Genomic DNA, 47578 nt, shown 5'->3' with positions numbered 1-47578 from the left:
CCAAGCTCTCAACTTCGTTCGAGCAGGGGGGACCCCCACCGCGTCGACTCCCTCCTCCGCCTTGCAGCTGCACGCACCAGACCCCGCTCACCGGCATTGCAACGGCACCCTCGGCCTCCTGCGACCTGATCCAAACGACAGGCCCTAGCCCTCACCACTGCTTCGCCGGCACCTGCGCCGACGAGCCCCCCCGGATCGCCGTCCAACGACGGTGCACGACAAGCAAGGAGACAGCCGTGATCGACCCGCGCCAGCCCGGCAAGGTCCTGCGGTTCAAGGCGAAGCCCGGCAAGAGGGACGAACTGTTCGCCCTGTGCGCCAAGTTGAGTGACGAGTCCGCTGCCACGGACAAGGTCATCATCGCGCGCGCCGAGGACGACCCCGACACGTTGTGGGCGATGGAGTTCTTCAAGAGCGACGAAGCACTCGCCGCCCAGGACGCCGACCCCAAGTGGGACGTGCTGCACGCCCAGATCGGCGCGCTCATGGAGGAAGACTTCACGCTCGCCCTGGTCCGCGCCTACTACGCGCACTTCTGATCCACCGCCCTGCACCGTCGGGCACCCGTCCGGACGGCCGGCTCTACGGACACCGTGATCTGGTTGTCGCGGGGCATCCACTGCCCCGCCCGGCTCGTCAGTCAGCTCAGGGCCCGCCGAACTGACGTACTCCCGCCTCCGGTTACACACGGTCCGTCGGCCGGAGACTTCGGCACTGTCCGGGCCGCAGCGGCAGTGCCGGACAACTCGTGGCCGCCTCGCGCGCCCCGCCCCGGGTGCGGCCGGTTCTACCGTCCGCTCCCGCCGCCAGGCCGGATCGCGACCGCCGGTCTTGCTCTCATGCCCTTCGCGGGCCCCTGTCTTTGGAGAACAACCATGACTGCACACCGCCGTACCTTCTCGGCGAAGACCAAAGCGCTCACGGCCGCGCTGGTGGCGCTTGCCGTCGCAGGCATCGTCGTGCCGGTGATCACCGCCGCGCAGGCAGAGCCCACCTCCCGCGCACGATCGGCCACAGCGCACACCGTCCCGAGCAGCGTGCAAGAACGGCACCCCGACGCGGCCTGTTACGAAGTGCGAGTGCCGGTGTCGATCCAGAGGATAGGAAAGGCCCACATATACGGGGAACTGTGCCGGCCACGCCATCAGACCAAGGCGAGCGACACCGTGCAGCTGCTCGTCCCGGGCTCCACCTACAACCACAGCTACTACGACATGCCAGTGGAAGACGGTCGCTACTCCTACGTCACCAAGGCCCTCGCCGACGGCTTCTCCACCTTCAACATCGACCGGCTCGCCACTGGTAGGAGCACCCTGCCGCCCAGCTCCAAGTACACCCTGAGCTCCGGCACCGAGGCCATCCACCAAGTGATCGCCGAGCTGCGCGCCGGCCAGATCAAGGGCCGCTCGTTCGACAAGGTCGTCTGGGTCGGCCACTCGCTGGGCTCGTCCATGGCCTGGTCCCAGGCCGCGACGTACGGGGACGACGTCGATGCGTTCGTGCTCACCAGTATGAGCCACGTCGTCCGCCAGGAAGAACCGTCCGACAGCGGCCCTGGAGAGGACGTCCAGTTCGAGATCAAGGCGATGGATGATCCCAAGTTCCGCGGTCAGATCAATGACCCCGGCTACCTGACCACGAACGCCGGCATGCGGCAGTTCTTCTACTACACGCCCAACACCGATCCGGCCGTCATCAAGGCTGACGAGCGGCTCAAGGACGTGAGCACCTCAGCGGACTCGGACAGCGCAGTCCTTCCTCCGGCGCAGTCCCCCTCACGTTCGATCAAGGTGCCCACCCTCCTGGTCACCGGGGACAAGGACCAGTACTGCACCGCCGGTACGTGCACCCCCAAGACGATGCTGGCCAACGAGCGGCCGTACTACTCCGACGAGGCCCACCTCAAGTCGATCGTCGTACCCAACAGCGGCCACGACGTGCAGCTGCACAGAAACACATCCCAGACGAACGCGCAGATCCTGCGCTGGATCAAGGCCACGGTGTAACGCTGCCCGATCGCGGTCCAGCCTCTCGCCGGACCGTCCGGTCGCGCGAGCTCGCCCGGATGCTGGGGTCCGCCCCGTTCCTGTTCACCTCGGGTCTGCCGGAGGTGCCGCGGCTCGGGGAGCGGCTGGTCCGGGCCCGGGTCGAGGCCGGCGCCACGGGGCTGGTGCTCCCGAGTCGTCCCGCGTGCGGGCGCCGGCGGCCTCTCACGACGACGTCTTCCAGCGGGCGGATCTACGGCTCGTGTTGCGACCGCAACCGGATCCAGGCCCCGCACCCCCGGGATGTGCTAGACAGGTAACAATCAAAGGGGTATTTTGCAGCAGCTCAAGCTCGGAATCATGTCGCAGACCCGGAAAGAGAACGAGCACCGTCTGCCGATCCACCCAGCGCACTTCGATCGCATCGACGTCGACCTTCAGCACAGCATCTATCTGCAAACCGGCTACGGCGAGCACTTCGGTGTTTCGGACCGTCAGCTTGCACCGTGGGTCGCCGGTTTTCGCTCACGCGAGGAGCTGATCGCGGAGTGTGACGTCATCCTGCTGGCCAAACCGTTGCACGAGGATCTGGCGGAGCTGCGGGAGGGGCAGGTGCTGTGGGGGTGGCCGCACTGCGTGCAGGACGAGAAGGTCACGCAGGCCGCCATCGACCGCAAGCTCACAGTGATCGCCTTCGAGGCGATGAACCACTGGACCCGGGAGGGTACATTCAGCCTGCACGTTTTCCACAAGAACAACGAGCTGGCCGGCTACTCGTCGGTGCTGCATGCCATGCAGCTGACCGGGGTGACCGGTGACTACGGGCGTCGGCAGCGGGCGGTGGTGATCGGCTTCGGCGCCACCGCCCGCGGCGCGGTAACCGCGCTCAGCGCGCTGGGCGTTCACGACGTGGACGTACTGACTGCCCGCAGCATCGCCGCCGTCAGCTCACCGATCCACTCGGCACGGATCGTCCACTTCGACCACGACGTGGCCGACGACACCCTCGACCCGCGGCGCAGTATTGCGCTCACTGAGGACGGTCCGGAGCCGCTGGCCACGTTCCTCACCGGGCACGACATCATCGTCAACTGCGTGCTCCAGGACACCGCGGCGCCGCTGATGTTCCTGACGGAGGAGGACCTGCCGAAGCTCGCGCCCGGCACCCTCGTCATCGACGTCTCCTGCGACGAGGGCATGGGCTTCGCCTGGGCTCGGCCCACCACCTTCAACGACCCGATGCTCACCGTCGGCGACCACGTCCACTACTACGCCGTGGACCACAGCCCCTCCTACCTGTGGGATGCGGCCACCTGGGAGAACAGCGAGGCGCTGATCCCGTTCCTGCGGCCGGTTCTCGAAGGGCCGGACGGCTGGGACGGCGACCGCACGATTCGCGGAGCGATCGAGATCCGCGGCGGCACCGTCCAGGACCCCGCGGTCCTGGCCTTCCAGCACCGCGCCGAACAGTACCCGCACGCGCCGCTCTGACCCGACTCCGTCTGGTCGGCGGCGTACCCACACCGGGTACGCCGTCGACCAGACGCCCCAGCCTTCCGTGAGCCGTGACTCGTACGTCGCCCACTTCCCGGACCTTGCGTCGCTTCCGAGGACAAGACCGTGAGACGAACCCGAACTTGCGGCAAGGTAGGCACCATTCGGTCCAGAAATCGATGATGACGAAGTCGTTGCCGGAGATGACCTCGTTGAAGTTGTTCGCGGTCAGCTCGATGGTGGTCATGAGTGTTGCTCCTGTATGTGGTTGGGGTACGGGGCTGGTTGGGTACGGGGTTGGGCTCAGGGCGCTGTGCGGCGGCCGTCGGGCACACCGCGACATCGCAGTGCGCCCGACGGCCGTTGGCCGTGCGGGGGAGGCGTGCTCCGTCCGCACGGAGTTCCTGTGAGGTCAGCGGGAGGCGACGCTCTCCGCGGCCCCGGCCTCCGGGGCTGCTTTCCCGTCGGCTTCGGCGGGGGCGGTGTTCTTCGGGCCTCGCAGGGCGACGTAGACGAGCAGGACACCCATCACGGCAGCGCCGATCCACATGGCTTGCTGCCAGCCGTCGACGAAGGACTGCTGTGCGGCGTGGATGAGGTTCGGGGCGTGGCTGCCGGTGGTGGGTGCGACCTCGATGGCGGTGGCGATGCCTTCGCGTGCGGTGTCCGCGGCCCCATCGGGGATGCCGTCGAGCCTGCTGTCGATGGCGCTGCGGTAGCCGCCCGCCAGGAGCGCGCCGAGCATCGCGACACCAAGGGCGGTGCCGAATTCGCGGGTGACGTCGTTGAGCGCGGAGGCAACTCCCTGCTTGCCGCGGGGAAGTGAGCCGGTGATGGCTTCGGTGGAGGGCGTCATGGACAGTCCCATGCCGATGCCCATGGCGATCATGCCGGGCAGAATGGACAGGTAGCCGCCCTCGACGGTCACGAACAGGGCCATCAGCGCCAGGCCGAGCGTGCCCAGCGCGACGCCCACCGTCATGGTGGCGCGCGCACCGATCCTGGCGGCGAGCTTCGGGGCCAGGCCGGAGGTCATCATCATCATGACGGCCATCGGCATCAGCGCCGCTGTGGACAGCAGCCCGGACCAGCCGAGCACGGCCTGGAAGAACGGGAAGAGGACCACGGCGATGCCGGCGAAGACGCCGAAGACGACCAGCAGGGTGATCGAGCCGGAGGCCAGACCACGCTCACGGAACATGCGTACGTCAAGGAGGGCCGCGTCGCGGCGGTGCAGCTCCCAGGCGACGAAGGCGAGGGCAGCGACGACGCCGACGGCCAGGCTGAGCAGGGTGATGGAGGCGGTCCAGCCGCGCTCGGGGCCTTCCTGGAGGACGAAGATGAGCGCGATCACGGCGATGGCGGAGACCAGTGCACCGATGGTGTCGAAGGAATGCGCGGAGCGCTCACGGGAGTTGGGCACCGACTTCACGGTCATCGCCAGTGCGACGACCGCCAGGACCACGGGCAGCACGAACAGCCAGCGCCAGTCGGCGACATCGACCAGGAGGGCGGAGAGGAACATGCCCAGGATGCCGCCGCCTCCGGCGACGCCGGTCCACACGCCGATGGCCTTACCCCGTTCCTCCTCGGGGAAGTTGGAGGTGATGACGGACAGCGTGATCGGCATGATCATCGCGGCGCTGACACCCGCGGCCACACGGGCGCCGATCATCACCGCGGCCGACGGGGCGAGCCCGGCCACGACACTGGCGGTACCGAAAAGGATCAGCCCGGTGATCAGCAAGGGCTTGCGGCCGAAGCGGTCACCGATCGCGCCGAGCGGCAGCAGCAGCGCGGCCAGGGCGAGGGTGTAGATATTGATGATCCACAGAACCGTGGTCTGCGAGGCGCCCCACTCCACAGCCATATGGGTCTGGGCGACATTCAGCCCGGACACCGAGGCGATGACAGCCATCAGCGCGAGCGAGACGGTGATCAGGATCGCGCGCAGCTGACGCGCATCCAGCGCACCCTCACCGCTGGTCGGTGTATCCGGTGCCAGGGGAGGCTTATGGGTACTCATGGTTTCCTTCCGAAAGGGCATGCCGACTCAGCGCCGGGACAGAGCCGGTCGCCAGGTTGGTGACACAGGGACTTGCTCACCGCGCGGACCACTGGACCGCGGTCGCGCGGATGTTCAGCAGCGGGGCTTGAGGGTCAGCCGGTGGGTTTCAGTGCGGCGGCGAGCGCCGCGCCGGTGTCCGCCGTGGCCAGCAGGGCGTTGATGTGCGAGCCGGCCGACGCGGAGGCGCCGACCTGGGCGCTGAGGCCGGTGGCGTTGCCGGCCACCCACACACCCGGGATCTCGGTGGCGCCGGCCATTGCGGAGGCGAAGCGGCGGCCGATGCCGTCGGGCAGGTCCTCCATCGGCAGACGCAGGCCCTCCAGGCCCTCGCTGCGGGCTTCCATCCGGGTGGCGACAGCCAGGACCGTCCGTGAGCTGGCGGAACAGCCAGGCGTGGTGGACGGAGAGAGGGCCGGTGGCGACGATGCCGATGGGCTCATCGCCTACCTCATAGCCGTGGCAGTAGGGGCAGTGGACCACGCTGTCTCCCCAGTGCTCGGCCAGGCCGGGCACCTCGGGCAGCACGTCGCGCAGGCCGGTGGCCACCAGAACCCGGCGCGCCGTCAGGGTGCGGCCGTCGGCCAGGGTGATGGTGAACCGCAGGTCGCCGTCCGTGGCGGGGGCGGCGGGTTCGGCCACGGCGACGTGCCCGAAGACGACCTGGCCGCCGTACTGGCGTACCTGTCGGCGCCCGCGCTCGGAAATCCCGGGGGCGGCGTGCCGTCCAGGACGATGGAGCCGTGCATGGCGGCGGCGGGTGCGTTGCGCGGGGTGCCGCTGTCGATCACGACGACCGAGCGGCGCGAGCGGGCCGGCATCAGCGCGCCGTTCAGGCCCGCGGCGCCACCGCCGATCACCACCACGTCCACGGTCTCGGTGGGCAGGGGATCGCTCTCGTCGTGGAGAATCTGCGCAGACATGTCGCGCCCTTTCGTCGTACCTGCCCCCGTGCTGAGCCATCTGTCTTCGACGTTAAGCCCACTTTGCATCAAGGGCATACGATGTTGCCCATGACGCAAGAAGATGGGCAGCTGGACAGCCTCGTACGCAAACGGATCCGCGCGCTGCGCGTCGCGCAGGGCTGGTCCCTGGAGGAACTGGCCACCCGGGCGAACCTCAGCCAGTCCTCGCTGAGCCGGATCGAGAACGGTCAGCGCCGCCTCGCCCTGGACCAGCTGGTGACCCTCGCCCGCGCTCTGGACACCACGTTGGACCAGCTCGTGGAGAGCGCGGCCGACGATGTCGTCATCAGCCCGATGATCGACGGCACCCACGGCCTGATGCGCTGGCCCATAAAGGGTGACCCCGGTATGAGCGTGATGCGTCAGCGGATGACCGACCCGCCGCCCGACAATCCGGCCCGGATGCGCGCCCACCCCGGCCGCGAGTGGCTGGTCGTACTGTCCGGCACCGCTGTCCTCATGCTCGGCCACCGGCGCTTTCGCATCGAGACCAACCAGGCCGCCGAGTTCCCGACCATGATGCCGCACGCCATCGGCGCCGAGGGCGGCCCCTGCGAGATCATGGGCATCTTCGACCGCGACGCCCGCCGCGGTCACCAGAAGGACGCGGCCGCCGGCACCGAGGCCGACTGTGGAGACGCCCAAGGTCCATGCGAATGAGCGTCCACGGTCCGCGCGAAGAGCGCGCCGCCATCGCGTCAGAAGCCCGAAGCGGTGGATGGTCTTGCGTGCCTGGCAGCGCACGCATCGACCTCATTGCGCATTACGCAAATGATCGTGCGGATGGCGCATGGCGGGCCTACGGTGGCACCCATGACCCAAACCCACCGGCACACTCCCCACCAGGGCCAAGGCGGTCACCACCCCGGCCATGGCCATGACGGCAACCATGAGCACAGCGACAGCGGGCAGGCGGAGATCCTCGATCTGGATGCCGAGGTGCTCGCCGAGCACATTGCGGCCATCACCGCCTGGCTTCCGCTGAAGAGCGAGCCGCGCCAGATCGTGGACCTGGGCTGCGGCACCGGCGCGGGCGCCTTCGCGCTCCTCGAACGCTTCCCCGACGCGCATGTGACCGCCGTCGACTTCTCGGCCGGGCATCTTCAGCTTCTGCGCGAGAAGGCATGCGCCCGCGGCGTCGAGGGGCACATACGGACCGTGCAGGCCGATCTCGACAGTGCCCATTGGCCCGACCTCGGCACACCGGACCTGGTGTGGGCCTCGGCCTCGATGCACCACATGGCCGACCCCGACCGCGCCCTGGCGAGCGTCCGCGACCTGCTCGCCCCCGGGGGCCTGTTCGCCGTCGTCGAACTCGCGGGCTTTCCCCGCTTCCTGCCCGCCGGTGCCCCTGAGAGCCGGCCCGGCCTCGAAGAGCGCGCCCACGCCGCGACCGACAGCTTCCACGCCGAGCACGTTCCGCACCGCGGCGCCGACTGGGGCCCGATGCTGACCGCCGCCGGCTTCACCGTCGAGGCCGAGCGCACCCTCACCGTCAACATCGAGGGCAGGCACAGCGAGGCCGTCGGGCGCTACGCGCTCAGCACTCTTCAGCGCATCCGTGGCGTAGCCGCCCCCGCCCTCAGCCCCGAGGACCTCACCGCACTCGACGAACTCCTGGACACCGACAGCCCCAGCAGCCTGCTGCGCCGCGAGGATCTCGCCGTACGCACCGAGCGCACCATCTGGGCCGCCCGCCGCGCCTGACCCGGCAGCCCCGCACCCCACGTTGCCTGCCGGGCAACCCGGCACCGGACTGCTTGCCGCACACCGTGCCGGGCATCCCCGGCAAGTGGCGCACCACCGAAGCAGACCCTACGGCCCCGGCTGGGTCTTCGAAGGCCAGTGTGGCTAACACTCCGCGTCATCGGGGGCGATGACTTCGCGCTGCGCGGTCTGTGCGACGCGGGCGAGCAATGTTCGCAGTCGCTCGGTGTCCGCGGGGTCGAGGTCGGCGAGGAGGCGTGACTCGGCGGCGCCGAGGCTTTTCCGTACTTCCATGAGGCGGGCGCGTCCGGTGTCGGTAATGAGGACCTGGCGGGCGCGTCGGTCGCGTGGGTCCGGCTTGCGGGTCACCAGGTGGTGGGCTTCCAGGTCGTCGAGGAGGTAGGTCATCACGGTGCGGTCGAGACTCACCTCGTTGGCCAGGGCGAGTTGCGAAGGGGGCTCGCTTCCGCCGGCCAGTGCCACCAGGACCAGGTAGCCGCGGGCTCCGCCGGGCAGGTCTGCGACGGAGTCGGTGGCGACTCGGCGGAACGCCGCGGAGACCATGCGGATCGCCCAGCCCAGGTCGGTGTCCAGCGCCAGGGATTCCGCCTCGGCGCGCGGCTTCTTGTTCTCGGACGTGGATGCGCTCACCCGCACACCGTACTACATGTGCTCAACGACAGATGTTCTTGTTGACAGAACATCTGTCGTGCATAGTGGATTGCGGAAGGGCACCGAGGCGATCCGCATCGGGCGCCGAGAGCACCACAGAAGGAAGGTCACCATGAGCGCCGACATCGCTTTGCAGGGCCGCACCGCACTCGTGACCGGAGCGACCTCAGGCATCGGCAAGGCCATCGCGCAGAATCTGGCAAGCCAGGGCGCGATCCTCGTCCTGCACGGCCGCGATCAGGCCCGTGGCGAAGCCCTGGTCAAGGAGATCGAGGCAGAGGGCGGCAGCGCCCGTTTCATCGCCGCAGACCTCACAGACGCCGATGACACGCTGCGCCTGGCCGCCGAGGCGGGAGCGGTGGACATCCTGGTCAACAGCGCGGGTCTGTACGCGTTCGCCCCTACGGCTGCGAGCGACGCCGCGAGTTTCGACCGACAGGTCGCCATCAACACACGTGCCCCGTTCCTACTGGTCGGCGCGCTGGCACCAGGCATGGCCGAGCGTGGCCACGGCTCGATCGTGATCGTCGGTTCCAGCGCGGCACGCATGCCCGCCCCCGTCGGCGCCGCCTACGGAGCCTCCAAGGCCGGCGTCGAGATCCTCACCCGCTACTGGGCCACCGAGTTCGGCCCGTCGGGCGTGCGGGTCAACACCGTCTCGCCCGGCCCCGTGCACACCGAGGGCACCAAGGCCATGCTCGGCGAGCACACCGCGATGCTGGACAAGGCCAACGCCCGCGGCCGTGCCGGAGACCCCAGCGAGATCGCCGAGATCGTCTCCTTCCTGGTGGGCCCGGCCAGCTCCTACGTCAATGGCGCGGTCTTGTTCGCCGACGGCGGCGAGCTCAGCGCCCTGCCCTCCTGAGGAAGCCGCGCCATGAACATCTTCATCATCGGCGCCACCGGCTTCGTCGGCGGCGCCCTCGCCCGGCGCCTTTCCGCCGAAGGCCACACGGTCACCGGCCTGGCCCGCACCAAGAGCGCAGCCGCCACCCTCGCCTCCCAGGGCATCACCCCCGTGGCAGGAGACCTGGACGAGCGCCGCCCCGCCGTCATCGAGGCGGCCCAGGCCGCCGATGCGGTCATCTATGCCGCCCAGAGCGGACCCGAACAGGAGACCGCGACCGTTCAGGACCTCACCCGGGCCCTGACCGGCACGGACAAGACACTGATCTTCCTGTCCGGCAACGGAGTGCTGGTCCAGCGCACCGCGGGCGCCTGGAGCCCGGACGTCTTCGCCGAGGACGACCCGTTCACGCCCGAACCCCTGGCCGACTACCGCAAGGCCGCCGAGGACACCGTCCTGGCCACCGCCCAGGACGGGTTGCGCGCGATGGTCATCCGGCCCGGTCTGATCTGGGGACCCGGCGATCACGGCCACGTGTCGATGGTCTACCAGTCGGTGGCCGCGACAGGAGCAGCCTGCTACATCGGGGAAGGGCTGAACACGTACAGTCACGTCCACATCGACGACGTGACCCGCCTGTTCTCCCTCGCCCTGGAAAAGGGCCGACCCGGCGGGCTCTACCACGCCGTGGCCGGAGAGACCCCCAACCGCTGGATCGCCGAACGCGTCGCCACCGACCTCGGCGTCAAGACGCGCAGCCTCACCTCCGAGGAGGCCGCCGGAGTGTGGGGCGAATTCGGAGCCCTGATCATGGCCGTCTCCGGCCGCATCCGCGCCGTCCGCGCACAGCGGGACCTGGGCTGGCAACCGCGGCACACCGACATGCTGACCATGATCGGCGAGGAACGTCTGCGCCGGCTGGCCACCCCCGCAGGGTGACCACGGCTTCGCCACTGCCACGTGCCACCCGCGGTGACGAAGCCTCCACCTCGACGCCCCTCCATCACGCCTTCCCGCAGCACACGTGTCGACCATTTGTCTTCAATGAAAGGCCCCTGTGATGAGCACTGCCGACTGGCTTCCCGACGGCTTCTCCACGCAGCAGATCGACACCAACGACACCCGCCTGTCGGTCGCGGTCGGCGGCAGCGGACCGGTTCTGGTCCTGCTCCATGGCTGGCCCCAGACCTCACGCGCCTGGGCCCGCGTCATGCCCGACCTCGCCCGAAACCACACCGTCGTCGTTCCCGACCTGCGCGGCACCGGCGACAGCGACCGGCCTGAGGGCGGCTACGCCAAGACCAACCAGGCCGACGACATCCGCGGCATCCTCACCACGTTGAACCTCACCGGCCCCGTGGCTGTTGCCGGCCACGACATCGGCTCCATGGTTGCCTTCGCCTGGGCCGCCGCCCACCCCGAGGACATCTCCCACCTGATCCTGATCGACTCCCTGCTGCCCGGCCTCGGCTTGGAGGAGGCGATGAACGTTGCCGAGGGCGGCATGTGGCACTTCGGCTTCTTCATGACCCGTGACATTCCGGAAATGCTCTTCGATTGCCACGAACTGGAGTTCTTCACCGCCACGTTCACCGCCATGTCCAATCCTGGCACCTTCAGCGACCACGACCTTGCCGCTTACGCCCGGGCGTACACCGGCCGCGAACGGCTGCGCGGCGGCTTCGAGCACTACCGCACCCTCCTGGACGACGGCCGCGAGAACCGCGCCCTGCTCGCCGAGCGAAAGCTGCCCATGCCCGTCCTCGCCGTCGGCTCCACCCGCTCCGGCACCGCCACAGCCCAGGCCCTGGCCCCCCACGCCGACGACGTCCAGGGAGCGGTCGCCCCGACGGGGCACTTCGTCGCCGAGGAAGACCCCGACTGGTTCACCAAGACGGTGAACGGCTTCCTCGCCTGACATCCGACCGGCCCCCACCGGCCCCCACCGGCCCCCGACTGTCCGGTCGACTTCCGTGCACGATTGGCGCCGGCAGAGAAATCTCGACGCTGGCATCCAGAGGAGTGCCGCTGATCCGGCCGCGACAGTGGCGTGGGGCCGGTGCGGGCCGTATGCGTTTCGATGCCATCGCCGAACTTGGCGTGCCCAGGCGGTTTCGTTCGGATCAGCGGGCGGACCAGAGGAAGAGGCCCGCGATGTGAAGTCCGGCGAGGTAGATGGTGGCGGTCGTCTCGTCGCGAATGGCGATGCCGCGCCACTGCTTCAGGCGGCTGATGCACCGCTCGACGGTGTTGCGCTGCCTGTACGCCTCGCGGTCGAAGACCGGCGGTGAGGACGAACGCCAGCGGCCACCCCGCTTCGGCGTCCGGTCCGGGAGCAACGGCTCGATCCGCACCCACTGCGCATCAGTCAACGGCAACCCCGAACAACGACCGTTCGAAACAAACGAAATGGCCCCAGTTCAGTTGCCGGTACCTTCAATGGCGCACGCTCACTCCAGGGCAGAGCCGGCGGCCGATGGGGCGGGTTGGGTGAGGATTGCGGTGACAGCCTGGTCGAGGGTAGTGGCTGGGTGACCGAGGACGTGCTGAAGATCGTCGGTCTGCTGCTCCAGGGCGCCGGCACGGACCTGCTCCTCGAGCCAGCCCTGGGCGCCGGGCGCGCGGTCGTTCCGGTCTCGGCGGGCGACGGGCTTGCCGGAGATGCGGCTGAGTGCGCGGGCGAGCTGGTTGTACGTCCACAGGCCGCCGGTGAAGTCGTAGGCGCGGCCAATGTGACAGTCCTCGGTGAGGACGCGGGCGGCGGCCGCGGCAAGATCGCTGCGGAAGGCGGTGTTGATACCGCGCCCGCCGGTACCGTCAGCCAGTTCACCCGAGGTGACGGCGGCGTGCAGGCCCGGGTTGAGGAAGGCCTCGCTGTAAAAGGGGTGGCGCAACAGTGTGTGGGGCAGTCCGCTGGCGAGCAGGGCGCGCTCGGTGGAGTGGTGAGCGGCGGTAACGCCGCTGGCCTGGGTATCGGCACCCAGAAAACTGGTGTAGGCGATCGAGCCGACTCCGGCGGCGCGGGCCGCGTCGATGGCTGCCTGGTGCTGGCCGACGCGGCGGGAGGGTTCCAGCTCCGGAGACGAGATCAACAGCAGTTGGTCGGCTCCTTCGAACGCGGTGCGCAACGACGCCGGATCATCGTAGTCACCGAGGCGGACTTGGACACCGCGAGCGGCGAGATCGACAGCTCCGTCGGGATCGCGCACCGCGGCTACGACGCGATCGGCCGGCCTCCGGGCCAGTAACTGGTCGATGACCAACCGGCCAAAAGCCCCCGAAGCGGCCGCCACAACAATCATGCACAACTCCCTCGCTGCGATGTCGCCGCCGACGCGGCGGTTCGGACCCGGTCGGTCCGAACGTCCGCTCACCATCGACGAACAGCGAACCGCGCGTCAAAGCCTTTTTCACGGACCCTGGATCGTGGGCTCGACAACGACAACCATTCGGGCAGAGAACCTGCGTTGCGCATTCATGGAGCGCTTGGGAACCGGGTGCATGAGCCCGAGGCGGCGGACGCTCTGGTCGGGAGTGCCTTGAACGACGACGGTCGGGAGTTCGTCGAGCACTGGTGCGTGCGGGTCGGAACGCGGGCTGTGTCTGGCAGCCCGCTGCTTGGTCTGGCCGGCCTGTGCCTGGGACATACCGCTCGGCGGTTCGGACGTCTCAGCGATGAGGCCGTTGCGCCGGCTCACTCCTTGGCGACGCGTGCCGAGATGGATCCGTCGGACGTGGACGGTCGGGCACTTGACGGTCTCGACGACGTCAGGAGCTTTCTGCACCTCTGGTGAGGCTGGCCCTGGCCCCTCAGCCTGGGTCAGGCGACGTTCGCCCTGACCGCGACTTGACGCAGACGCTCGTCACCGTGTGACCAGGCTCGACAACGGCAAGCCATACCTTGATCCGTGCTGGAGGGAAGGCCGGCCCAACGCCTGGAAACTCTGGGAGGAGATGTCAAGGCACAGGGGTATGCACGCGGATGCGCCCGCGTCCGTGACTGACTGTGCCGGCGAGGCTCGTCGCGGCAAGCCCCAACCGGCCGGCCTTCGGCCGCCATCGGCTCGCGCTGGTGCAGGTTTTCGATGTGCGGGGGACCGGCCGAGGGAGCGCGGCCGGGCCTCCTCACGGCTGTGTCAGTTCGCCGCCGCGCGATCGTTCGGCCTGCGGCGGCGCAGGTCGGGTTGGGCCAGGGCGGGCGGCACGTAGGAGACGTCGAGCGGGCTCAGGTCCACGCCGGGTGGGACGACTTCGTCGATCTCGTCGAGGATGTCGTCGTCGAGGACGGTGCCGGCGCCGGCGAGCAGGTCGTCGAGATGGCCCATGGTGCGCGGGCCGATGATCGCCGAGGTGACTGCGGGGTGGCTGAGGACGAAGGCCATGGCCAGGTGGGTCAGTGACAGGCCGGCCTGTTCGGCGATCGGGAGGAGCCGTTCGACGGCGTCGAGCTTGTTCTGGTCGGTCAGATGCTTGGGCACGAAGTGCATGCGGACCTTTGATGGCTGTTCCTGGCTGCCCTTGCGGTAGCGGCCGGTGAGCAGGCCCATGGCCAGCGGGCTCCAGGTGAGGGTGCCCAGCCCGTAGCGTTCGCAGGCCGGCAGGACGTCGCGTTCGATGCCGCGGTTGAGGATCGAGTAGGGCGGTTGTTCGGTGCGGAAACGGGCCAGGTTGCGCCGCTCGGCGACCCATTGGGCCTCGACGATCTGCGCGGCGGGCAGGCTGGAGTGGCCGATGGCGCGTACTTTGCCGGCCCGGACCAGGTCGGTGAGGGCGGCCAGGGTTTCCTCGATATCGGTACCGGGGTCGGGATGGTGGACCTGGTAGAGGTCGATGTGATCGACCCCGAGACGGCGCAGCGATGCCTCGACGGCGCTGACGACGTAGCGGCGCGAACTGCCGCGCTGGTTGGGGCCGGTGCCCATGGGGCCGTTGAATTTGGTGGCGAGTACGACGTCGTCGCGCCGGCCGCGCAGCGCTGTGCCGACGATGCGCTCGCTTTCGCCGTTCCCGCCGTAGACGTCGGCGGTGTCGATGACGTTGATGCCCGCGTCGAGCGCCTTGTGGATGATCCTGACGCAGTCGTCGGGGTCGGGGTTGCCCAGGGGGCCGAACATCATGGTGCCGAGGCAGTAGGGGCTGACCTGGATTCCGGTGCGGCCCAGGGGTCGAGTGCGCATGTTGTTCCTTCCGGGGCCGCATCCGGTCCGGGGCGGGGTGAGGTGGGGCCGGTCGTCCCGGACCGGATGCGGGGGTGGGGGTCTTGGTCAGTCGGCGTGGGCGGCGTTTACCTGGAGGATCCAGGTGACGCCGAAGCGGTCGGTGAGCATCCCGAAGCCGGGGCTGAACGGTGACGGGCCGAACTTCTCGACGATCTCGGCGCCCTCGGAGAGCTTGTCCCACAGCGCGGTGAGCTCCTCGGCGGTGTCGCCGCCGAGGGCGACGAAGAACCGTTCGCCGGTCAGCGTCAGGCCGTTCTCGCGGGTGGTGGCCCTCGACGGGGCCGCGGGCACGGCGTCGCCGGGGACGTCGTAGGCCAGGATGGCGAAGCCGTTGGCGGCGGTGACCTGACCGAAGACGATCTTGTCGGCGTCGGGCAGATCCCGCGGCATGCCGAAGTCGCTGTACGTGACGGCCGTGAGGTGGCCGCCGAACACCGCCTGGTAGAACTCCAGCGCCGCGCGGGCGTCGCCGCGGAAGTTCAGGTGCGTGTGAGTGGTGAGCGCCATGGTGAGGACTCCTTGTCGAGAATGAGGGGCTGCGTGTGCGGAGAAGAGAGAGAAAGGGGGCGTCGGACAGGTGGGCCGCGGGGGCGGTGGTGCCGGTCTCAGAGGGCCAGCAGGATGACGCTGACGATCACGCTGCCGAGGGTGTTGTAGGTGCCGGAGATCGCCGCGTAGAAGAGCGGCCGGGGAAAGTTGGGGTTGATGGCGATGTTCACCGTGTTGGCGGTGAGGTAGCCGAGGCCGGTGATGAGGCCGAACAACAGCGCGTCACCGTAGGTGTCGATGTGCAGTGCGGCCATCAGGACCGCGCTGGTGAGGGTGATGACCAGCGCCGTCAGCGGCGGACCGGCGAAGAACAGCGGCGACGTCCGCGGCTTGGCGTCGGCGGCGCGGCCGAGGGACCGGTTGTAGGCCTGGGGAAACAGCAGCGCGAACCAGACGCCGCCGAGTGCCGCGAAGGCGAGGAAGCCGACCAGGATTCCGGCCCAGTTCACATCGCCCAGAACATCGAACATGCTGCTCACTCCGTACTCGAGGGTGGCCGGTGCCGTCCGGCCGTGAGCCGAGATTCGCAGCCGTAGGTGTCAGGGTGTGGCACCTACTCGGGGGAGAATCACTGGCATGCCGAAAACTTCCGCCCGTCTCCTGGCGTTGCTCTCCCTGTTGCAGACCCGCCGGGACTGGCCCGGGACCCTGCTGGCCGACCGTCTGGACGTCAGCCTGCGCACCGTGCGCCGTGACGTGGACCGGCTGCGCGAGCTCGGCTATCCCATCGCCGCGATCAAGGGCCCCGACGGCGGCTACCGCCTCGACGCCGGCACCGAGCTGCCGCCGTTGTTGTTCGACGACGAGCAGGCCGTCGCACTGAGCATCGCCTTGCAGGTCACCGCCGCCTCGGGCGGCGGCCTCGCCGAAGCCGCCCGGCGGGCGCTGAACACCCTTGGGCAGGTCATGCCCTCCCGGCTGCGCCATCGCATAGCAGCCCTGCGCGTCACCGCGGTCGAACCGCCCGCCACCCGGCCGACCGCTCCGGTCGACGTCGGCGTGCTCGCGGCGATCAGCGCCGCCGTCCACGCCCACGAGGTGCTGCGCTTCGACTACGGCTCCGAGGATGCGGGCAAGACCCTGCGCCGGGCCGAGCCCCATCACATCGTCACCCGGAACGGGCGCTGGTACCTCATCGCCTGGGACCTCGAGCGCGAGGACTGGCGCACCTTCCGCGCCGACCGCATCGCCCCGCGCACACCCAACGGGCCCCGCTTCACTCCACGCGAACTGCCCGGCGGGGATGTCGCGACCTATGTGACCGGCACGTTCCGCGGCTCCGACGGTACGACCGCCGGCTGGCCCTGTCAGGGCACCGTGATCCTCGACCTGCCCGCCGCCGAGGTGGCCCTTTACACCCGTGAGGGCATCGTCGAAGAAGTCGGTCCACACCGGTGCCGGCTCACTCTCGGAGCATGGTCATGGGCAAGCCTCGCCGCCACCATCGCCTGTTACGACGCCGACATCGAAGTCGTCGCTCCCCCCGAACTGACCGAGGCCTTCGCCCACCTCGCCGACCGGTGCGCCGACGCGGCAGCCGGCCGCGGCCACGCGACTTCCCGGACACAGACGTGAGGACCGTCGCGCCGTCCCCCTGAACAGTCTGTCGCGGCACGCCGCGCGCATGGGCTGAGGCCTTGCCGCCGGAGCGGATTCAGAGGGGCCCTGCACCATGTGACTTCGGTGGCGACGGCGTCCGGATGCACGCAGATGTGGACCGCGAGGTCGGCGCCCTGGGGGAGCTACTGCCGCAGCAGGCCGCTGACGCTCTCATTCGAGCCGCGCTGCCAGGGCCTGTCGGGTCGGAGGAGGAGAGCGGGATGGCTACTGGCCGGGGTGGACGGCTTGAACCCCGGTGCCCGCGTAGGCCTTCGGCGTCAGGGTGAGCAGGTACCGGCCGCCGGGGTGGGCGGGGGAGGGGCGGGCGACATGGATGGCGTGGACGGCGGCGAAGGAGTGCCCGAAGCGTAGGAGTTCGGTGGCGGTGACCGCGGCGTCGGTGTCGAAGGCCTCGATCCGGATGAACCTCAGCCCTGCGATGTAGGAGAGCAGCCCGGGCTGCTCGGCGTCGCCGACCGTCAGCGACAGCACCGGCGCGTACAGCTCGCCGAGGCCGCCGCAGGCCTGGACGTAGAACGCCGCAGCCCGGCCCCGATTTCCGGCCGACTCGCCGCGCCGTGGTCACCGCCTTGCCCAGCCGGCCCATGCCCTGACAGGGCAAAGACGTCTGCCCAACTCCACCGGCTCCGGCAGGGATCGGGGAGCCGCGCGCCCAAGGTGTCCGCCAGGACGACTGAGCCCGCCCCGGCATCCGGGGCGGCGCCACCGCACGACCGGCGCGAGCGGCGAGGCCCCGCTGCGCCGGGCCGTGCGGCGGGGCACCGGGCAAGAGGGGGGCTTCGGCGCGAGGGAGCGGTCCTCGCGCGCCGAAGCGGCCCTCTGCGAATCAGTACTGCTCGGACTGGCCGCCGTCGATGGCCACCACGGTGGCGTTGATGAAGGAGGCCTGGTCGGACAGGAGGAAGGCGACCAGGTGGGCGACTTCCTCGGGGCGGCCGAAGCGCTTCATCGGGTTGACGCTGACGAACTGCTTGCCCGCCTCTTCCCAGTTGGCCGGGTCCATCTGCTTCAGCGATCCCTCGACCATCGGCGTCATGATGGCGCCCGGGGCGATGGCCTTCACGGTGATGCCGAACCGGCCGTACTCGATACCGGAGTTGCGGGTCAGACCCACCACGCCGTGCTTGGCGGCGGCGTAACCGGACTGGCTGCCCACCCCGCGGATGCCGCCCACGGAGGCGGTGTTGACGACGGTGCCGCTGCCCTGCTCCCGCATCACGGCGAGGACGTGCTTCAGGCCGAGGAAGACACCCTGAAGGTTGATGGAGACCACACGCTCGAACTCGTCGGTGCCGAAGTCCTCGGTGAGGTTCTGCCTGCCCTCGATGCCGGCGTTGTTGAAGAAGCCGTCGATCCGGCCGAAGGCGTTCTTGGCCTGCGACACGTAGCGCTCGACGTCCGCCTCCTGGCTGACGTCGGCGGTCACCTGGATCACCTCGGTGCCCGGGGCGGCCTTCTCGACCGCGGCGGCGGTCTCCTCGAGGCCCTTGGCGCTGACGTCGACGAGCGCGAGCCGGGCGCCCTCGGTGGCGAGCTGGACCGCGGTGGCCCGGCCCAGACCGGAGCCGCCGCCCGTGATGAGGACGACCTGGCCGTCGAACCTGCTGTTCATGAGGAACCTCCTGGAGAGAATGTGGTGCGGTGGTGATCATCGAGAGGCACTCGCAGGGTCGCCGCCGCGGTCCGACGTCCGACGGACCTGACATATTTATTAGACAATACGTACTGTCTAGGAATTCCCAGAGGGCCCCGGAGGTCTCATGACGCAGTCACCCGCTCCCCGTCCCCGGCGCGGCCGGCAGCGTGATCCCCAGGCGCACGCCGACGTCCTGCGGGCCACCCGCGAACTGCTCGCCGAGCTCGGCTTCCACAAGGTCACGATGGAACGCATCTCGGAGCGGGCCGGAGTGGCCCGGATGACCCTTTACCGCTGGTGGCCCAACAAGGCGGCCGTGGTCACCGAGGCCGTCGCCGACCAGCTCGGTCCCGGTCCGCTGCCGGACACCGGCTCCGTCCGCGAAGACGTCCTCACCCAGCTCGCCGACCTGGTCGCCGCCCTGACCCTGCTGGGCGACCCCAGCGTGGTGGCCGCCGCCCTCACCGAACGAGGCGAGCCAGGCCGTGCCGACCTACGCGACGTGGTGGCCGCCCGCAGCGAACCAGGGGCGCTGCTGCTGCGCCGCGGAATCGAGCGCGGCGAACTCCCGGCCGACCTGCCCATCGAGACCGTGGTCGACAGCTGGCTGGGCTTCATCCTCTACCGCATCGTCTTCATGCAACGCGAACCCACCCCCACCGAGCTGACCGACCTGGTGAACCTGCTCCCCTTCACTCCGCCACCGCCGGCACCCTGAGCGGGCCTGCGGGCAGCGGCGACGCTCTGCGGTCTCGGTGGAGCACTCCGACAAGCAGGACGCGACCGCGACCTGGAAGAAGACCTACGGCCACTACCCCCTGACAGCCTTCGTCGACCACGGCCCCGGCGGAACCGGAGAACCGGTCGGCGCCCTCCTCAGGCCGGGCAACGCGGGTTCGAACACGGCTGCCGATCACATCGGCACACCCAACTGGCGCTGACCCAGCTGCCGAAGAAATGTCGGCGAGGTCGGCGCACGCTGATCCGTACAGACTCCGCTGGCGGCACCCACGACTTCGCGAGCGTGTCGTGCTGGCGCAGGTAGGCGAGAGCGGCGAGGGCACGCTGGTGCGGCGGAAGCTCGCAGCGGCGGTCACTCGCACGGGTGACGACAAGCATCGTGACCCACTCGACCAGAGCATGAGGCAGGTCGAGTGTGGCAGGACAGGGAACCAACAGGGCTTCTGGATCGGCAGGTTGAGACTCCGAACACCTCACCCAACGGCACGGGGGCCCTGCCCGTTGCGCGCACCAAAACCATCACGCGTTCGAAGTCGTGCTGAAATGGCTAAATGTGTGGCCGCATGAACCGTAGTTCATGCGCCCGCTTGAAACTCACTCGGCCAGTCGAGATTCGCGCTGGCGCTTGAATGAGACTGTCCTCGCTATGTCTTGGTCTACAGGGTAGGTGGGGGTGTTCGCGTCACCCTTGATCACCTTGGATCCTGATTTTGTTGCAGTGGTCACACCCGCCGAAAAGACGAAAGCGAGGATCTCCGCCAGCATGCTGTTGGGTCCAGCTTGTGGAAACGGTGCGATAGCGTGGAACGCCTCGCACTCTTTGCCTTCGAGCCAGTCCTGGTCTGCGGCGACGGTCAGCCACTCGCCGTCGGATTGAATGTGCACCTTCCCTGCTCCCAGCGTGAGGGCCTCCGTGGCGATCATCCCAGCCAGCTCGATGGCATCGTAGGATCCGGCGCGGAAAAATCGGCTTTCGTTCCTTTCCAGGTAGCCCATCAGATCGAGCTGGGAGATGTCGTCAGGATGATATGCCAATTTCGCTGTCCCGCCTGGGTTCATTGAAGAGATTGAAGGCCGATGAGGGAATATGGAACTCATATCCCTGAAATTTCGGCGACTTGGGCGATTCCGGAATTTTCCGGGTCACGGTTCCGGCTTTCTCGTGAACTCCGCGTCAGCGTAGTGCGTGGCGAAGGAAAAGCCGCCTGGTCCGTCGGTGTGGCTACTGGCCGCTGCGGTCGCTTCCGCCGTGAGGGTCAAAAGAGATCTAGTCGGGCAGACTCAACTGCTCCTAGCATGCAACACTTCCCCGTTTCTCCATTGACGCGCACGTAACCCACACCAACGGCCATGTCTCGGATATCCCCACTGCGCAGATAGGCGACCGACTGGCAGTCGAAGTAAAACTTTCTTCCTATCTGGGCGTGTTCCCCTTCGACGAGCGCGAAGGTCATGCCCTCGTGACTGACCGCCTCGTCCAGATATCTCTGGGCCAGTTCGGCTGCCTCTTCCACTTCCATCATCAGTCTGTCCAATCGGTGTCTTGCGGGGGATGCCTCCGTATTCCGAGGTAACACCGCCGCCTTTGAGTGGGAAGCCGCTGGGGTAGGAATTCTTTCATAGTTCATGCAGATGAGACAGGTGGGAACGGGCTTCGTCCCGGTGGGGCAGCCGTTTCGAGGACCATCTGGAGATCGAAGACGAGGACCAGCCAGTACTTCTTCAGGGGTAGGTGATGTTGTAGCTGTCGCCGACGACGCGGATGTAGTCCATCCGTCCGGGTGGATTGTTGCGCAGAAACTTCCCCAGTCCCTCTTGGGCTGCTGCTTCGCCCAGTCCACTAGCTCTCGCTTCGATGCTGGCATGTCGGGCTTGCCCCTTCGCCTTGTTCGACTGATTCTTCACTGTGTTCGCGGTGGCTCCGGGGTCCAGGCTCTTGAGGTCCGTCGGAATCCCGTTCACCTCAGCGTCCGCGGTCCTCACTCCGTCGATGTCCGATTCCTTGAGCGCCTTCACGTTCTTTCTTCGGACACCAGGAGTTCGGCTATGCGACCCTCCGCCTCGTCGAACGTCTTGGCAGTGAGGTCGAGGTCGCCAGGTTTGGGCCCCAGTCCCTCGGAACCCAGGATGGATGTTTCGGCCTCAGCATCCACAGCTGCTCGTCGGCCCCGGCCAGTCCGCCGACGCCGGTGAGGACGATCTGTTGGGCGAGTTCGTCGGCTGCCTCGCCATACAGGTCGGCGAGTGCGTCGCAGCCCTGTTGGCGGAACATGTTCTCGGCGCGGTAGAGGCGGTAGGCGGGGCGGACGGGGAGGTACTTGTCGACGAAGGCTCTGGCGCCGCCGTTCTGGCCGGTGAAGGCGTCGTGCGCGTCCCTGAGGAACACGAACGGTGACTTGACGACGTCGGCGAAGGCGTCGCCGAAGATGCCGAGCATCTAGGACTTGTCCGGTCGATTATGTCCGGAGTCAGATGGTGAGAGCTGCCGCGGTCGCGGTTCCGAGGAAGACGTAGCCGCGCTTGTCGTAGCGAGTCGCCATAGCCCGGTTTCACTTCAGTCGGTTGATTCCCCGTTCCGCGGTGTTGCGCTTCTTGTACCGCTCTTCGTCGAAGCCGGGTGGCCGTCCGCCGCGCGAGCCTTTGCACAGGTGGGCGGCCTGGCTGTCAGTCTTCTCCGGGATGGTGTGCCGGACGCCCCGACGACGCAGGTATTCACGGCAGGGCCGATTGCTATAGGCCTTGTCGGCGGCGACGCTGTCGGGCATTTCGCGAGGTCTGTCCGGCCCGGGTTTCTGGACTCGAATCTTCTCCAACACCGGTTTGAGATGGGTGCAGTCAGCACGCTGACCGGGCGTGACGGTCAGGGACAGTGGGTGGCATAGGCCGTCCGCGCTCAGGTGCAGTTTGGTGGTGAACCCGCCGCGCGAGCGACCCAGGCCCTCACCGCTTGCACCACCTCCACCAGGCGGGCGACGAGGCTCTGCCACGGCGTTTCGCCCTGGTGTTCGTTCGGTTCGGCCCCTTTGGAGGCGAGGGCTGGTGGCGGTTCAGTGCGGGCGCCGGCCGCGTGCTGGTGGACGCGGACGATGCTGGAATCGACCGCGACATCCCAGTCGATCTCGCCTGCGGCGTCGGCCGCGGCCTGGATCTGCTGGAGCAGACGCTCCCAGGTTCCGTCAGCCGACCACAGCCGGTGACGTTCATACACGGTCTTCCAGGGTCCGAACCGTTCAGGCAGTTCACGCCACTGCACGCCGGTTCGCACCCGGTGCAGAATCCCGTCGATCACCTGCTGATGGTCCCGCCACCTGCCACAACGCCTGTTACTGACAGGCAGGAACGGCCGCAGCAGCTCCCACTCCGCATCACTCAGATCACCTCGCCCCATGACAGGTAGAACGACCGAACACACGCCAGCCACAAGATCACATGAACCCTGACCCCTACTCCGTGACGAACGGTGCATATCCAACCGAGACGTCGCTCACCTGCAGGTCGGAGAAGATCAAGGTCAGGTTGTGCGCGTTGGTCTCCATGCGTACCTCGTGGAAGTCGATCCCGAGGGCCTTCGACCAGCGTCGGGTCGCCTCCGACCCGGGGAGGAGCTTGGCGCCCGGGTAAAGGCAGTGCCACTTCACGCCCCAGACGTATCCGTCGAGGTCGACACCGGCTTCGTGGTCGATGAGCCGGTCGTCCAAAGAGACCCGCCAGGTCCCGGCCGGCACTGATGTCTCGCACCGTGCCTCAACGCAGTACCTGAAGAGGTAGCGCAGATGGGACGGCGTGATGCCGGTACGGGGATCAGCCGTCGCGTAGACGATGACCTCGTAGTCGCGTATGTAGTTGGTGTATCCGTGGTGCACGACAGCGTGATCGAAGGTTTCATCCAGCATCTGCTCAAGTACGGCGGTGTCCATGCCGCCCTTCTACCTCACTGGGCGAGACCTTCGACAACGAAATTCGCGGGTCAGTCGCCGTTGCTCAGAGATCGCCTGGACAAGTTCTAACCGATGCCGCCCACGCGGCCGTCCGGGTCGTCGGGTGACAGCCCGCTGGGTCGGTGTACAGCGTGGGGGTGTTGTTGGATCAGTCGGTCGTTGGTCCGGGTGTGCCGTTGACTGACGCGCGGTGGGCGCGGATCGAGCCGTTGCTCCCGGACCGGACGCCGAAGCGGGGTGGCCGCCGGCAGGGCCATCGTGAGGTGATTGACGCGATTGCCGACGAGTTCCGGACCGGCAGGCAGTGGGCCCATCTGCCAGAGAGGTACGGCAAACTGGCGGGGTGTCTACAACCGGCTGCGGGTGTGGGCCGTCGACGGTACGTGGGAGCGGGTGTTCACCGCCCTGGTGGCCCAGGTCGGTGCTGACGAGGACCTCAACGGGGCCGTCTCGGTGGACTCCACGATCGTGCGGGCTAACCAGCACGCGGCCGGGGTCCGCAGAAAAGGGGCCTCGGCCGGTGAACCGGACGGCCATGCCATCGGCCGGTCCCAGGGCGGGCTGACCACGAAGATCCACCTCGCTGCCGATGCCCGCTGCCGGCCTGTGGCGTTCGTTCTCACCGCAGGCCGGGCCGGTGACGCACCCGCCTTCACCGAGGTCATGGCTCGCCTGCGCGCTCCCCGTCGGCGCGGACGGCCTCGCACCGGGCCGGATGTGGTCCTGGCCGACAAGGCGTACTCCTCCCGCGCGGCCCGCGGGCACCTGCGCAGCGCGGCATCCGGACAGTGATCCCCGTCCCCGCCGACCAGCGCAGGCACCGGCTACGCCGGGGCAGTCAGGGCGGCAGGCCACCGGCCTTACACCGCGAGACCTACAAGCAGCGCAACACCGTCGAACGGTGCATCAACCGCCTGAAGCAGTGGCGAGGCATCGGCACCCGCTACGAGAAGACCGCCACCATCCACCTGGCCGGACTCCACCTTGCCGGCTTCTTCCTCTGCTCTGCCCGGTGATCCAAATGAGACTGCCTAGCTAGGCCAGCGCCGCGGCCAGGTGGGTCAGCGATGCGTCGAGTTCGTGGGCGGCGACGACCGGCAGCCGCACCAGGTGTGCCGGGTGTGTGACCGCCGCCCAGTCGTAGGTGAGGGTCACCTCGGTGCGGCCGTCGTCGGTCAGGGTGAGCTTCCAGGTGAAGCGGTGCCCGATCGGGCGTTGTCCTGGCTGTCCGGGGGCCCAGCCGATGATCTGGTTCTCGGTGAAGGCGACGACGCGGTTTTCGATCCGGTAGTCGCCGTGCTCCTCGCTGTGCATGGCCATGACGAAGGTGTCGCCGACGGCGGCGAGCGACTGAGAGGTCTCGGCGTGGCGCAGTCGGCCGGTGGCGTCGAGTTCGGGGTGGCGGCGGGGGTCGCGGAGCACGGCGAAGATCCGTTCGGCCGGTGCGTCCAGCACCTGGGAGACGGTGGTGTGGATCGGGCCCTCCATGGTGACCGGGTCGGGGTAGAACCGGGCCCAGGCGATCCGTCCGTCGCGGGTGGTGAGGATGACCGGGCCGCGCAGCAGGACCGTCGCCCCGGTCGGGGCGGTGCCTCGATACTCCCACTCCGACCACAGTTCGTCGCCGTTCTGGGCGTGACGCAGGATTTCGACGTGGAGGTCGGGCAGCCCGGCCAGGATCTTCGTCCAGTTCGCCGCGACCTCGCCGGAACCGATGAACCCTTCGGCCGGTCGCAGCGGTCGTTCGGCGACGTAGTCCTCGGTGAAACAGCCGGCGATCCGTTCCGGGACGTGGGAGTTGATCGCGTCGCGCAGTGATTGAAGGGCCTGGGGGAGCATGGCGTAGATCTCCTAGCGGGGGTTCGTCCTGTCATGTCGATCATGAACATCGGAGGTGCTGCCCGACAACCGGACACTGCCGGGACACCGCCCGGACAGCCGTCCGGACAGCCGTCCGGACCCGGCGGGCATAATCGACATCGTGAACGATTCAGCGGGGCCGGCCCGGAAGACGATCAGCTTCGCGGCGCTCTTGCGGGAGTTACGGGAGGCCAGGTCGCTGACCCAGCAGGAGCTGGCCGCCGCCGCCAAGGTGTCCGTCGACGCGGTCAGCGCGCTGGAACGCGGGCGACGGACCCAACCCCAGCCGCACACCGTGCGGGCGCTGGCCACGGCGCTGCACCTCTGCGACGCCGACCGCATGGCGCTGCTGTCCACTCTGGGCCGGGCCGGGGACGCGGCGCTCGAAATGCCGTCCCGCAAGCTGATGCCCCGCACGCCGTCGCCGCCGAGTGTCGAGGTGGTCGGACGTGACGACGAGGTCGCGGAGATCGTCGCCGCCCTGGGCACCACGCCGGGCCGGCTGGTGACGCTCACCGGTCCGGGCGGGGTGGGCAAGACCACCGTCGCCCTCGTAGCCGCTCATGTGATGGCCGCCGAGCGCCCGGGCGCCGTGTACTTCGCCGATCTCACCGACGTGACCGAACCCGACGACGCCCTCGCGGCCGTGGCCCGCGCGGTAGCCTGCGCCGCCGACACCGTGACCGGACTCGCGGAGCATCTCGCCGGGACGTCGGCCCTGCTCGTGCTCGACAACCTGGAGCGCGTCACGGCCTGCGGCCCCCACCTGGCCGAGCTGCTCACGGCCTCCTCCGACACGATGATCCTGGCCACCAGCCGTGTCCCGCTGCGCGTACGCCGGGAACGTGAGGTGCGTATCGCCCCGCTCGGTCCGAGCGCGGCGGAGCGGCTCTTCGGCGAGCGGTTGGTCGCCGCCGGGGCGCCGCCCGTGGGGAGGGCGGACGACAGTGCCGTCGCGCAGTTGTGCCGACGGGCCGACGGGTTGCCCCTGGCCATCGAACTTCTGGCCGCCGCTGCGGCCCGGCTGGGGCCGCGGGCGCTGCTTGAGCGGATCGACGCGCTCACGGAACTGCCCGTGGCCGGCCCACAGGACCTGCCGGCGCGGCAACGCACCATGGCGGCCACCATCGAGTGGAGCTGCCAGATGCTCGGCCCCGCGGCCCGCCGCCTGCTTCCCCGGCTCTCCATGTTGGCGGGCAGCTTCTCCCTCGACACCGTCGACGCGATCGCCGCGCCGGACGCGGCGGATGCAGTAGGGGCACTTGCCGAGCTGATCGAGCACTCCCTGGTGGCTCGCGCCGACGACATGGAGCCGGTCACGCGGTACCGGCTGCTGGAACCGGTCCGCCGGTACGCCGTCGAGACCCTCGAACCGGCCGACCGGGAACACGTCCGTCGGGGCGTGGCCCGATGGGCCCTGCGGGCGGGACGCGAACACGATGCGCGGATCCGGGGCCGCGGCGACATGACGGCAGTCGAGCGGGTCGAGACCGACCGCCATGTGCTGCGGCTCGGCTTCGACCACCTCGTCGACACCGGCCAGTACGACGCCGCCGCCGAGCTGCTGTGGTCGGTGTGGCTGCCGCTGTGGATGACCGGGCACACCCACGAAACCCTCGCCTGGACCAACCGCTTGCGGGAGGACGACCTGAGCGAACATGGGCGGGCCCGCTGGCTGGTGGCGCGCGCCGGGTCCAATCGCGTGGCCGCGGATCTGTTCACCACGGCGGAGCGGGCGATGCGCCTTGCCGAGCGGATCGATGACGCCTCGCTGGCCGCGGAGGCGGCGATCTTCGCGTCGGCGGCGGCACTGCGCCTGGAGGACTTCGACGGTTCACAGACTCTGCTGACCAGGGCAGAGGGCCTGATGAAGAAGCGCCTTGATGTGGAGCGCGACGTGTGGGCGGCCGTGCATGTGCCGATCGGCTACGGCGACGGCGCGCTGTTGCGCGGCGACCGGACCTCGGCGGCGCGGCACTGGCGGGCCGCGGCGGACACGGCGCGAAAGCTGGGCAGTGAGTTCTCGGTCCCAGCGGTCCTCGCGGAGTGCGCGCAGGCCGCCCGCAGCGAAGGACGCCTGGACGACGCCGCCGTGATGCTCGCCGCCGCCGCCGAACTCTCCCCCCAGCAGGACGAACGGCCGCGGACACACTTGGCGGGCGTGGCCGCAGCCGTGGCGGCCGACCTCGGTGACGTGGCATCAGCGCGATGGTGGGAGGAGGTGGCAGGCTCGGAACCAGCCCCGGACTCCGACCAACTCGGCGAACGGTTCCGGGAACTTGTCCGGCGTGCCGAGACCGTTCCCGGGCGGGACTGAGCCCGGCCGTCCGCCCGTACCGGCGCTGTCCGGTCGGTGTCCGGTGGTTTCCCCCCAAGCGCGGGGACCAGGATCGGGTTCATCGGGTCGGCCGCCCCTGCGGGCCGACCTCCGTCGACCCCGAGGAAGCCCCCCATGACAGCCGCCCCCGTCGTGCTCGCCGCGACCCCACTCACCGGTCACGTCCGGCCGATCCTGAACCTTGCCCGCCACCTCGTCGCGGCCGGACGACAGGTCACGGTCGTCAGCGGCAGCCGGTTCGCGCGGCAGGCCGACGCAGCGGGCGCGGCGTTCGTCCCGCTGGCCGGACCGGCCGACTTCGACGACCGCCGCCTCGGTGAGCTCCAGCCGTGGCTGCACGAGTTGCCGCCGGGCCCGGCGTTCTTGGAGGCCATGTTCGGCTGGTTCACCGACATGGCACCGATACAGAACGCCGTGCTTCAGGAGGTTCTGGCGCAGCAGCCGGACGCCGCCGTCATCCACGAGGCTGCCTTCTACGGAACATGGCCGCAGCTGCTGGGCGCACCCGGGATCCGGCCACGGCGGACCGTCGGCCTCGGGGTCTTCCCTCTGACCCTCAGTGGGGCCGAGCTGACCATGATGGGGCCTCCTCCGCCGCGCGCCGGGCTCGACGTGCGGGGAGCGGCTGCGGCGTTCAACGCCGAACTCGCCGCCCAGCTCGCCGGCGCCACCGCGCACGCCCAGCAAGTCATGGCAGGGCTGGGCGCGACAGCCACGCTGCCCGTGATCGGCGACGCGCAGATCCTGCTGCCCGACGTGTTCGCTCAGCTCACCGTCCCGTCCTTCGAGTACCCCCGGATCGATGCGCCGCCGACGCTGCGGCTGATCGGGGCCCTGCCGCCCGAACCGCCCACCGCATGGCAGCCTCCCTCGTGGTGGCCCGAGCTGTCGCAGCGCCGAGTCGTCGCGCTCACCCAGGGCACGGTGGCCAACCACGACCTGACCGATCTCGTCCAACCGACGCTCGACGCGCTCGCCCACGAGGACGTGCTCGTCGTGGCCGGTCTCGGCGGACGCAAGATCGCCCCCGGCGACCTGCGCGTGCCGTCGAACGCGCGCGTCGAGTCGTTCATCCCGTTCGACGCGCTGTTCCCACTGGCCGACGTCGTGGTCACCAACGGCGGATACGGTGGCGTGCAGCTCGCCCTGCACCACGGCGTGCCGCTCGTCGTGGCAGGCGGCAGCGAGGACAAGCCCGCCGTGGCCGCCCGGGTCGCGGACTTCGGAGTCGGTGTCGATCTGCGCACCGGACGACCGGCAACCGCCGCGGTCGGACAGGCCGTCCGGCGGGTGCTTGACGAGCCGGCGTTCCGCCGCCGGGCGCAAGACCTGAGCGCGGAGTACCGGTCCGCAAACCCAGTGCACGCCGTTCTCGACATCATCGACGGCGCGTGACCTCCCATTCAAGACCGTCTGTTGTGATTCGGCCAGCCTCATCGACGGTGACCGACATCCCCGCTCGTCACGACCCCGACGGTGTGGGCGCGGCCGAGCACTGCGTACCCGAGCTCTGTTCTCGGAGCGCCCCTGAGACCCACTGACGCCCGACAGCGCTTCGGTTCTGACAATCGTGCTGGTCGCCGTGTACTGGCGGTCGAACCTGACCCTGCGCCAGCTGGCCTCGCTCTTCGGGGCGTCCAAGTCGGCGGCCGACCGCATCATCGTCCACCTCGGGCCCCTTCTTGCGCTCCAGCAGCGCAAGCGGTTCCGCAAGGACGCCATGCTGATCGTGGACGGCACCCCGGTCCCCATCCGCGACCACACCATCACCGAACCGTCCAGGAACTACCGGTACTCCATCAATCGCCAGGTCGTCATCGATACCGACACCCGGCTCGTCGTCGCCGTCGGCCGGCCGGTCACCGGCAACCGCAACGACTGCAAGGCATGGGAACTGCCCGGAGCCAAGGACGCCGTCGGCCACACCACCTTGATCACGGACGCGGCTACCGCGGCACCGGCCTGGTCATCTCCCACCGCCGCGAACGCGGCCAGAGCGAACTCCCGGACTGGAAGGAAGAGCACAACCGCTCACACCGCAAGGTCCGCGCCCGCGTCGAGCACGCCTTCGCCCGGCATGAAGACGCGGAAGATCCTCCGCGATTGCCGTCTCAAAGGCGACGGCGTCCACCACGCCATGCTCGGCATCGCCCGACTGCACAACCTCACGCCGGCCGGGTGACGCAGAAACCACTACGCAGTTTCGTTCGGATCAATCGGTGTGGACCGGATCGATAGACATGGAAGGCACCTCCGACTGGACGATGATCTCGCCCCAGTCGCCCAGGATCTTGTAGCCGTCCTCTAGCGTGATCAGGGCATCGACCGATCCGTAGTCGGCACTGCCACTCGCGTCGGTCGCAGCCTTGACGCCGATGCGCCAGGCTCTGCGTGGCAACCGCCGCGGCGTCAGCTTCCAGTTCCAGGAACGCCAAGCCCTGGAGAAGGAGGGGATCGAACTGCTCCTGCTGTGGCGGCAGGGCGAGCCGATCACTCTCGCCCGGCAGCGGCTGGACGCGATCATCCCCGATGCGGCCGCCGGCCGTGCACCGCGCGATCATGTCCTGCCGGCTTACGAGGCGATCGCCGACCGGCTCCCGCGTCCGGTCCGTATCGACCTGCACCGCTGGAGCACCGATGGCACGGCCACCGTCGCCGCGTTTGCTCTGAGCGACGCCCAGCCCCGCTCTGCCGTGGCGCTGGAGCACATGGACGACCGGTGGACCTCGAACAGTCCCCTTCGCCGCGCGGCCGCCGCAGCGCTGGCTCACCTGGAGAACACGGGCCTCGAACTGGGCCGCGCCGAGGTGCACGGCCGGTACGTGACGCCGGGCGCGAGCGATCACATGATCGACTGCTTCGTCGACCTGGGCTGGCGCTACTGGAGCAAGGCGCAGTGCTATCTGGACGACGGTCAGGCGTGGTTCGAGGTCCTGCCCGCAACTGCCCGGCAGCCTCTTCACGCCCTGTACATCACGCCCGTTCCTCGCGCTTGAGGACTCGGCATCCCGAGCGCTGCCGGGCCCGGTGAGTTCAGGGATGCAGCTGCGTGCCGGTCCCGCCGAACAGATCATCGATCGAGAACGCGAAGGAACCGGCGCTTGCGGCTGAGCTTCGGTGTCCCTGCGCCTCAGTGGCCAGCCGGGTGACGAGCGCCTCCCAACATGACGGGCAGCCACACCTGCGGCCGTCACGGTGCTCGGCGCCACTGTGGCCCGCCGCTGCCTGAACCTGGACGGCCAGAGCCTCGAACGCGGCCTTCCACCGGTCAGCCGACGCCTGGTGGCCCACAGCCTGGCCGGCAGCCGAGCGTGCGGCTTCCTCGGCTCGGCGCCGAGCCTGGATCATCGGCCAGTCAGGCCCGCCACGTATCCGTAGACACGCTTGTTCCTCTCGTGTCGAACCGCTGTCTCCAACCGCACGCCGGCACGAAAGGACACGAGGATGGCGTCAGTTCAGGTCGCGTGTCTGCCAGCCCGGCGGGAGCTTGGGCAGGCCGATGAGGGCGTCGATGCCGAGATGCTCCAGCAGCAGGGCTTTGAGATGCCGGCCGTCGATGAGTTCGACGCGATTACGGGGCGCGAAGTCCCAGCTCGCCTTGCCGAACCACGCGGTGGTGACCACGATGCCCTTCGAAGCGTTCTTGTCGTTCACGATGCCCGCGACCGACCGCACCGTCTCGGTGGAGACCACGTTCTTCGAGCGTTTGGCCTGGATGATGCACAGCCCGCCGATGAGGGGTTCCTCATTGACCGCGACAGCGTCGATGCCGTCGTCCCTGGACGCCTGGGTCACCCACGACTTGAGCCCGATCTTCTCGAACAGGCGCCGGATGAGATGCTCGAAATCGATCGGGTCCATCGCGACGAGGTCGGGCCGGCTGTCGAGGCCGGCGACGACGTCGCGCTCCGGGGCGATCTTGTATCGGGTCAGGTCGAACGTGACAACGGGCGGAACCGGTTCAAGGTCGTAAGGGTGCTGGGAGACGATCGCGTTGAGATGGTGCAGGCTCTGCACCGGGGCGAGTTCCGGCTCGTCCAGTACGAGTTCACCGAATGTCTCCCGGTTGACCCGCACACTGATCAGACACGGCTCGATCGACTTGCCGGTGGCGCGGTCCTTGGCGTGCACCTTCCCGTTGAACGCAACTCCGTCCACGAGCGACGGCGGCGTCACGGCGAATGCCTCGTCGATCGCCCGCAGCGCGAGTCTGGCCACCAAATCCCTGTACAACGCCTTGCACTCACTCTCCTTGCGCGGCTGCGGGACCACAGCCGGGGGAGCAGAGGCTTTGAACCGATACTGCGTGACCGAGGGAACCACCGCCTGGACGGGGAGCTCGATCTCCACAATCAGCTCCCGGGACTCAGGAGCGAACGCCACCTGCCGAGCGCCACCAAGGCCTTCCGGATACCTGATAGAGCCCAGCGCCCTCTCCACTGCGACCGCGAACCCTTCGAAGTCTCCTTCACCGAGCGCCTGCTCCGCCTCCAGCCGCAGCCCGGGCAACCCACCGGGGCGGTCAATCAGGACAGCAGTCAGCTCCTTGAGCCGTTCTTCGACCTGGGCCGTCCGCCTCGCAGCCTCCCGGCGTAAATTCTCAATGCTCTCCTGCTTCGCACGCCGCTCCGCCGCAGCCTTCTCGCGGGCCTCCGCGCGACGCTTCTGCTCGAGTTCCTTCGCCCGCGCAGCCTGACGCTTCTCAAGATCCCGCACGATCTGCTCGGCCTTACGCGACTCGGCAGTCCGCTGTGCCTGCTTCTCCTTCTGTGCGCGCATCCACGCCTGCGCCTGCTCGCGTTCTCGACGTGCTTCCTGCTTTTCCCGCTCGGCGGCCTCGCGCTCCGCGGCCCGCGCCTGACGCGCCTGCTCCGCCTCAGCCCGCCTGGCCGCTGCGGCCTTGGCCTTCTGGCTGTCCCGGTACGCCTGCAACAACTGCGCCGCCAACGACTTTCTACGCGCCATTCGCCGCCCCCCGACCACAGGTGAAAGTAAAAGAGCTGCCCCGTTCGCGGGCGGGGCAATCTCCCGCGTCCGCTCATGGCCTGGCTCGCTCGGAGGATGGCGGCTTTCACCCGCACCGCTTGGATCGCCCGCGGCAGCGTGGAGGGGGTGTTCCAGGCGTCGTCGCTGATCCATTGCTTGCAACACCGGTGCCCGACGGGCAACGCCAGCAACTCGGCGGCCAGATGCTGCCGCTCGAGCTGGCGCAGCGGCCGCCGGGACCGAGGGGACCGGCCGGCCCCTCGGTACTTCTGGCCTGCTTCGCTCAGCCAGCGTGGACGGGGGCGTGATCGAATAACCGCTGCTCGTCGTTGATGTGGATCTCCCGTACACCGGGGGTGGGACGGGGGAGCGGGGGGCGTTGGTTGCGGCGATGACCTGACAGGCGTAACCGTTCGCCGAGGGGTCATCGGCGATGGAGAGCAGTGTGTCGCTCAGACGCAGACTGGTGTCCTGATCGAGACCTGTCGCGCCCAGGCCGGCCAGAGACGAGTCGTTGATCAGCAGCGGGGGGGCCTCTATGTTCCTCGTCAAGCGTGTGGGCGGCTTCGGCCCGGGGTTCGATCTTCTTTGAGGGACATGAGACTGTCTGGTCGTGCCAGAGATGATGAGTGGGTTGGAGGCGGCCTTGGCTGAGGCGTCGTCTCCTTCGTGGACGCAACGTGTTCGTGCTGGGCGGGACCTTGCTTCCTTCGCTGATGTTCTTGAGGCTGCGGAAACGCTGGTGGGACTGTTACTGGATGTCGAGGACACGGCGGTGACGCGGCAGACGGCGGAGGCCCTGGCCCGGGTGGGGACAGTGGCCGCCATCAGGCTCATCGCTCTCGCGGTTGCCGAGTCTGACGACAACCAGGCCGACTGGCTGCAGACCGGGGTGCATGACGCGCTCGTGGAACCGGGCGGTGCACTGGACGTCGCAGCGGCCTGCGGGAAGCTCGCCCGGGACCCGGACGAAGCTGTCCGTCGGGGGGCCGCAGTTATCTCGGCATGGGCAGACGACATAAGGTGTTGATCTGCATCGACCTTCCTGTGGGCAGGTTCATGCAGCCGTCGCCTGAGGGACGCGGGGTTCGTAGAAGGCGCCGTCGCGGAGCATGGCGAACAAGACGCTGATGCGTTGGCGGGCCAGGCGGAGGAGGGCTTGAGTGTCGGTCTTCCCGCGAGTCCGGCACCGGTCGTAGTAGGCGCGGGAGGCGGAGTCGTGCAGAGCCGCGAACGCGGAGAGGAACATGGCGCGTTTGAGCTGTCGGTTTCCGCCTCTGGGTGCGTGTTCGCCGTGGATGGAGGTCCCGGAGGACTTGGTGGCCGGGGCGAGGCCGGCGTAGGAGGCGAGGTGGGCGGCGGTGGGGAAGCTGGTGCCGTCGCCGACGGTGACCAGCAGGACGGCGGCGGTCCTGACCGCGACTCCCGGCATCGAGGTCAGGACCTGGGAAAGAGGGTGGTCGTCCAGCAGGGTTTTGATCTGGGCTTCCAGGGCCCGGCGCTGTTCGTGGACGGCCGCGAGCGAGCGGGCCAGGGAGGGGATCACGGTGTCGAGCGTGCCGGTCCCGGGGACGACGACGGTCTGCTCGTCGAGGGCGTCGAAGACGTCGTCGATGAGCCGGGTGGCCATGCGTGGGGCCTTGGCCCGGATCACCTCGACGAGTCTGCGGCGGCCGGCTTTCCGCAGGGCGGCGGGGGAGCCGTAGCGTTCCAGCAGCCAGGTGACGGCGGGGTGGTCCAGGCGCGGGCCCAGAACCCGTTCGAGCGACGGGTGGAACTGGGTGAGCAGGCCCCGTATCCGATTGGAGGTGCGGGTGGCTTCGGCCGCGAGGTCCTGGTCGAAGCCGACCAGCACGGTCAGTTCGGCGGTGATCTCGTCGGTCAGCTCCAGCGAGCGGAGGGTGTGGGGCATGGTGCGGGCGGCGTCCGCGATCACGGCTGCGTCCTTGGCGTCGGTCTTCGCCTCGCCGGGCTAGAGGTCGGCGATCCGTCGCATGGCCAGTCCAGGCAGGTAGGCGACCTTGCAGCCCGCGTCACGGGCGACCGTGAGCGGGAGGGCGCCGATGGAGGCGGGCTGGTCCACGATCACCAGGACGGTGCCGAACTTCGCGGCCAGCTTGTCGAACACGGCCCGCAGTTTCGGCTCGCTGTTGGGCAGCGGCTTGTCGAAGACCTTCTTCCTGGCCGGGGTCAGACCGTGCCCGTGATGAGCGGTCTTGCCGACGTCCAGGCCGAGGAACACGCCCACGTCTTCGGTGTCGAACATCGCACCCTTCCAGGAGAGTTACCGGTACCAGCCTCGGTATTGGTGTCGTACGCGCGCATCCACGTTATGCAGACCTGCCGCCCGCGAACTGTCCGGCATTGCGCCGGACCGGACGGTGGCCAGACCTCTCATCAGCGTCTCTGACGGCACCCCTCGGGCCCGGTGACACCACCCCCAGGTCATCGTTCGACAGGGGGGGGGACACAGTCATGCCGGGCCCGGAGGCCAGCGGCCCTCTTGCAGGACCGCGGAAAACATAACGGGGGGGGGACCCGGACCAGCGGCAAGCGCATCCGCTGCGGCCGTTTCCCGCCTCCTGCGCTGCCTGCGTCACGGTCGTCATATCCTCCTGCGGCGCTTTAACCTTCGAAGCCAGCCGCTCCGATCGCGCCCACGCGGTGGGGAATCTGCCGTTCACACCGGTCTGACCGGCACTGACTTCTACCGCCTCGCCATCGCCCAAGCCAGATCCACCGGTCCCAGCCGGACCGCGTCCAGGGTCGCGGTCCAGGGCGTGGCGCCCGGTTCCAGCACCGCCACGAACGAGTAGGGCCAGTCCGGAACGGACTGCGAGGCCGTCTTCGCGCGACCGTGGACGTGACAGAACAGGCGCTCCGCCGAGCATGGAGCGTCCGAGCGGAGCCATGGCGGCACATCGGCTGCCCGGACCGGGCGCCCGCCGTCGAAACGCGGCAGCGGCAGCCCACCAGCACCGTCCGCAGTCGACCGACGTCGGTCCGGCCGTGGTTCAGCGTCCCCGTACATGGCTCCATGCCCACGACGATGCTCGGGCAACAACGTTGAGTCCACCGGGGACCTCACCGCACCGTCCGCACACAGCATCGCATCCATCAGTTCGAACAGCTCATCGCGCCGTGCGGTCAGACACTCGTAGAACTCGCCACGGAAGCGTGGCGCTTCCGCGTGCGTCTCCCTCCGGAGAGCATCAGACGGCAGACTCACCCTCGCGGCCTTCGTCCCGGTCACATGGACGTTGATCGGAGCACATGATCAGAAGAAGGCACCCCGCCTGTCAGCTGAACAGCACAACCAGAGATCGAGTTCGAGCGGCGTTCGACGCCTTTGGGCAGCTCAGGCAGTAGCCAGTGAGGCGTGGATCCGACTGACGGCACGCAGGACCTCGTCTCGGTTCTTCGCTCGCTTGGTCCATGCCGGGAGCCGGGCTACCAAAGTCATCTTCTGTCCGGTGTCGTACCAGGGTGCTCGCTCTCGCAGCGATGCTTGGACGAAACGCCGGATCAGGTCGAGATGTTCGAGGTTGTAGGCCCACAGCCACCCATGCCGAGTCTCAGCCTGGAGCCACAGCGGGATACCGAAGTACGGATCCGTCGCAGGTTGAGCTGTTCCACGGGAGAGCGTGACGAGACGGCCGCCCCACACGCGTGACAGCCCGCAGCCCCGGCAGACCAGGCGTCGCGGCCTGAACAGCATCCGACCGCCGGGATCGGATTCTTCGGGTGCTAGAACGACACGAGCGGCCTTCGCACAACTGGGGCATCGCACCATGATCGAACTGATGAAGTCGTACTCGCTGCTGCGCGGATCCCGGAACCGACCAGAGGACAAGGCCATCCGGTGAGTATGCAACTGTCCCGCAGACCAGCGCATCCCGATTCTGCCGATCACACCCACGCACCACAACTGCCTTGCCCGGGCCGGACGAAAGTTGAAGAACAAGCTCAGGGCCAGTGGGCTGGAACACTGGCGGTTATGAGTAGCGGCAATATCCGCGACAGTGAACTGGGGGCTTTCCTGAAGGCACGGCGCGCAGAGCTGAGCCGGCCGAAGTGGGGCTGTCTGACGCGGTCGGGGGTGCAGGGTCAGAGGTTTGTGCCGCGAGGAGGGGGTGTTGCCGGCGTCGGTCGGTCCCGGCTACTGCATGCGCCTGGAACAGGGCCGCGGCCAGGGGGGCCGAACGGGTACTGGGCACCCTTGCGCGTGTCCTGCGGCTCGAGGACGCCGAGCGCGCCTGCATGCTCGCATTCCCCGGTCGGGTTGCCGCCGGGCCGTGTCGGCGCACCACACAGAGCAGGTTCAGCCGTGCTTGCGGCGCCTACTGGACGGCCTGTCCACCGCACCGGCCGTCATTGTGGGCCGGCGCACGGGCATCCTCGCCTGAGATGCCATGGTGGCCGCCCTGTTCACCGCTTCGCGCGGGTCCCGGAGAAGTACCGCAACTTCGTACGACTGATCTTCCGCGAGCCGGCCGTCAGAGCGTTGTAGCAGGACTGGGAGTGGGCAGCGCAGCTGACCTCGGCGGCAGCTGCGCATGGAGGCCGTCCGGATCCGGAAGGTCCACGGCTCGCCGAGCTGGTGGGCGAGTGGGCGCTTCAGGATTCCGGCTTCCGGCGCTGATGGGGCACCCATCGCGCCGCCCCCCCAGAGGTCAGACACCAAAGTGCTGAACCATCCGGTCGTCGGTCCGCTCACCCTCGACTGGTCCTTCCTCATTTCCATCGGTGGTCCCGACCAGTAGCTCATCACGCTGACCGCCGAGCCCGGCACGACCAGTCCCAATCACTTGTGTCTCCTCGCCTCGGGGACTACGGCAACCGGCAAGCGCCAGGAGGCGGACCGGAAGTGCTCTGCTGCCGGTCCGCTTGGCCCTGGTGCTCCGTCAGGTGCGGATGTCGGCGCGCCGGGCGGCAGGCGCGAGCAGGGCGGTCGCCACCAGCACGACGCCGACAGCACCGGCGAACCAGAGCATGGCGGTGGTCGGTGACACATACCGGGTCGCAAGGCCGACGCCCACGGCCGGGCCGATCAGGCCGGTGTATGCGACCAGGAACAGCGCGGCCATTGCCTCTCCGCGCTGCTCTGGACGCGATACCCGCAGGGTGCGGCTGACTGCGGTCTTGAACAGCACGCCCGCACCGGCCCCGAGGACGAATGCCGAGGCCAGGAAGAGGCCCAGGCCCCTGGTCACCATGGCGGCCGTCAGCAGCACCAGACCGAAGAGTTCACCGACGGTGCCCAGCAGCAGTTGGACGGTCGCCGACAACTGCGCCGTGGCGATCTGCGCGAGCGGTGCCACGGCGAAGATCAGGAAGGCGACCGTGCCGGCCAGCAGTCTGGAGGGGTGTCCGAGGGTGCCGCCCACGAAGCCGGGGGCGAGCGAGGTGAACAGGCCGAACACCGCGAACGCCGCCACGGTGGCCGCCGCGCCCAGCGACCAGCCCAGCGCGGAGCCGCTGACCCGGGGCCGCTGCAGCCGGTAGCGCGGACGTTGCGCGACCGGCATCCGGACGGTTTCTGGAGCTACCAGCGCCAGCAGTACGCCGGAGCCGGCCAGCAGTCCGAGGAACAACAGGTAGGGCGTCAGCAGTGGCCTCGGCGCCCACTGGGCGAGTGCCCCGGCGATCAGCGGTCCGGCCCCCAGGCCGCCCAGGTTGGCGATGCCCGTCACCGTGTCGAACCGTCCCCGTCCGGCCGACGGACGGGCCAGATCGTGGAGTTCGTGCAGGTAGGCCATCGCGGTGGCAGTCACCGCGCCGATCCCGAGCCCCGAGACCAACCGCCCGACGACCAGCACCGGAAGCTCCGTCGACCAGGCGAACATCAGCGCGGCGACGAGCTCGACGGCGACCGCTGCGAGCAGCACCGGCTTACGCCCCACGTGGTCGGAGAGGTGCCCGACCGTGACCAGCGCGGCTATCACTCCCACCGCGTAAACGGCGAAGACGTACGTGATCACCAGGGGGGAGAACGCGTGCTGGTCGGCGTACAGCGCGTACAGCGGCGTCGGAACGGTCGAGAAGGCCATCGTGATGAAGAAGACCGTCGCCGCCAGCCAGAAACCGGCCTCCTGGCGGCGGTTCGGCACGGGCGGGGAGGCGGCGGTGGACACAGGGGTGGTTGCAGTGGTGGACGGCATGGACGAACTCCGATCTGTATGCCCACCACCGTCCCGCCCGGCATGAATCAAGTCCAACGATGAATACTGATGACTACGATCGAAACCATTGATTCGACTGCCGGGAGGCGATCGTGGAGCTGCGTCACCTCGAGTACTTCGTCGCGGTCGTGGAGGAGCACGGCTTCACCCGCGCCGCCGCGCGGCTGTGCGTCGTGCAGTCCGCAGTGTCCGCCGGAATCCGGTCGCTGGAACGAGAACTCGGCGCCCGGCTGCTGCACCGGACCTCCCGGGAGATCGGGCTGACCGAGGCGGGCGAGGCGTTCCTGCCTGCCGCCCGCGAGACACTGGCCGGTGCGCAGCGCGCCGTGGACGCCGTCGACCGTACGCGCGGCGGCCTGCGCGGACTGCTGCGAATCGGCACCATGAACACGGTCGGCTCAATCGACCTGCCCCGGGTACTGGGGCTGCTGCGACGGGCCCACCCGCAGGTCGTCGTCCGCCTCGGCACGCGGCCCGGCGGCTCCCGCGACCTGGTGCGGGCCTTGCAGCTCGGCGAACTCGACATCGCCGTCCTGTCGATCGGCGGTCCGCCGCCGCCCGGACTGCTGATCAACCCGCTCGAGACCCTGCCGATGTGTGTCCTGGCCCCCGCCGGGCACTCCCTGGCGGGCCAGGAGACGGTGCGGCTCGCCGACCTGGCAGGGGAGGTCTTCATCGACCACCCCGCCGGGTACGGCAGCCGCACCGTCGTCGACCGAGCTTTCGAGGACAGCGGCATCACACGGCACGTCGCCCTTGAGGTCGGCGGCTGCGAGCACCCCGCTGACTACGTCCGCGAGGGCCTGGGCGTCGCGGTCGTCCCTGCACCTGCGGCCGCGTCCGCCGGCGTGTCCCGGCTGCTGATCGCCGACGCGGACCTGCAGTGGCAGGTCTGCGTCGCCCGCTCCCGCGAACGCGCCGCCAGCGCTGCTGCTTTGGCACTTGAGACAATGCTGCTCGACCATGGTTCCAGTAGCAACAGCTGACCGGCCAACACCCAGGACGCAGCGGACGCGCGATCCCGGACACGGGCGTGCGTGTCCGGCCCGCTGAAGGAGTCGGCCAAGCGGTCGGCGACTGCGCGCGCGGAGCGGCCAGAGCCGTTGGCGGCCAGCCTGGAGTCGGGAACCGCGCGGACAGGTGCTTCTTCCTGTCTGCATGGCTGCTGGATATCAACCAGCGACCCGGCCCACGCCGTTCACCCAGCGCAACCTGGAGCACGGCATCGAGGTCCCTTCCCGGGGCTTCCCGGAGAAGAAGCCCGAGTACGACCATGCCCGTCCCCGCTTCGCCGTCCCGGCCACCGGTGCCTCCCCCCCCCCCGCGTCCGGTTCAAGGACTGGCTGCAGAAGACCGCCACGCTTTCCCTCTTCCAGGTCCGTGGCGGCTTCTACGAGGGCATCGCCCGGCACTGTCCTGACGAGGAGGCCGAACGGCGACTGAAGCGAAGTACCCCCAGCGCTTTGGCACCGGGCCCCTCGCCAAGCTGGAGAACGTCCCCCCCCCCGGGCCCCGAGGGCCCGCTCACCGAGACCGGCAGCGACGCCATCCGCCGCTCGGGCGCCGACCGCGGCATGGGCAGACTCGTCGACATGCCCGCCCAGACCCTTCCGCAGCTCGCCCGGGATCCCCTTCGACGCCGGCGCCCCCGAAGACGTCCCACTGGACAAGTTCCCCGGCTTCACAGCGAAGAGGCCGAGCGGACGGTCAACTGCCTGAAGAGGCTCTCATGCCGCTCTGACAGCCATAAGAAACGACGTCTTAGAATCCGCGCATGACTGACGAGAGTGAGCGGGCTGTGCAAGCAGCCGTTGGTGGAGAGTTGCGGCTTCTCGATCCTGAGGTGCGTGCTTCTCCGGCCCTCGTTTCGGAGCTTCTGGATCCTGAGTTCACCGAGATCGGAGCATCCGGTCGCTGGTGGGACGCGCAGTCGATCCTCACGGTGACAAGTGCGGGCACGGTGTCCTCGGAGGCGCCGGTCAAGGTCAGCAAGATGTCAGGGACCGTTCTGGCTCCGGGGATCGTTCACCTGACGTACTCCGCTGACAATCAGGGGCGACGGACATGGCGGAGTTCCTTGTGGCGCCTGACGGAGACAGGCTGGCGCATGTACTTTCACCAGGGCACCTTGGCCAGCTGAGGCACGCCTGTCCCGTCGCCTGCGGAGCGGCAGAGGCCCTGAGCCTCCCGCCATAACCATGAGCAGGGCCAGGCACGCATCGCCTGGATAGGCGCACACCTTCACAGTCCTGTATCCGCCGCCGTGCGGGGGATGCTCGGCGGCATCTCGCTCACCGCGGCCAGGGGGATGGAGGCTGACGAGTTCCTCATTGCGCTGGGCGCCGACCTGGATGAGCTCGCGGCTCGCACCCCGTACAGGGATCTCGCCGTGCCGGTGGGTCAGCCGGGCAGCCCGTCGCCCCACATCAACCCCGTCATGTACGGAATGTGCGGCGACTGGCTGTACGTCCTGGAGGACTGGGGCGCGGCGACGTGGTCGACCGGCTACCGCAAAGTGCGATCGATGTGGCCCTACCCCGGGCAGGAGATCGTCTGCGTGACGGTGGACCGGTTCAGCCCTCCGTCGAAGATCCTGCATGTGCCTGGGGACGAGATCGCACGCCGGGCGGAGTTCGGGCAGGACACCGGGGAGGAGTCCGCTCTGGACGCGGCGCTCGATGCCTCGGGTGCGGTGTTCCCGTCGATCGCCGACGTCGGCGAGGCCGCTGTGGTGGCGCACTACGAGCAGTACGGGCCCCGGCTGCCCGCGTTGGTGTTCGCCGCGGTGGGCGCCTACTGCGGCCTGTCCATTGACCAGGAGGCCGTTCGCGCCGGCACCCTTCCCGGTGTCCTCCTCCCCATGCCCTGACCTGCGCACCGAACCAGGACCGGCCCCCACCCTGCCACAGGGTGGGGGCCGGTGCCGTTGTGCGTGGGTTCTACCTGGCGGTCAGCTTGCAGAAGACCGGCTGTCCCCCCACCGATCCCGTAGGTGCAGGTGCCGCCGTCATCCATCCGCGTGTCGAGCCAGTACGCGTCCTTGTCCATGCTCCGGTAGTCGCGCGTGAACGTCGCCGGCTCCGTTCACCTTCAGTAACAGTGTTTGTCGACCAGTTTGAGCAGCGGTTAGCGATCACGGGGGCGATTAATGTCCACGAGTTTTGACGGCGCTTCGCATCAGTGATCTTGGCCTGAAGTCCGTGCGGAGCAGTCGTGTCCGTCGCTGGGCAGGCCCATGACGTTCAGCACCGGTTCCTCGCCTTCGGTGGACTCAAAGGTGAAGTTCGCTCTTGACAGGATCGCCGTGAGCGAGCGCTGGCCGCCGAAGGTCAGCGGAGGGTACGGCTCCCAAGAACAGTCGGCCTTGTCCAAGGCGGAAACGACGTCCGTGTGGCTGAGCCCTGCCGGGAAGGTGCCCGTCCCCCCAACAACCGACGGGGGAAGTTCGACGACGTCACGCCAGTTCTGGACGCAGATAAGGAAGACCTTTGGGCAGCGGCAGACACTCAGTTCAAGGTCTCCGTAGGCGAAGAGCCTCGGCCACTTTCTGTTCCGGCTCATTGTCCCGATGTCCCACGGCTCGCCGAGTGCTGCGGTCACATCGCTCCAGTCGGCTCCGCTGAACACGGGGCCCAGGCGGCCCGTCTTCGCCATGCTGGTCAGGACATCGAGTATCTCCACGAGGCGGAGCCTGACAGGTGCCCTGACCAGCAGTCCAGCGGTTCCAGGGGTCAGCCCGCTGCGGGTTGTTCGGTTCGGGCTCGGGTGCTGGCGAGGCGGTAGGAATCGGTGCCGGTCTCGATGATGGTGCCGTAGCAGGTGAGCCGGTCGATGATGGCCGCGCAGAAGCGGGGGTCGGTCAAGGTCTTGGTCCAGCCGACGAACGACTCGGTCGAGGCGATCGCGACGCTGTTCTCCTCCTCGCGTTCGGTCAGGACCTGAAACAGGAGTTCGGCGTCGTGTCGGTCGAGTTCCATGTGGCCGAGCTCGTCGATGCAGAGCAGGTCGACGCGGCCGTAGCGGGCGATGGTCTTGTTCAGCTGCTTCTCGTCGGCGGCCTCTACCAGCTCATTCACCAGCTTCGTCGCGAGCGTGTAGCGGACGCGGTAGCCCTTCATCGCGGCCTCGGTGCCCAGCGCGATGAGCATGTGGTACTTGCAGGTCCCGGAGTCACCGATCAGGGCGAGCGGCTGGTTCTTCTTGATCCACTCGCAGCTCGCGAGGGTGTGGATGGTAGCGGGGTCGATGTTCGGGTCGGCGTCGAAGCCGAAGGTCCGCAGGGACTTCTCCCGGGGGAAGCTAGCCGCCTTGATCCGCCTCTCCGACCTGCGGCGGGCCCGGTCGTCGCACTCGGCCATAAGCAGTTCGGCGAGGAAGCCGCGGTAGCTCATCTGGTCCTTGATCGCGCGGTCGGCGATGGCGGAGAACTCGTTGCGGATCGACGGCAGCCGCAACAGACGGCAGGCGGAGTCGATCGCGGCGTCGGCGGCCTGCTCGGTCAGACCTTGCTGGCGGGGCATGGTCATCGCGCTTCTCCCTCACGGTGATCGCTGTCGTCGGTGCGGTGGCGTCGGAGCAACTGGTTGTAGTGCGACACCGAGGGCAGCGGCCTGGTGTCCGGCGGAAGATGCGCGAGTCGCCACTCGTGCAGGGACGTCACCGTCGCCGACGCCTGACCGGGAACCCGGACCTCTGGTGCGGGCTCGGTCTCGGCCTGGCCAGCCTTGCGGGCCTCCAGGGCGACCGCGTCCGCGGTCATGGCCTCGGCCCGCAGGGCTGCGGCCAAGCCAGCGATGACGTGTTCGTGCGTCATGTGGCGTCCGAGCAGCAGCACCTCGATGAGCGCGCGGGTGCCGTCACGTTCACCGTGGATCTTCATGGCCTGGGGCCACCAGGCGTCGCGGATCGGGGTGAACTTGCCGGCCGAGCGGGCCTGTTCGAGAGCGGTTGAGCCGGGGAGGCGCCGGGCTTGCGGACGAGGACCTCCAGGTAGTGGTCCACCTCCAGGCGGACGGCGCCTTTGGCGATCAGCCGCTCGTGCCGGGCCACTTCCGCGTTCTGGTCGTGAACCACCAGGTGAGAGGCATGAAGGATGACCCTCACCCGCTTACCGATCAACCGGATGGGGACCGAGTAGCGGTTCGTGCGGACCGGGATCTGGCCGTAGCGGTCGACCCGCGGGATGAACAGCCGCCCGGTCTCGAACGGCTCCTCGGGCAACGGCATCAGCGGCGGCTGTTCGAGGGCGAAGTCCTCGGCGATTGTCGGGCCGGGACGCCGCCCTGACCCCGGCGCAGCGGGCCGCCGCCGTCCAGGCCCACCAGTAGGCAGCGATGCCCGAGGAGTACCTGGAGGGCCGCACGACCGACCCGGCCGCGTGGCTGTGCACACCCAAGAACCTGGACTGGCTCGCCGCCTTCACCCGCGCCGCCGACACCCGCCGCCGCGCCATGGAGGACCGAAAGGCCCCGGCTGCCGATCCGGCCAGTCCGGTCGACCAGCACCGCCAGGAGCACAAGCAGCAGCACCAGAGGAATGGTGGGCGGCCTGGTGGCGGCGACTCCAAGACGCTGGGAAGCGCCGCCGCGCAGTCGCGCTGGCCTTGATCCCGGCAGAACCGGATCGGCAACGCGGCCGCGCGCCGCGATGCCCGCACCCTGTCTCGGGTGCGGCACTCCACCGCATGGCTTTGGTGACGATGCCGGGCATCGTCCACTGAGTGGAGCCCAGGATGTCCTGGGACGCGAAGTCGGACGACGCCGCGAAGACGGGCGCCGACGCCGACGGACGACAACAAGGCGGACGAAAAGACCGACGAAGGCACCGACGAGGGGACCGACAAGGACGCCGCCGCACGCGCCGAGTAAGCGCATCGGGTGAAGATCCGCGTACGCCCTCTTGTCCCGCTGCCTGCCATGGGCTTTCTTGGCTCCCATGGCGGACACCACGGGCAACACCACGGGCGCAGGCGTACCGGTCGGGGCCGGTCCGGCTCCTCGTAAGTCCAGTTGGCGCTACATCGGCCCCGGCATCGTCGTCGCGGCGACCGGGGTGGGCGCCGGCGACCTCGTCGCCACCCTCATCGCGGGCAGCAACTTCGGCTACACACTGTTGTGGGCGGCCGTCATCGGTTGCCTGGTGAAGATCTTCCTTGCCGAGGCGTGCGGCCGCTGGCACCTAGCCACCGGCCGCACGTTGTTCGACGGATGGGCGAGCCTCGGCCGCTGGACGATGTGGTTCTTTGCGATCTACGCCGTGATCTGGGGCTTCGTCTACGGTGCGGCGGCGATGTCGTCCAGTGCCCTGCCCCTCCAGGCCCTCTTCCCGGACGTCATGGGCCTCGAATGGTGGGGCATCGCCTCAGGTCTGGTGGGCCTGGTCTTCGTCTGGTTCAACAAGTACAACGTCTTCGAGAAGGTCATGACGATCCTGGTGGGCGTCATGTTCGTCGTGACCGTCTACCTGGGCATCCGCGTCACCCCGAACCTCGGCGACGCCTTCGCCGGCCTACTCCCGGTCCTCCCGGACGAGAAGGACTCGGTCCTCAACACCTTGGGCCTGATCGGCGGCGTGGGCGGCACCATCACGCTGGCCGCGTACGGCTATTGGGTCAACGCCAAGGGCTGGACCAACGCTGGCTGGATGAAGGTCATGCGCCTGGACAACCGGGTCGCCTACGCGACGACCGGCATCTTCGTGATCGCCATGCTCCTCGTGGGCGCGGAGTTGCTGCACTCGGCGAACATCGCGATCGCGAGCGGTGACAAGGGCCTGATCCAGCTCGGGGACATCCTGGAGCAGCAGTACGGCACGGCTACCGGCAAGCTCTTCCTGATCGGATTCTTCGCCACCTCCTTCACCTCCCTGATCGGCGTCTGGCACGGCGTGAGCCTGATGTTCGCCGACTTCCTGGCCCGGCAGCGCGGCGAACGCGAGGCACGAGGCGACGAACTGGCCTCGGGCCGCCGCGAGAAGTCGTGGACCTTCCGCGCCTACCTGCTCTGGCTGACCTTCCCGCCCATGATCCTGCTCTTCCAGGACGAGCCCTTCCGCCTGATTATCATCTACGGCGTCCTGGGCGCCGCCTTCATGCCGTTTCTCGCGCTGACCCTGATATGGCTCCTCAACTCCTCCCGCACACCTCGCGAATGGCGCAACGGCGGCCTCAGCAACGGCATGCTCGCGATTGCGGGGCTGCTGTTCCTGGTCCTGTGCGTGAAGCAGATCTGGGACCAGCCGTGGTCGGAGTTCTTTTAGGCGTACGGCCGGGCTGGGCGCACTGCCCGGGCAGCTACCCCCCGTGTACTTTTCTCCACCTGTCGCACGCGCGGCAGGGGCATGAAGGGGTCCAGCTACCGTCCGAACAAGCGGCCCAGGAACCCCACCGGCAAGACCAAGTAGGAAAAACCGGTGGACATCGTCGGGATACTGCCGTCATGGCCGTCATGGCCGTCACTCAGCAACTCGCCCGCATCCCGGCGGAGTATCTCGCCTCCTGCCGCCGGTCAGCCGACGCATCGGAGTATGGAGATCCTCTCTGGGATCCACCGTCGGCGGATGTCCTGGACCTGGACTGGGCGCCATTCCTGCTCGAACGAATCTGCGAGCTGGGAGGTCTCGATGACGTCCATCGGAGTGCTCTTCGGCAGGCTCCCGACGGCGACACTGCCATCGACCTCGCCTTCCTCAACACCCAGCCGCATGCCATTGGCCCCTTCGGGCCAGCACCCACAGCCCTCTCAGCAGGTCAAGTGGCTCGCACTGCGGAACTGCTCGGGCAGATCGACTTTCCGGCCCTCCTGGCCGCCCTGCCGACAGACGAAGCAGAGGCCGCCTCCCTGATCGGCAACGGGGCGCAGACAAGATCATCGATGGCCCGAAGAAGTACGTGCTCGGGCACTTCAATGCCCTGCGCGAGTTCTACCTGGTGCATCCCAACGGCAGCTTCTCATCGTGCTCTGGTGGGACTGACACGGGCCGCCTCATCGTCGGCTCGCGTCAGCAGCTGGGGAATTACGTGAACTTCCGCATGAGGAATTACGTGAGCGTCCACAGCTAGGACTGCGCCCGCGTACGCGAAGGAAAAGCACCCACCCGGGAGCCACTGCGAGCGCCCATCGAGCGGCCATGGTCGGGGGCGACCGCGGCCCGACCACCAGGCCGACCACGGCTTCCGCCCGCACCGCCCACAGCCCGACCACGGCTGCTCAGCGCGGTGTGAAGGGTCTCTTTGATGCCAGGGTCCACAGGTTGCTTCTCTGCCACCATCGGATTCCTTGACCATGTGCCCTGACCTGGTGAGATCCCAGTTGGGCCTACTGGCGTCTAGAGGCACCAGTTGCTGGCAGATAGTGGCACCAGCCCAGGACAGGTTTGCGGCACTTCCCAAGGCGACTTCGCTTGTTAGGACGCGCGTTTCCAGGGGCGGGGTCAGGGTGTACCTCATCAACTGACGGTCACGGTGAGGGCCCGCTTGGTGGTCAGGGCTGGGCAGGTTTGTCGAGCTATGCGGCGTGTGTGAGGGCAGCGGCCGTGTTGGGGGAGACGTGGCTGCGGGCGATGTGCGGCGGTTCAGGGCGTGGTCGGCCGGGAGATCGGACGCCCGTTCCTTATCCATCGGCATGGCGGCAGCACCAACGTGGCGAGTCCGCCGCAGGCCGGCCCGTGTGTGCATTTATGGCGTAGCTGATGGTGTGCTTATTGATCTTGATTGTGGCCTGCTGTTGTTCAGTTGTACTGGGTGGTAGTTCTGGTCAGTCGGTGAGGCTTACGCG

Annotated in this window: 42 protein-coding genes and 8 pseudogenes; 22 read left to right on the top strand and 28 right to left on the bottom strand. The window is 68.5% G+C overall.

Annotation, left to right across the window (positions count from 1 at the left end; genetic code table 11):
- Positions 1-236: 236 nt before the first annotated feature.
- The 3 genes from IO29_RS25810 (at position 237) to IO29_RS25795 (ending at position 3476) form a co-directional block, all read left to right on the top strand.
- Complete coding sequence (locus IO29_RS25810) at positions 237-539, top strand: putative quinol monooxygenase (protein ID WP_063738056.1); 303 nt, start codon at positions 237-239, stop codon at positions 537-539.
- Between the two features lie 336 nt (positions 540-875).
- Entirely contained in the window at positions 876-2006 is a 1131-nt protein-coding gene (locus tag IO29_RS25805; protein WP_158709267.1) for an alpha/beta hydrolase, read from the top strand.
- A 315-nt stretch (positions 2007-2321) separates the two neighbouring features.
- Entirely contained in the window at positions 2322-3476 is a 1155-nt protein-coding gene (locus IO29_RS25795) for a N(5)-(carboxyethyl)ornithine synthase (protein ID WP_030377333.1), read from the top strand.
- A gap of 139 nt (positions 3477-3615) precedes the next feature.
- On the opposite strand, the pseudogene IO29_RS37010 reads toward IO29_RS25795, so the two are convergent.
- The 3 genes and pseudogenes from IO29_RS37010 to IO29_RS25780 all read right to left on the bottom strand — a co-directional run.
- Positions 3616-3726 (bottom strand): annotated as a pseudogene (locus tag IO29_RS37010) (thioredoxin family protein); the annotation flags it as partial.
- Between the two features lie 165 nt (positions 3727-3891).
- A complete protein-coding gene (locus tag IO29_RS25785; RefSeq protein ID WP_030377335.1) occupies positions 3892-5505 on the bottom strand; it encodes an MFS transporter in 1614 nt (537 codons plus the stop codon).
- A gap of 134 nt (positions 5506-5639) precedes the next feature.
- Positions 5640-6467 (bottom strand): annotated as a pseudogene (locus tag IO29_RS25780) (FAD-dependent oxidoreductase).
- Between the two features lie 90 nt (positions 6468-6557).
- Between IO29_RS25780 and IO29_RS25775 the strand changes: the two are divergent.
- Positions 6558-7169: an XRE family transcriptional regulator gene (locus IO29_RS25775; protein ID WP_030994036.1), complete on the top strand. Its 612-nt coding sequence runs from the start codon at positions 6558-6560 to the stop codon at positions 7167-7169.
- Positions 7170-7322: 153 nt separating this feature from the next.
- Entirely contained in the window at positions 7323-8216 is an 894-nt protein-coding gene (locus IO29_RS25770; protein ID WP_030377337.1) for a class I SAM-dependent methyltransferase, read from the top strand.
- 144 nt (positions 8217-8360) lie between these two features.
- On the opposite strand, the gene IO29_RS25765 is transcribed toward IO29_RS25770, so the two are convergent.
- Positions 8361-8867 (bottom strand): MarR family winged helix-turn-helix transcriptional regulator, encoded by a 507-nt coding sequence (locus IO29_RS25765; RefSeq protein WP_030377338.1) that lies wholly within the window; start codon positions 8865-8867, stop codon positions 8361-8363.
- Positions 8868-9000: 133 nt separating this feature from the next.
- Between IO29_RS25765 and IO29_RS25760 the strand changes: the two genes are divergently transcribed.
- The 3 genes from IO29_RS25760 to IO29_RS25750 all read left to right on the top strand — a co-directional run bounded on the left by IO29_RS25760 (position 9001) and on the right by IO29_RS25750 (position 11653).
- On the top strand, positions 9001-9753 hold the full coding sequence (locus tag IO29_RS25760; RefSeq protein ID WP_030377339.1) for an SDR family NAD(P)-dependent oxidoreductase: 753 nt from the start codon (positions 9001-9003) through the stop codon (positions 9751-9753).
- A 12-nt stretch (positions 9754-9765) separates the two neighbouring features.
- Entirely contained in the window at positions 9766-10674 is a 909-nt protein-coding gene (locus tag IO29_RS25755; protein WP_030377340.1) for an NAD-dependent epimerase/dehydratase family protein, read from the top strand.
- 121 nt (positions 10675-10795) lie between these two features.
- On the top strand, positions 10796-11653 hold the full coding sequence (locus IO29_RS25750) for an alpha/beta fold hydrolase (protein ID WP_030377341.1): 858 nt from the start codon (positions 10796-10798) through the stop codon (positions 11651-11653).
- A gap of 205 nt (positions 11654-11858) precedes the next feature.
- Here IO29_RS25750 and IO29_RS37005 read toward each other — a convergent pair whose 3' ends face one another.
- From IO29_RS37005 to IO29_RS25720, 5 genes are all read right to left on the bottom strand, one after another.
- Positions 11859-12107 (bottom strand): transposase, encoded by a 249-nt coding sequence (locus tag IO29_RS37005; RefSeq protein ID WP_158709268.1) that lies wholly within the window; start codon positions 12105-12107, stop codon positions 11859-11861.
- Between the two features lie 78 nt (positions 12108-12185).
- Complete coding sequence (locus tag IO29_RS25740; protein ID WP_199806947.1) at positions 12186-13037, bottom strand: NAD(P)H-binding protein; 852 nt, start codon at positions 13035-13037, stop codon at positions 12186-12188.
- Between the two features lie 834 nt (positions 13038-13871).
- Complete coding sequence (locus IO29_RS25730) at positions 13872-14912, bottom strand: aldo/keto reductase (protein ID WP_030377345.1); 1041 nt, start codon at positions 14910-14912, stop codon at positions 13872-13874.
- Between the two features lie 87 nt (positions 14913-14999).
- Positions 15000-15461: a VOC family protein gene (locus tag IO29_RS25725; RefSeq protein WP_030377346.1), complete on the bottom strand. Its 462-nt coding sequence runs from the start codon at positions 15459-15461 to the stop codon at positions 15000-15002.
- 98 nt (positions 15462-15559) lie between these two features.
- Positions 15560-15973 (bottom strand): DUF1761 domain-containing protein, encoded by a 414-nt coding sequence (locus tag IO29_RS25720; RefSeq protein WP_030377347.1) that lies wholly within the window; start codon positions 15971-15973, stop codon positions 15560-15562.
- A gap of 106 nt (positions 15974-16079) precedes the next feature.
- On the opposite strand from IO29_RS25720, the gene IO29_RS25715 reads away from it, so the two are divergent.
- Complete coding sequence (locus IO29_RS25715; RefSeq protein ID WP_030377348.1) at positions 16080-17078, top strand: helix-turn-helix transcriptional regulator; 999 nt, start codon at positions 16080-16082, stop codon at positions 17076-17078.
- 249 nt (positions 17079-17327) lie between these two features.
- Here the strand turns inward: IO29_RS25715 and IO29_RS25710 are convergent, their stop codons facing one another.
- Both IO29_RS25710 and IO29_RS25705 read right to left on the bottom strand, forming a co-directional pair.
- Positions 17328-17594, bottom strand: a complete 267-nt coding sequence (locus IO29_RS25710; protein ID WP_234307363.1) for a PIN domain-containing protein — start codon at positions 17592-17594, stop codon at positions 17328-17330.
- 355 nt (positions 17595-17949) lie between these two features.
- On the bottom strand, positions 17950-18735 hold the full coding sequence (locus IO29_RS25705; RefSeq protein WP_030377350.1) for an SDR family oxidoreductase: 786 nt from the start codon (positions 18733-18735) through the stop codon (positions 17950-17952).
- 148 nt (positions 18736-18883) lie between these two features.
- On the opposite strand from IO29_RS25705, the gene IO29_RS25700 reads away from it, so the two are divergent.
- Complete coding sequence (locus tag IO29_RS25700; RefSeq protein ID WP_030377351.1) at positions 18884-19477, top strand: TetR/AcrR family transcriptional regulator; 594 nt, start codon at positions 18884-18886, stop codon at positions 19475-19477.
- 43 nt (positions 19478-19520) lie between these two features.
- Positions 19521-19783, top strand: a pseudogene (locus tag IO29_RS25695) (transposase); the annotation flags it as partial.
- On the opposite strand, the pseudogene IO29_RS37000 reads toward IO29_RS25695, so the two are convergent.
- The 7 genes and pseudogenes from IO29_RS37000 to IO29_RS25670 all read right to left on the bottom strand — a co-directional run.
- A pseudogene (locus tag IO29_RS37000) lies at positions 19774-19935 on the bottom strand (IS5/IS1182 family transposase); the annotation flags it as partial. The pseudogenes IO29_RS25695 and IO29_RS37000 sit on opposite strands and share 10 nt — an antisense overlap.
- Before the next feature lie 159 nt (positions 19936-20094).
- Positions 20095-20559: a hypothetical protein gene (locus IO29_RS25690; protein WP_158709269.1), complete on the bottom strand. Its 465-nt coding sequence runs from the start codon at positions 20557-20559 to the stop codon at positions 20095-20097.
- A 197-nt stretch (positions 20560-20756) separates the two neighbouring features.
- Entirely contained in the window at positions 20757-21023 is a 267-nt protein-coding gene (locus IO29_RS25685; protein ID WP_030377354.1) for a hypothetical protein, read from the bottom strand.
- A gap of 199 nt (positions 21024-21222) precedes the next feature.
- Positions 21223-21516, bottom strand: a complete 294-nt coding sequence (locus IO29_RS36995; protein ID WP_078618049.1) for a CdiA C-terminal domain-containing protein — start codon at positions 21514-21516, stop codon at positions 21223-21225.
- A 28-nt stretch (positions 21517-21544) separates the two neighbouring features.
- The gene (locus IO29_RS25680; RefSeq protein ID WP_030377355.1) at positions 21545-21937 is read right to left on the bottom strand and encodes a hypothetical protein; all 393 of its coding nucleotides are present in this window, start codon (positions 21935-21937) and stop codon (positions 21545-21547) included.
- 31 nt (positions 21938-21968) lie between these two features.
- Positions 21969-22888 (bottom strand): annotated as a pseudogene (locus tag IO29_RS39075) (IS5 family transposase).
- Positions 22889-22943: 55 nt separating this feature from the next.
- Complete coding sequence (locus IO29_RS25670; RefSeq protein WP_030377357.1) at positions 22944-23417, bottom strand: YxiG-like protein; 474 nt, start codon at positions 23415-23417, stop codon at positions 22944-22946.
- Between the two features lie 164 nt (positions 23418-23581).
- On the opposite strand from IO29_RS25670, the pseudogene IO29_RS36985 reads away from it, so the two are divergent.
- Positions 23582-24454, top strand: a pseudogene (locus IO29_RS36985) (IS5 family transposase).
- Positions 24455-24473: 19 nt separating this feature from the next.
- On the opposite strand, the gene IO29_RS25655 reads toward IO29_RS36985, so the two are convergent.
- On the bottom strand, positions 24474-25277 hold the full coding sequence (locus IO29_RS25655) for a nuclear transport factor 2 family protein (protein ID WP_030377360.1): 804 nt from the start codon (positions 25275-25277) through the stop codon (positions 24474-24476).
- A gap of 142 nt (positions 25278-25419) precedes the next feature.
- Here IO29_RS25655 and IO29_RS25650 point away from each other — a divergent pair, with 142 nt between their 5' ends.
- The 4 genes and pseudogenes from IO29_RS25650 (at position 25420) to IO29_RS25635 (ending at position 30632) form a co-directional block, all read left to right on the top strand.
- The gene (locus tag IO29_RS25650) at positions 25420-27615 is read left to right on the top strand and encodes an ATP-binding protein (RefSeq protein ID WP_030377361.1); all 2196 of its coding nucleotides are present in this window, start codon (positions 25420-25422) and stop codon (positions 27613-27615) included.
- A gap of 135 nt (positions 27616-27750) precedes the next feature.
- Positions 27751-29031: a nucleotide disphospho-sugar-binding domain-containing protein gene (locus IO29_RS25645; protein WP_030377362.1), complete on the top strand. Its 1281-nt coding sequence runs from the start codon at positions 27751-27753 to the stop codon at positions 29029-29031.
- Positions 29032-29206: 175 nt separating this feature from the next.
- Positions 29207-29818: pseudogene (locus IO29_RS25640) on the top strand (transposase); the annotation flags it as partial.
- Positions 29819-30011: 193 nt separating this feature from the next.
- Entirely contained in the window at positions 30012-30632 is a 621-nt protein-coding gene (locus IO29_RS25635) for a hypothetical protein (protein ID WP_234307365.1), read from the top strand.
- A gap of 454 nt (positions 30633-31086) precedes the next feature.
- Here the strand turns inward: IO29_RS25635 and IO29_RS25625 are convergent, their stop codons facing one another.
- The gene (locus IO29_RS25625; protein WP_030994033.1) at positions 31087-32601 is read right to left on the bottom strand and encodes a restriction endonuclease; all 1515 of its coding nucleotides are present in this window, start codon (positions 32599-32601) and stop codon (positions 31087-31089) included.
- Positions 32602-33244: 643 nt separating this feature from the next.
- Between IO29_RS25625 and IO29_RS25615 the strand changes: the two genes are divergently transcribed.
- A complete protein-coding gene (locus IO29_RS25615; RefSeq protein WP_234307370.1) occupies positions 33245-33652 on the top strand; it encodes a hypothetical protein in 408 nt (135 codons plus the stop codon).
- Positions 33653-33679: 27 nt separating this feature from the next.
- Here IO29_RS25615 and IO29_RS25610 read toward each other — a convergent pair.
- From IO29_RS25610 to IO29_RS25605, 4 genes and pseudogenes are all read right to left on the bottom strand, one after another.
- Positions 33680-34888 (bottom strand): annotated as a pseudogene (locus IO29_RS25610) (IS110 family transposase).
- Between the two features lie 441 nt (positions 34889-35329).
- On the bottom strand, positions 35330-35851 hold the full coding sequence (locus IO29_RS39700) for a transposase (RefSeq protein ID WP_420709709.1): 522 nt from the start codon (positions 35849-35851) through the stop codon (positions 35330-35332).
- Positions 35852-35980: 129 nt separating this feature from the next.
- Positions 35981-36481, bottom strand: coding sequence for a hypothetical protein (locus tag IO29_RS39695; protein ID WP_078618056.1), 501 nt, complete (start codon positions 36479-36481; stop codon positions 35981-35983).
- A gap of 1045 nt (positions 36482-37526) precedes the next feature.
- Entirely contained in the window at positions 37527-38783 is a 1257-nt protein-coding gene (locus IO29_RS25605) for an MFS transporter (RefSeq protein WP_030994032.1), read from the bottom strand.
- Between the two features lie 113 nt (positions 38784-38896).
- Here IO29_RS25605 and IO29_RS25600 point away from each other — a divergent pair, with 113 nt between their 5' ends.
- From IO29_RS25600 to IO29_RS25590, 3 genes are all read left to right on the top strand, one after another.
- Entirely contained in the window at positions 38897-39790 is an 894-nt protein-coding gene (locus IO29_RS25600; protein ID WP_030377369.1) for a LysR family transcriptional regulator, read from the top strand.
- 788 nt (positions 39791-40578) lie between these two features.
- The gene (locus IO29_RS25595; RefSeq protein ID WP_030377370.1) at positions 40579-40944 is read left to right on the top strand and encodes a nuclear transport factor 2 family protein; all 366 of its coding nucleotides are present in this window, start codon (positions 40579-40581) and stop codon (positions 40942-40944) included.
- 132 nt (positions 40945-41076) lie between these two features.
- The gene (locus IO29_RS25590) at positions 41077-41673 is read left to right on the top strand and encodes a hypothetical protein (RefSeq protein ID WP_030377371.1); all 597 of its coding nucleotides are present in this window, start codon (positions 41077-41079) and stop codon (positions 41671-41673) included.
- A gap of 308 nt (positions 41674-41981) precedes the next feature.
- Here the strand turns inward: IO29_RS25590 and IO29_RS35715 are convergent, their stop codons facing one another.
- The 4 genes from IO29_RS35715 to IO29_RS39685 are packed head-to-tail and all read right to left on the bottom strand — an operon-like array spanning position 41982 to position 44030.
- Positions 41982-42485: a hypothetical protein gene (locus IO29_RS35715; protein WP_051707161.1), complete on the bottom strand. Its 504-nt coding sequence runs from the start codon at positions 42483-42485 to the stop codon at positions 41982-41984.
- A gap of 50 nt (positions 42486-42535) precedes the next feature.
- Positions 42536-43330 carry an IS21-like element helper ATPase IstB gene (gene istB, locus IO29_RS25580; protein WP_030377373.1) on the bottom strand — a complete coding sequence of 265 codons (795 nt, stop codon included), beginning with the start codon at positions 43328-43330 and terminating at the stop codon, positions 42536-42538.
- Entirely contained in the window at positions 43327-43683 is a 357-nt protein-coding gene (locus IO29_RS39690) for a hypothetical protein (RefSeq protein WP_234307366.1), read from the bottom strand. Before IO29_RS39690 ends, istB begins: the two co-directional genes overlap by 4 nt.
- Positions 43680-44030, bottom strand: coding sequence for a Mu transposase domain-containing protein (locus tag IO29_RS39685; protein WP_234307367.1), 351 nt, complete (start codon positions 44028-44030; stop codon positions 43680-43682). Before IO29_RS39685 ends, IO29_RS39690 begins: the two co-directional genes overlap by 4 nt.
- 107 nt (positions 44031-44137) lie before the next feature.
- Between IO29_RS39685 and IO29_RS39070 the strand changes: the two genes are divergently transcribed.
- Together IO29_RS39070 and IO29_RS25565 are read left to right on the top strand one after the other, a co-directional pair.
- A complete protein-coding gene (locus IO29_RS39070; RefSeq protein ID WP_051707197.1) occupies positions 44138-44410 on the top strand; it encodes a hypothetical protein in 273 nt (90 codons plus the stop codon).
- A 328-nt stretch (positions 44411-44738) separates the two neighbouring features.
- Complete coding sequence (locus IO29_RS25565) at positions 44739-46061, top strand: Nramp family divalent metal transporter (RefSeq protein WP_030377374.1); 1323 nt, start codon at positions 44739-44741, stop codon at positions 46059-46061.
- Positions 46062-47578: the final 1517 nt, after the last annotated feature.

This window comes from Streptomyces sp. NRRL F-6676 (assembly GCF_000725625.1).
Taxonomy (GTDB): domain Bacteria; phylum Actinomycetota; class Actinomycetes; order Streptomycetales; family Streptomycetaceae; genus Streptomyces.
This window is presented reverse-complemented; position numbering and strand designations above follow the sequence as displayed.

Excerpts from the sequence above, each read along its gene's own strand:
- IO29_RS25770 (WP_030377337.1), top strand. The coding sequence starts at position 7,323 with ATGACCCAAACCCACCGGCACACTCCCCACCAGGGCCAAGGCGGTCAC.
- IO29_RS25565 (WP_030377374.1), top strand. The coding sequence starts at position 44,739 with ATGGCGGACACCACGGGCAACACCACGGGCGCAGGCGTACCGGTCGGG.
- IO29_RS25755 (WP_030377340.1), top strand. The coding sequence starts at position 9,766 with ATGAACATCTTCATCATCGGCGCCACCGGCTTCGTCGGCGGCGCCCTC.
- IO29_RS25635 (WP_234307365.1), top strand. The coding sequence starts at position 30,012 with ATGCGCCAGGCTCTGCGTGGCAACCGCCGCGGCGTCAGCTTCCAGTTC.
- IO29_RS25625 (WP_030994033.1), bottom strand. The coding sequence starts at position 32,601 with ATGGCGCGTAGAAAGTCGTTGGCGGCGCAGTTGTTGCAGGCGTACCGG.
- IO29_RS25775 (WP_030994036.1), top strand. The coding sequence starts at position 6,558 with ATGACGCAAGAAGATGGGCAGCTGGACAGCCTCGTACGCAAACGGATC.
- IO29_RS25740 (WP_199806947.1), bottom strand. The coding sequence starts at position 13,037 with ATGATTGTTGTGGCGGCCGCTTCGGGGGCTTTTGGCCGGTTGGTCATC.
- IO29_RS25685 (WP_030377354.1), bottom strand. The coding sequence starts at position 21,023 with ATGATGGAAGTGGAAGAGGCAGCCGAACTGGCCCAGAGATATCTGGAC.
- IO29_RS25670 (WP_030377357.1), bottom strand. The coding sequence starts at position 23,417 with ATGGACACCGCCGTACTTGAGCAGATGCTGGATGAAACCTTCGATCAC.
- IO29_RS25590 (WP_030377371.1), top strand. The coding sequence starts at position 41,077 with ATGCTCGGCGGCATCTCGCTCACCGCGGCCAGGGGGATGGAGGCTGAC.
- istB (WP_030377373.1), bottom strand. The coding sequence starts at position 43,330 with ATGACCATGCCCCGCCAGCAAGGTCTGACCGAGCAGGCCGCCGACGCC.
- IO29_RS25785 (WP_030377335.1), bottom strand. The coding sequence starts at position 5,505 with ATGAGTACCCATAAGCCTCCCCTGGCACCGGATACACCGACCAGCGGT.
- IO29_RS25700 (WP_030377351.1), top strand. The coding sequence starts at position 18,884 with ATGACGCAGTCACCCGCTCCCCGTCCCCGGCGCGGCCGGCAGCGTGAT.
- IO29_RS25805 (WP_158709267.1), top strand. The coding sequence starts at position 876 with ATGACTGCACACCGCCGTACCTTCTCGGCGAAGACCAAAGCGCTCACG.
- IO29_RS25645 (WP_030377362.1), top strand. The coding sequence starts at position 27,751 with ATGACAGCCGCCCCCGTCGTGCTCGCCGCGACCCCACTCACCGGTCAC.
- IO29_RS25725 (WP_030377346.1), bottom strand. The coding sequence starts at position 15,461 with ATGGCGCTCACCACTCACACGCACCTGAACTTCCGCGGCGACGCCCGC.
- IO29_RS25690 (WP_158709269.1), bottom strand. The coding sequence starts at position 20,559 with ATGAACCCAGGCGGGACAGCGAAATTGGCATATCATCCTGACGACATC.
- IO29_RS39070 (WP_051707197.1), top strand. The coding sequence starts at position 44,138 with ATGCCCGAGGAGTACCTGGAGGGCCGCACGACCGACCCGGCCGCGTGG.
- IO29_RS25680 (WP_030377355.1), bottom strand. The coding sequence starts at position 21,937 with ATGCTCGGCATCTTCGGCGACGCCTTCGCCGACGTCGTCAAGTCACCG.
- IO29_RS25595 (WP_030377370.1), top strand. The coding sequence starts at position 40,579 with ATGACTGACGAGAGTGAGCGGGCTGTGCAAGCAGCCGTTGGTGGAGAG.
- IO29_RS25750 (WP_030377341.1), top strand. The coding sequence starts at position 10,796 with ATGAGCACTGCCGACTGGCTTCCCGACGGCTTCTCCACGCAGCAGATC.
- IO29_RS25615 (WP_234307370.1), top strand. The coding sequence starts at position 33,245 with ATGATGAGTGGGTTGGAGGCGGCCTTGGCTGAGGCGTCGTCTCCTTCG.
- IO29_RS39690 (WP_234307366.1), bottom strand. The coding sequence starts at position 43,683 with ATGAAGATCCACGGTGAACGTGACGGCACCCGCGCGCTCATCGAGGTG.
- IO29_RS39685 (WP_234307367.1), bottom strand. The coding sequence starts at position 44,030 with ATGCCGTTGCCCGAGGAGCCGTTCGAGACCGGGCGGCTGTTCATCCCG.
- IO29_RS39695 (WP_078618056.1), bottom strand. The coding sequence starts at position 36,481 with ATGGCCTTGTCCTCTGGTCGGTTCCGGGATCCGCGCAGCAGCGAGTAC.
- IO29_RS25605 (WP_030994032.1), bottom strand. The coding sequence starts at position 38,783 with ATGCCGTCCACCACTGCAACCACCCCTGTGTCCACCGCCGCCTCCCCG.
- IO29_RS25715 (WP_030377348.1), top strand. The coding sequence starts at position 16,080 with ATGCCGAAAACTTCCGCCCGTCTCCTGGCGTTGCTCTCCCTGTTGCAG.
- IO29_RS25705 (WP_030377350.1), bottom strand. The coding sequence starts at position 18,735 with ATGAACAGCAGGTTCGACGGCCAGGTCGTCCTCATCACGGGCGGCGGC.
- IO29_RS25730 (WP_030377345.1), bottom strand. The coding sequence starts at position 14,912 with ATGCGCACTCGACCCCTGGGCCGCACCGGAATCCAGGTCAGCCCCTAC.
- IO29_RS25655 (WP_030377360.1), bottom strand. The coding sequence starts at position 25,277 with ATGCTCCCCCAGGCCCTTCAATCACTGCGCGACGCGATCAACTCCCAC.
- IO29_RS25720 (WP_030377347.1), bottom strand. The coding sequence starts at position 15,973 with ATGTTCGATGTTCTGGGCGATGTGAACTGGGCCGGAATCCTGGTCGGC.
- IO29_RS25760 (WP_030377339.1), top strand. The coding sequence starts at position 9,001 with ATGAGCGCCGACATCGCTTTGCAGGGCCGCACCGCACTCGTGACCGGA.